Origin of the sequence: Pseudomonas juntendi (assembly GCF_021560075.1) — a bacterium.
Lineage (GTDB): Bacteria > Pseudomonadota > Gammaproteobacteria > Pseudomonadales > Pseudomonadaceae > Aquipseudomonas > Aquipseudomonas juntendi.
Genome location: NZ_CP091088.1, coordinates 3,857,061 through 3,912,613 on the forward strand (window position 1 = coordinate 3,857,061; position 55,553 = coordinate 3,912,613).

Annotated in this window: 54 protein-coding genes and 3 pseudogenes (2 of these 57 cut by a window edge); 27 read left to right on the forward strand and 30 right to left on the reverse strand. The window is 63.3% G+C overall.

The genetic code is table 11. From position 1 onward, the window contains the following. From L1P09_RS17900 to L1P09_RS17910, 3 genes and pseudogenes are all read left to right on the forward strand, one after another. Positions 1–102, forward strand: a pseudogene (locus L1P09_RS17900) (type II toxin-antitoxin system RelE/ParE family toxin) (it extends 212 nt beyond the left edge of the window). Next, entirely contained in the window at positions 83–376 is a 294-nt protein-coding gene (locus L1P09_RS17905; protein WP_009683681.1) for an addiction module antidote protein, read from the forward strand. The pseudogene L1P09_RS17900 and the gene L1P09_RS17905 overlap by 20 nt, the downstream one beginning before the upstream one ends. Positions 377–566: 190 nt before the next feature. Next, the gene (locus tag L1P09_RS17910) at positions 567–842 is read left to right on the forward strand and encodes a hypothetical protein (RefSeq protein ID WP_054905579.1); all 276 of its coding nucleotides are present in this window, start codon (positions 567–569) and stop codon (positions 840–842) included. A 375-nt stretch (positions 843–1,217) separates the two neighbouring features. Here L1P09_RS17910 and L1P09_RS17915 read toward each other — a convergent pair whose 3' ends face one another. After that, complete coding sequence (locus tag L1P09_RS17915) at positions 1,218–2,579, reverse strand: DEAD/DEAH box helicase (RefSeq protein ID WP_054905580.1); 1,362 nt, start codon at positions 2,577–2,579, stop codon at positions 1,218–1,220. 103 nt (positions 2,580–2,682) lie between these two features. Here L1P09_RS17915 and L1P09_RS17920 point away from each other — a divergent pair, with 103 nt between their 5' ends. After that, complete coding sequence (locus L1P09_RS17920) at positions 2,683–3,984, forward strand: mechanosensitive ion channel family protein (RefSeq protein WP_182336638.1); 1,302 nt, start codon at positions 2,683–2,685, stop codon at positions 3,982–3,984. A 100-nt stretch (positions 3,985–4,084) separates the two neighbouring features. Here the strand turns inward: L1P09_RS17920 and arfB are convergent, their stop codons facing one another. From arfB to L1P09_RS17940, 4 genes are all read right to left on the reverse strand, one after another. Continuing rightward, a complete protein-coding gene (arfB, locus tag L1P09_RS17925; RefSeq protein ID WP_009683095.1) occupies positions 4,085–4,498 on the reverse strand; it encodes an alternative ribosome rescue aminoacyl-tRNA hydrolase ArfB in 414 nt (137 codons plus the stop codon). A 1-nt stretch (position 4,499) separates the two neighbouring features. Beyond that, entirely contained in the window at positions 4,500–5,375 is an 876-nt protein-coding gene (locus L1P09_RS17930) for a carboxylate/amino acid/amine transporter (RefSeq protein WP_064314548.1), read from the reverse strand. 223 nt (positions 5,376–5,598) lie between these two features. Next, entirely contained in the window at positions 5,599–6,198 is a 600-nt protein-coding gene (locus tag L1P09_RS17935; protein ID WP_009683098.1) for an FMN-dependent NADH-azoreductase, read from the reverse strand. Between the two features lie 110 nt (positions 6,199–6,308). Further along, entirely contained in the window at positions 6,309–6,623 is a 315-nt protein-coding gene (locus L1P09_RS17940) for a 3-phosphoglycerate kinase (RefSeq protein WP_235767952.1), read from the reverse strand. Positions 6,624–6,671: 48 nt separating this feature from the next. On the opposite strand from L1P09_RS17940, the gene L1P09_RS17945 reads away from it, so the two are divergent. From L1P09_RS17945 to L1P09_RS17960, 4 genes are all read left to right on the forward strand, one after another. Then, complete coding sequence (locus L1P09_RS17945; protein ID WP_235767953.1) at positions 6,672–7,595, forward strand: LysR family transcriptional regulator; 924 nt, start codon at positions 6,672–6,674, stop codon at positions 7,593–7,595. A 13-nt stretch (positions 7,596–7,608) separates the two neighbouring features. Continuing rightward, positions 7,609–8,421: an alpha/beta fold hydrolase gene (locus L1P09_RS17950; RefSeq protein WP_182336640.1), complete on the forward strand. Its 813-nt coding sequence runs from the start codon at positions 7,609–7,611 to the stop codon at positions 8,419–8,421. After that, positions 8,415–8,972 carry a peptidylprolyl isomerase A gene (locus tag L1P09_RS17955; protein WP_009683102.1) on the forward strand — a complete coding sequence of 186 codons (558 nt, stop codon included), beginning with the start codon at positions 8,415–8,417 and terminating at the stop codon, positions 8,970–8,972. The genes L1P09_RS17950 and L1P09_RS17955 overlap by 7 nt, the downstream gene beginning before the upstream one ends. A 63-nt stretch (positions 8,973–9,035) precedes the next feature. Continuing rightward, positions 9,036–10,868 (forward strand): ABC transporter ATP-binding protein, encoded by a 1,833-nt coding sequence (locus L1P09_RS17960; protein WP_009683103.1) that lies wholly within the window; start codon positions 9,036–9,038, stop codon positions 10,866–10,868. Positions 10,869–11,133: 265 nt separating this feature from the next. On the opposite strand, the gene L1P09_RS17965 is transcribed toward L1P09_RS17960, so the two are convergent. Beyond that, complete coding sequence (locus tag L1P09_RS17965; RefSeq protein WP_009686754.1) at positions 11,134–12,261, reverse strand: GNAT family N-acetyltransferase; 1,128 nt, start codon at positions 12,259–12,261, stop codon at positions 11,134–11,136. Between the two features lie 261 nt (positions 12,262–12,522). On the opposite strand from L1P09_RS17965, the gene L1P09_RS17970 reads away from it, so the two are divergent. Next, complete coding sequence (locus tag L1P09_RS17970) at positions 12,523–13,767, forward strand: putative porin (protein ID WP_033691274.1); 1,245 nt, start codon at positions 12,523–12,525, stop codon at positions 13,765–13,767. Between the two features lie 164 nt (positions 13,768–13,931). Here L1P09_RS17970 and L1P09_RS17975 read toward each other — a convergent pair whose 3' ends face one another. Then, the gene (locus tag L1P09_RS17975) at positions 13,932–15,053 is read right to left on the reverse strand and encodes a beta-ketoacyl-ACP synthase III (protein ID WP_009686756.1); all 1,122 of its coding nucleotides are present in this window, start codon (positions 15,051–15,053) and stop codon (positions 13,932–13,934) included. Between the two features lie 156 nt (positions 15,054–15,209). Further along, on the reverse strand, positions 15,210–19,115 hold the full coding sequence (gene hrpA, locus L1P09_RS17980) for an ATP-dependent RNA helicase HrpA (RefSeq protein ID WP_235767954.1): 3,906 nt from the start codon (positions 19,113–19,115) through the stop codon (positions 15,210–15,212). A gap of 320 nt (positions 19,116–19,435) precedes the next feature. Here hrpA and L1P09_RS17985 point away from each other — a divergent pair, with 320 nt between their 5' ends. The 3 genes from L1P09_RS17985 to L1P09_RS17995 all read left to right on the forward strand — a co-directional run bounded on the left by L1P09_RS17985 (position 19,436) and on the right by L1P09_RS17995 (position 22,383). Beyond that, positions 19,436–19,600, forward strand: coding sequence for a hypothetical protein (locus tag L1P09_RS17985; RefSeq protein WP_009686760.1), 165 nt, complete (start codon positions 19,436–19,438; stop codon positions 19,598–19,600). 85 nt (positions 19,601–19,685) lie between these two features. Beyond that, positions 19,686–21,050, forward strand: coding sequence for a glutamine synthetase family protein (locus tag L1P09_RS17990; protein ID WP_009686761.1), 1,365 nt, complete (start codon positions 19,686–19,688; stop codon positions 21,048–21,050). A 25-nt stretch (positions 21,051–21,075) separates the two neighbouring features. Further along, positions 21,076–22,383, forward strand: coding sequence for an NAD(P)/FAD-dependent oxidoreductase (locus L1P09_RS17995; RefSeq protein WP_064314546.1), 1,308 nt, complete (start codon positions 21,076–21,078; stop codon positions 22,381–22,383). Between the two features lie 148 nt (positions 22,384–22,531). Here L1P09_RS17995 and fadD1 read toward each other — a convergent pair whose 3' ends face one another. After that, complete coding sequence (gene fadD1, locus L1P09_RS18000; RefSeq protein ID WP_009686764.1) at positions 22,532–24,229, reverse strand: long-chain-fatty-acid--CoA ligase FadD1; 1,698 nt, start codon at positions 24,227–24,229, stop codon at positions 22,532–22,534. 361 nt (positions 24,230–24,590) lie between these two features. Next, entirely contained in the window at positions 24,591–26,279 is a 1,689-nt protein-coding gene (fadD2, locus tag L1P09_RS18005; RefSeq protein WP_009686765.1) for a long-chain-fatty-acid--CoA ligase FadD2, read from the reverse strand. A 219-nt stretch (positions 26,280–26,498) separates the two neighbouring features. Between fadD2 and L1P09_RS18010 the strand changes: the two genes are divergently transcribed. Together L1P09_RS18010 and L1P09_RS18015 are read left to right on the forward strand one after the other, a co-directional pair. Further along, a complete protein-coding gene (locus L1P09_RS18010) occupies positions 26,499–27,443 on the forward strand; it encodes an alpha/beta hydrolase (RefSeq protein ID WP_047149939.1) in 945 nt (314 codons plus the stop codon). A gap of 34 nt (positions 27,444–27,477) precedes the next feature. Continuing rightward, positions 27,478–27,948, forward strand: a complete 471-nt coding sequence (locus L1P09_RS18015) for a MaoC family dehydratase (protein ID WP_009686767.1) — start codon at positions 27,478–27,480, stop codon at positions 27,946–27,948. 57 nt (positions 27,949–28,005) lie between these two features. Here the strand turns inward: L1P09_RS18015 and L1P09_RS18020 are convergent, their stop codons facing one another. Both L1P09_RS18020 and L1P09_RS18025 read right to left on the reverse strand, forming a co-directional pair. Then, positions 28,006–28,491 (reverse strand): SRPBCC family protein, encoded by a 486-nt coding sequence (locus L1P09_RS18020; RefSeq protein ID WP_009686768.1) that lies wholly within the window; start codon positions 28,489–28,491, stop codon positions 28,006–28,008. A 187-nt stretch (positions 28,492–28,678) separates the two neighbouring features. Continuing rightward, positions 28,679–28,936 carry a DUF2790 domain-containing protein gene (locus L1P09_RS18025; protein ID WP_009686769.1) on the reverse strand — a complete coding sequence of 86 codons (258 nt, stop codon included), beginning with the start codon at positions 28,934–28,936 and terminating at the stop codon, positions 28,679–28,681. Positions 28,937–29,252: 316 nt separating this feature from the next. Here L1P09_RS18025 and L1P09_RS18030 point away from each other — a divergent pair, with 316 nt between their 5' ends. Continuing rightward, positions 29,253–29,657: a GNAT family N-acetyltransferase gene (locus tag L1P09_RS18030; protein WP_161891777.1), complete on the forward strand. Its 405-nt coding sequence runs from the start codon at positions 29,253–29,255 to the stop codon at positions 29,655–29,657. Here L1P09_RS18030 and def read toward each other — a convergent pair. The 3 genes from def to L1P09_RS18045 form a co-directional block, all read right to left on the reverse strand. Next, complete coding sequence (def, locus tag L1P09_RS18035) at positions 29,612–30,148, reverse strand: peptide deformylase (protein WP_009686771.1); 537 nt, start codon at positions 30,146–30,148, stop codon at positions 29,612–29,614. The two genes, L1P09_RS18030 and def, sit on opposite strands and share 46 nt — an antisense overlap. Further along, positions 30,145–31,104, reverse strand: a complete 960-nt coding sequence (locus L1P09_RS18040; protein WP_009686772.1) for a YihY/virulence factor BrkB family protein — start codon at positions 31,102–31,104, stop codon at positions 30,145–30,147. Before L1P09_RS18040 ends, def begins: the two co-directional genes overlap by 4 nt. Positions 31,105–31,256: 152 nt before the next feature. Next, complete coding sequence (locus tag L1P09_RS18045) at positions 31,257–31,436, reverse strand: CsbD family protein (RefSeq protein WP_029885390.1); 180 nt, start codon at positions 31,434–31,436, stop codon at positions 31,257–31,259. Positions 31,437–31,576: 140 nt separating this feature from the next. Here L1P09_RS18045 and L1P09_RS26235 point away from each other — a divergent pair. Together L1P09_RS26235 and L1P09_RS18060 are read left to right on the forward strand one after the other, a co-directional pair. Further along, positions 31,577–32,517 (forward strand): annotated as a pseudogene (locus tag L1P09_RS26235) (hypothetical protein). Positions 32,518–32,681: 164 nt separating this feature from the next. Continuing rightward, on the forward strand, positions 32,682–33,062 hold the full coding sequence (locus L1P09_RS18060; RefSeq protein WP_009686775.1) for a hypothetical protein: 381 nt from the start codon (positions 32,682–32,684) through the stop codon (positions 33,060–33,062). Here the strand turns inward: L1P09_RS18060 and L1P09_RS18065 are convergent, their stop codons facing one another. Further along, positions 33,063–33,899 carry a CvfB family protein gene (locus tag L1P09_RS18065; protein ID WP_235767955.1) on the reverse strand — a complete coding sequence of 279 codons (837 nt, stop codon included), beginning with the start codon at positions 33,897–33,899 and terminating at the stop codon, positions 33,063–33,065. 130 nt (positions 33,900–34,029) lie between these two features. Here L1P09_RS18065 and L1P09_RS18070 point away from each other — a divergent pair, with 130 nt between their 5' ends. Beyond that, complete coding sequence (locus L1P09_RS18070) at positions 34,030–34,890, forward strand: DUF6279 family lipoprotein (protein ID WP_235767956.1); 861 nt, start codon at positions 34,030–34,032, stop codon at positions 34,888–34,890. Positions 34,891–34,914: 24 nt separating this feature from the next. Here the strand turns inward: L1P09_RS18070 and aceK are convergent, their stop codons facing one another. Then, positions 34,915–36,630, reverse strand: coding sequence for a bifunctional isocitrate dehydrogenase kinase/phosphatase (aceK, locus tag L1P09_RS18075; RefSeq protein ID WP_182336930.1), 1,716 nt, complete (start codon positions 36,628–36,630; stop codon positions 34,915–34,917). Positions 36,631–36,774: 144 nt separating this feature from the next. Between aceK and L1P09_RS18080 the strand changes: the two genes are divergently transcribed. Together L1P09_RS18080 and L1P09_RS18085 are read left to right on the forward strand one after the other, a co-directional pair. Beyond that, on the forward strand, positions 36,775–37,650 hold the full coding sequence (locus L1P09_RS18080) for a DMT family transporter (protein ID WP_182336932.1): 876 nt from the start codon (positions 36,775–36,777) through the stop codon (positions 37,648–37,650). A gap of 13 nt (positions 37,651–37,663) precedes the next feature. Next, positions 37,664–38,122 (forward strand): DUF4265 domain-containing protein, encoded by a 459-nt coding sequence (locus L1P09_RS18085; RefSeq protein WP_054905137.1) that lies wholly within the window; start codon positions 37,664–37,666, stop codon positions 38,120–38,122. A 3-nt stretch (positions 38,123–38,125) separates the two neighbouring features. On the opposite strand, the gene L1P09_RS18090 is transcribed toward L1P09_RS18085, so the two are convergent. The 4 genes from L1P09_RS18090 to cysK form a co-directional block, all read right to left on the reverse strand. After that, positions 38,126–39,007, reverse strand: coding sequence for a DMT family transporter (locus tag L1P09_RS18090; RefSeq protein WP_235767957.1), 882 nt, complete (start codon positions 39,005–39,007; stop codon positions 38,126–38,128). A 115-nt stretch (positions 39,008–39,122) separates the two neighbouring features. Then, complete coding sequence (locus L1P09_RS18095; protein ID WP_009686782.1) at positions 39,123–39,284, reverse strand: hypothetical protein; 162 nt, start codon at positions 39,282–39,284, stop codon at positions 39,123–39,125. Between the two features lie 127 nt (positions 39,285–39,411). Beyond that, entirely contained in the window at positions 39,412–40,347 is a 936-nt protein-coding gene (locus L1P09_RS18100) for an aspartyl/asparaginyl beta-hydroxylase domain-containing protein (RefSeq protein WP_235767958.1), read from the reverse strand. Between the two features lie 172 nt (positions 40,348–40,519). Further along, entirely contained in the window at positions 40,520–41,494 is a 975-nt protein-coding gene (cysK, locus tag L1P09_RS18105) for a cysteine synthase A (protein ID WP_009686784.1), read from the reverse strand. Between the two features lie 133 nt (positions 41,495–41,627). Here cysK and L1P09_RS18110 point away from each other — a divergent pair, with 133 nt between their 5' ends. The 3 genes from L1P09_RS18110 to L1P09_RS18120 all read left to right on the forward strand — a co-directional run bounded on the left by L1P09_RS18110 (position 41,628) and on the right by L1P09_RS18120 (position 44,960). Beyond that, positions 41,628–42,701, forward strand: a complete 1,074-nt coding sequence (locus tag L1P09_RS18110) for a DUF748 domain-containing protein (protein ID WP_009686785.1) — start codon at positions 41,628–41,630, stop codon at positions 42,699–42,701. Between the two features lie 221 nt (positions 42,702–42,922). Continuing rightward, entirely contained in the window at positions 42,923–43,768 is an 846-nt protein-coding gene (locus L1P09_RS18115; protein ID WP_009686786.1) for an AAA family ATPase, read from the forward strand. A gap of 13 nt (positions 43,769–43,781) precedes the next feature. Further along, positions 43,782–44,960, forward strand: a complete 1,179-nt coding sequence (locus L1P09_RS18120) for a vWA domain-containing protein (protein ID WP_009686787.1) — start codon at positions 43,782–43,784, stop codon at positions 44,958–44,960. A 115-nt stretch (positions 44,961–45,075) separates the two neighbouring features. Here L1P09_RS18120 and L1P09_RS18125 read toward each other — a convergent pair whose 3' ends face one another. Genes L1P09_RS18125 through L1P09_RS18140 form a run of 4 tightly spaced genes read right to left on the reverse strand, consistent with a single transcriptional unit; the run spans position 45,076 to position 48,748 of the window. Beyond that, entirely contained in the window at positions 45,076–45,993 is a 918-nt protein-coding gene (locus L1P09_RS18125) for a 5-oxoprolinase subunit C family protein (RefSeq protein WP_235767959.1), read from the reverse strand. Then, on the reverse strand, positions 45,990–46,676 hold the full coding sequence (gene pxpB / locus L1P09_RS18130; protein WP_009686789.1) for a 5-oxoprolinase subunit PxpB: 687 nt from the start codon (positions 46,674–46,676) through the stop codon (positions 45,990–45,992). Before pxpB ends, L1P09_RS18125 begins: the two co-directional genes overlap by 4 nt. Further along, a complete protein-coding gene (locus L1P09_RS18135; RefSeq protein ID WP_009686790.1) occupies positions 46,676–47,452 on the reverse strand; it encodes a 5-oxoprolinase subunit PxpA in 777 nt (258 codons plus the stop codon). Before L1P09_RS18135 ends, pxpB begins: the two co-directional genes overlap by 1 nt. A gap of 9 nt (positions 47,453–47,461) precedes the next feature. Beyond that, positions 47,462–48,748, reverse strand: coding sequence for an MFS transporter (locus L1P09_RS18140; protein WP_192440487.1), 1,287 nt, complete (start codon positions 48,746–48,748; stop codon positions 47,462–47,464). 128 nt (positions 48,749–48,876) lie between these two features. On the opposite strand from L1P09_RS18140, the gene L1P09_RS18145 reads away from it, so the two are divergent. Then, the gene (locus tag L1P09_RS18145; protein WP_054905134.1) at positions 48,877–49,791 is read left to right on the forward strand and encodes a LysR family transcriptional regulator; all 915 of its coding nucleotides are present in this window, start codon (positions 48,877–48,879) and stop codon (positions 49,789–49,791) included. Positions 49,792–49,834: 43 nt separating this feature from the next. On the opposite strand, the gene L1P09_RS18150 is transcribed toward L1P09_RS18145, so the two are convergent. From L1P09_RS18150 to L1P09_RS18160, 3 genes are read right to left on the reverse strand one after another with little or no spacing between them, the layout of a single operon-like run. Then, positions 49,835–50,356 carry a DUF2937 family protein gene (locus L1P09_RS18150; protein ID WP_054914084.1) on the reverse strand — a complete coding sequence of 174 codons (522 nt, stop codon included), beginning with the start codon at positions 50,354–50,356 and terminating at the stop codon, positions 49,835–49,837. A gap of 9 nt (positions 50,357–50,365) precedes the next feature. Beyond that, on the reverse strand, positions 50,366–51,139 hold the full coding sequence (locus L1P09_RS18155) for a class II glutamine amidotransferase (RefSeq protein WP_009686794.1): 774 nt from the start codon (positions 51,137–51,139) through the stop codon (positions 50,366–50,368). A 14-nt stretch (positions 51,140–51,153) separates the two neighbouring features. Further along, positions 51,154–51,651 carry a hypothetical protein gene (locus L1P09_RS18160; RefSeq protein ID WP_009686795.1) on the reverse strand — a complete coding sequence of 166 codons (498 nt, stop codon included), beginning with the start codon at positions 51,649–51,651 and terminating at the stop codon, positions 51,154–51,156. Between the two features lie 122 nt (positions 51,652–51,773). Between L1P09_RS18160 and L1P09_RS18165 the strand changes: the two genes are divergently transcribed. Beyond that, on the forward strand, positions 51,774–53,816 hold the full coding sequence (locus L1P09_RS18165; RefSeq protein ID WP_009686796.1) for a S9 family peptidase: 2,043 nt from the start codon (positions 51,774–51,776) through the stop codon (positions 53,814–53,816). Positions 53,817–54,105: 289 nt separating this feature from the next. Here L1P09_RS18165 and L1P09_RS18170 read toward each other — a convergent pair whose 3' ends face one another. Beyond that, positions 54,106–54,384 carry a hypothetical protein gene (locus L1P09_RS18170; RefSeq protein WP_009686797.1) on the reverse strand — a complete coding sequence of 93 codons (279 nt, stop codon included), beginning with the start codon at positions 54,382–54,384 and terminating at the stop codon, positions 54,106–54,108. 132 nt (positions 54,385–54,516) lie between these two features. Here L1P09_RS18170 and L1P09_RS18175 point away from each other — a divergent pair, with 132 nt between their 5' ends. Beyond that, complete coding sequence (locus L1P09_RS18175) at positions 54,517–54,888, forward strand: YajD family HNH nuclease (protein WP_009686798.1); 372 nt, start codon at positions 54,517–54,519, stop codon at positions 54,886–54,888. Between the two features lie 72 nt (positions 54,889–54,960). Continuing rightward, positions 54,961–55,431 (forward strand): RNA methyltransferase, encoded by a 471-nt coding sequence (locus L1P09_RS18180; protein ID WP_054905132.1) that lies wholly within the window; start codon positions 54,961–54,963, stop codon positions 55,429–55,431. Between the two features lie 19 nt (positions 55,432–55,450). On the opposite strand, the pseudogene L1P09_RS18185 reads toward L1P09_RS18180, so the two are convergent. After that, positions 55,451–55,553 (reverse strand): annotated as a pseudogene (locus L1P09_RS18185) (aldehyde dehydrogenase family protein) (its annotated part continues 86 nt past the right edge of the window); the annotation flags it as partial.

The window sequence follows — 55,553 nt, forward strand, 5'->3', positions numbered from 1 at the left end:
CTTTTGTGCGGCGGCGATAAAAGCAGCCAACAACGGGACATCAAAGCAGCCCACCATATTCTGCGTTCGTGGAGGATGCAAAATGACACAAACCTTCTCTGAATTCGATCCCGCCGAATACCTCACCACTCCTGAAGCAATCGCCGTGTTCATGACTGACGCCCTGGAGACCGGGGATGCCAGCTATGTCGCCAAAGCTGTCGGCGTAGTAGCGCGTGCCAAAGGCATGAGCGAGCTGGCAAAAGACACAGGGCTATCTCGTGAACAGCTTTACCGGTCGTTCAGCGAGCATGGCAACCCAACCCTCAAATCGTTCCTGACCGTGATGAAAGCATTGGGTATACACATGACAGCGCGTCCTCACATCGCAGGCTGACCCACTGCCTCTCCAGTGATCTGGGTAGTACCCGACCTCGATACATTTGTCAGAAGAGGCGCAGCACCGTTGGTGGCGGCATTTCAGAAACAGAATGCTTCCATCATGAAAGACCCACTGATCGTGAGCACTGAACTTCCCAGCCCCCACAAGCTTCCACCGTGCATAACCATTGCTGGAGGGAGGAAGGATGAAACAGCTGCTATCCATTATGGGCTGCGCCACCGCTTTGCTGTGCGCCAGCCCCGCCTGGGCCTGCACACCGGAAGAAGCGACGCAGAAACGTGAAGAGCTGGCCGGGCTGGTCACCCAAGTGACCGAGCAGAACCCGCAAAAGGCGAAGGAAATCAATGAAGAGCTGCAGGGGATGGACCTGAGGACGGCGAGCCAAGACTTGCCCGACAAGTGTCAGCTGATTGACCAGCGGATCAAGGAGTTGAAGGTAGCGCAGCAGAAGGCTGAGTGATGGGGTGTTTCCAATGGCCCTATCGTTGGCAAGGGTAGCCGCTACATCTTCAGTGCCTGTGAGAACGAGCGCCGCCCGCGCGGCGCATCGCGAGCTGCGCTCGCTCCTACGTTTGTTTCTGGCCAGTAACCCCTGTGCCAGGTGCGCGCGACCGCCTGGTTCATACGGCGCGACATTGAGGCATGCGCCAAAAGGTTCGCGCGCAAATCCCACAGGCATAATTGGCCCGAAACAAACGTAGGAGCGAGCGCAGCTCGCGATGCGCCGCGCGGGCGGCGCTCGATCTCACAAGCACTGCATATATTGTGGCGACCACCTGTCAGCCCTGATGCAATCCCTGTGGGGCTTGCCGGCGATTGGGCCATTGAGCGCTAGTTATTCGGCAGCAGGCTTACGCTTCTTCAGCGGCGCCAGGCCATCGGCGCTGGCCAGTGGCGCGTTGGCCTTCGGCTTGGCGGTAGGCTTGCGCTTGGCGGCCGCCTTCTTGTCGCCGGTTTTTTTCTCGATCTTTTTCTTCTTGCTCCCGGCCGCCTTGCCCGAGGCCTTGACCTTCTTCGGCCCGGTGTAGGTGCCCTTCACTTCCTTGATGACGCGGCGCTCGAACTGCTGCTTGAGGTAGCGCTCGATGCTGGACATCAGGTTCCAGTCATTGTGGGTGATAAGCGAGATTGCCAACCCTTCACCACCGGCACGCCCGGTACGGCCCACGCGGTGCACGTACTCGTCGCCGCTGCGCGGCATGTCGAAGTTGATCACCAGATCGAGACCGTCGATGTCCAGGCCACGGGCCGCCACGTCGGTGGCCACCAGCACCTTGGAGCTGCCCTGCTTGAAACGTTCGATGGCCAGCTTGCGGTCCTTCTGATCCTTCTCGCCGTGCAGTACGAAGGCCTTCACATCCTTGGCCACCAGGTGGCCGTAGATACGGTCGGCCAGGGCGCGGGTATTGGTGAAGATGATTGCCTTGTCGAAGGTTTCATTGGCCAGCAGCCACTGCACGATCTGCTCTTTGTGCTGATCGTGGTCGGCCGTGATGATCTGCTGGCGAGTGCCTTCGGCCAACTGCGAGACACTGTTGAGCATCAGGTGCTCCGGGTCTTTCAGCACCTTGCCGATGATGTCGCGCAGGGCCGCACCGCCGGTGGTGGCCGAGAACAGCAGGGTCTGCTCACGGTTCTCGCACTCCTTGCACAGGCGCTCCATGTCTTCGGCGAAGCCCATGTCGAGCATGCGGTCGGCTTCGTCGAGGATCAGCACCTGCACGTGGGACAGGTCGAGGTTGCCGGCGTTGAGTTGCTCGAGCAAACGGCCCGGGGTGCCGATCAGCACGTCCGGCACCTTGCGCAGCATGGCGGCCTGTTCCTTGAAGTCTTCACCGCCGGTGACCAGGCCCGCCTTGATGTAGGTGAACTGCGAGAACAGCTGCACCTGCTTCAGGGTTTGCTGAGCCAGTTCGCGGGTAGGCAGCAGGATCAGCGAACGGATTTCGACGCGCCCGCCTTTCAGGTCGACCAGGCGGTTGAGCAGCGGCAGCACGAAAGCTGCCGTCTTGCCGCTGCCGGTCTGCGCGGTCACGCGCAGGTCACGCCCTTGCAGGGCCAAGGGGATGGCCGCGGCCTGCACCGGGGTTGGCTCGACAAATTTAAGCTCGGCCACGGCTTTAAGCAGGCGTTCATGCAGGGCGAATTGGGAGAACACGGAGGTAACCTCAGGCAAGTGCGGGAAATTCAGTTGCATAGGGTAACGTTTTCTGCCGCCTTAGCCGAATTTCTTTTGGCAACTTTGTCGCCATCCGCGCTCTAATGGCACCTCGTTTCGCAACAAGACTGTATGCAAGCCCATGGATATCCAACAAATCTGGCGTGATTCCCTCGACCTGTGGGGCACCCTCGACCAACACCCCATGCTGCACGCGGCCATCGGCCTGGCGGTACTACTGCTCATCTCCCTGGTCATCGGCCGCCTGGCACGCTTTCTGATGCTGCACGGCGCGCGCCTGCTGGCACGCCAGCCGGCACTCAAGTGGCTGGACGACCTGCGTCACAACAAGGTCTTCCACCGCCTGGCGCAGACCACCCCGTCACTGGTGGTGCAGTTTGGCCTGAAACTGGTACCGGAGCTGTCCGATACCGCCCAGCACTTCCTGGGCAACGTCGCCCTGGCGTTCACCCTGCTGTTCATGACCATGGCGCTGTCGTGCCTGCTGGATGCCCTGCTCGACATCTATGCGCGCACCGAACACGCCCGCACCCGCTCGATCAAGGGTTATGTGCAGCTGGCCAAGATGATGCTGTGGATCTTCGCCTCGATCGTCATCGTCGCCACCCTGATCGACCGCTCGCCCCTGCTGCTGCTGTCGGGCCTGGGCGCCATGTCGGCGGTGCTGCTGTTGGTCTACAAGGACACCCTGCTGTCGTTCGTCGCCAGCGTGCAGTTGACCAGCAACGACATGCTGCATGTCGGTGACTGGATCGAAATGCCCCAGGTTGGCGCCGATGGCGACGTGGTGGACATTACCCTGCATACGGTGAAGGTGCAGAACTTCGACAAGACCATTGTCTCCGTGCCCACCTGGCGCCTGATGAGCGAGTCGTTCCGCAACTACCGCGGCATGCAGCAATCCGGCGGCCGGCGGATCAAGCGCAGCCTGTTCATCGACGCCGCAGGTGTGCGCTTCCTCACCCGCGAGGAGGAACAGCGCCTGTCCCAGGTCAGCCTGCTGAGCGACTACCTGGCCGGCAAACGCCAGGAGCTGCAAAGCTGGAACGAAGCGCTGGGCCCTGTGGCCGAACTGTCGGCAAACCGGCGCAAGCTGACCAATATCGGCACCTTCCGCGCGTTTGCCCTGGCCTATCTGAAAAACCACCCCAATGTGCACCCGAACATGACCTGCATGGTGCGGCAGATGCAGACCACCGCCGAGGGCGTGCCGCTGGAAATCTACTGCTTTACCACCACCACGGTGTGGGCGGACTACGAGCGCATCCAGGGGGATATCTTCGATTACCTGCTGGCGGTGTTGCCGGAGTTTGGCTTGAGCCTGTATCAGCAGCCGAGTGGCAACGACATGCGCGTGGGGTTGAGCACACGGGTGGCGCAAGAGCCTGTGCCGCGTCGGCTAGAAGAGATGAGCGAGGCTTGAGATTGCGGGGGCTGCTGCGCAGCCCATCGCGACACAAGGCCGCTCCTACAAGGGCGCGCAGCCATGCAAGCCTGCGCAATAGCCCGTTCCGCCTACGGCCTTAGAAGTCCACCTTGCCCCGCCCCGCCTTGACCGTACTGCGCCTGGCCTTCCCTTCGAGCCGGCGGGTCTTCGAGCCGAGGGTGGGCTTGGTGGGGCGGCGTTTCTTCTCGGTCTTGCCGGCAGCGATGATCAACTCGGCAAGGCGTGCCAAGGCATCCGCGCGGTTCTGCTCCTGGGTACGGAACTGCTGGGCCTTGATGATCAATACGCCATCGCCGGTGATGCGGCTGTCCCGTAGCGCCAGCAGCCGTTCCTTGTAGAACGCGGGCAGCGATGAGGCGCGTATGTCGAAGCGCAGGTGCACCGCGCTGGACACTTTGTTGACGTTCTGCCCACCCGCGCCTTGGGCACGGATGTAGCTCAGCTCGATGTCCGTATCCGGCAGTTGCACACCGTTGGAGAGGGTCAGCATGTCAGGCCTTGCCAGCCAGCGGCGCTCGCCCACGGCCACCCAGGCGGCTCAGCCATACCGAGGCGATGATGATCGCACCGCCAATGAACAGCCGCCCCAGTGGCTCGTGCTGGTTCCAGATCAGCAGGTTGAGCAGCAGCCCCACAGGCACATGCAGGTTGTTCATCACCGCCAGGGTAGCGCCGGATACCAGGCACGCACCCTTGTTCCACCAGTACAGGCCCAGCGCCGTCGGGCACAACCCGAGGAACAGCAACACCAGCCATTGCACATCGGTACTCGGCAGGTGCTGGGCATTGCCGAACAGCAGGAAGGCCGGCAGCACCACCAGCAGGGCGCCGAGGTAGAAGTAGCCAAAACGGGTGTAGTGCGGCAGGTCGCTGGGGTTGCGTGCGACCAGGTGACGGTACAGCACCTGGCCGGCGGCGTAGGTGAAGTTGGCCAACTGCAGCAGCAGGAAACCGGTGAAGAACTCGCCGCTGATACTGTCAAAGCGGATCACCGCCGCGCCAGCCACGGCCACCAGAGCGGCCAGCAATGCCCACGGGTTGAAACGCCGGTTCATGGCGTCTTCGATCAGGGTGACATGCAATGGCGTGAGGATGGTGAACAGCAGTACTTCCGGCACCGTGAGCACGCGAAAGCTCAGGTACAGGCAGACGTAGGTGATGCCGTACTGCAACGCACCGATCAGCAGCATCGAGCGCATGAAGCGCGGCTCGACCTGGCGCCAGCGGGTCAGCGGCAGGAACACCAGGCCGGCCAGCAGCACCCGCGCGAGCACGGCGAAGTAGCTGTCGACGTGCCCGGCCAGGTACTCGCCGATCAGGCTGAAGGAAAACGCCTGGATCAGCGCGACGATTATCAGGTAGCCCATGGTTGTCTCTCGTGAATCAAGGCGGCGACCTTAGCGGGTTGCAGGCTTTGTGATCAACCATGAGGAATGTGGGGGCTGTGCCGGCCTGTTCGCGGGCAAGCCCGCGAACAGGCCGGCACAGCCATCCACAAAACACCAGGCATAAAAAAGCCCGGCCACCAAGGCCGGGCAGGTACACCCAAAGGAGCAAAAACAGGTGTCAGGGTTGGGAATTCGATAACGTTCAGGCCACCGCCGCCAGTTTGGCCTTGGCCTGGTTGAGGCCCTTTTCGTGGAACTCGCCGCTCATGTTCAGGCCCTCGGCATGGATGAAGTCGACATCGTGAATACCGATGAAGGCCATCACCTGCCGCAGATACGGTTCCTGGTGGTCGCTGCTGGCACCGGCATGGATGCCGCCACGGGCGGTCAGGACAATGGCGCGCTTGCCGGTCAGCAGGCCTTGCGGGCCAGTCGGGGTGTACTTGAAGGTGATGCCGGCACGCAGCACATGGTCCAGCCAGGCCTTCAGGGTACTGGGGATGGTGAAGTTGTACATGGGGGCAGCCATTACCAGCACATCGGCCGCCAGCAATTCGTCGGTCAGTTCGTTGGAGCGGGCCAGGGCCTCCAGCTCGGCAACGCTGCGCTGCGCTTCGGGCTTCATCCAGCCGCCCAGCAGGTTGGCATCCAGGTGCGGCACCGGGTTCAGCGCCAGGTCGCGCAGCGTGATCTGATCGGCCGGGTGGGCAGCTTGCCAGTGCGCAATGAAGTCCTGGGTCAGCTGGCGGGAAACGGAATCCTGCTGGCGGGCGCTGCTTTCGATGATCAGTACGTGGGCCATGGGCGGTGCCTCCATCGGCAAAAAGGTTGCGATTCGATGGAGGTAAGATTAAGGCTTGACCTATCGATAAAAAAGCGTAAAAAGTGGGTTCAACCTATCGATTAATCAGTTTATTCCGCACTGCATTGCACGGTGATGCGCAGCTTGATGATCTGCCGGTTGAATTTGGCCGTGACGTCGGCGCTTTTCCCGGCCGCTACGTTCACCCGGCGCACCCGTGGCGCCTCCGGGCCATTACGGAAGGTCACCTTGCAGCCCGCCGCGACCTGCCCATAGTTGTTCAGGGTAATGGCGCCGATGTCGTAGGCGGTGTCGTAGGCGGTGTAGTCGAGCTTGACCCCGTCCAGGTGCTTGTCCACATCGATGGGATAAGCCATGGCCCCGAGGGGCAGGCACATCAATATTGCCGCACAACATTTCTTCATGGCCGCTCTCCTTGCAAAGAGCGCAGCTTAGGACAACAGGAGCGAAAGATGAAAGCGCCGCGCGTAACCCTTGACCAGTGGCGGACCCTGCAAGCAGTGGTCGACCATGGCGGGTTTGCCCAGGCCGCGGAGGCCCTGCACCGCTCGCAATCTTCGGTCAGCTACACCGTGGCCCGCATGCAGGAACAACTGGGCGTGCCCTTGTTGCGCATCGACGGCCGCAAGGCGGTGCTGACCGAAGCCGGCAGTGTGCTGCTGCGCCGCTCGCGCCACCTGGTCAAGCAGGCCAGCCAGCTCGAGGACCTGGCCCACCACATGGAGCAGGGCTGGGAGGCCGAAGTACGCCTGGTGGTCGACGCCGCCTACCCCAGCGCCCGGCTGGTCCGCGCGCTGGCCGCCTTCATGCCGCAAAGCCGTGGCTGCCGCGTGCGCCTGCGTGAAGAAGTGCTGTCGGGCGTGGAAGAAGTGATGCACGAAGGCATCGCCGACCTGGCCATCAGCAGCTACAGCATCGGCGGCTACCTGGGCGCCGAGCTGAGTGCCGTGGAGTTCGTTGCCGTTGCCCACCCCGAACACAGCTTGCACCGCCTGGGCCGTGAACTGACCTTCCAGGACCTGGAAAGCCAGCTGCAAGTGGTGATCCGCGACTCTGGCCGGGCCCAGCCACGCGACGTTGGCTGGCTGGGTGCCGAACAGCGCTGGACCGTCGGTAGCCTGGGCACCGCCGCCACCTTCGTCAGCAGCGGCCTGGGCTTTGCCTGGCTGCCCCGGCACATGATCGAGCGCGAGCTGGGCGAAGGGGTACTCAAGCCTTTGCCGCTGGACCAGGGTGGCAGCCGCCACCCACTGTTCTACCTTTATTCGAGCAAGGAAAAGACCCTGGGCCCGGCCACGCAGATTCTCATCGATTTGCTGCGCAACTTCGACACAGCGCCGCTGGACGTGCCCTTCGCAGCCCCCCCACAAGCTTGAAAGGACCGCGCCCATGGCCTACTTCGAACACGAAGGATGCACGCTGCATTATCAGGAATACGGCCAAGGCCAACCCCTGGTGTTGTTGCATGGGCTGGGCTCCAGCAGCCAGGACTGGGAGCTTCAGGTGCCCGTGCTCAGCCAGCACTACCGGGTGATCCTCATGGACATCCGTGGCCACGGCCGCTCCGACAAGCCACAGGACGGCTACCACATTGCAACCTTCAGTGCCGACCTGCTGGCCCTGCTCGAACACCTGCACACCGGGCCGGTGCACTTCGTGGGCCTGTCGATGGGCGGCATGGTCGGCTTCCAGTTTGCCGTCGACCACCCTCAGTGGCTGCGCAGCCTGTGCATCGTCAACAGTGCCCCCGAGGTCAAGCGCCGCAGCCGCAGTGACTGGTTGTGGTGGTTCAAGCGCTGGGGCCTGGCACGCGTCCTGAGTGTCGAAACCGTGGGCAAAGGCCTGGCCGAACGGCTGTTTCCCAAACCCGAGCAGGCCGCGCTGCGGCAGAAAATGGCCCAGCGCTGGGCGCGCAACGACAAGCGCGCCTACCTCAAAAGCTTCGATGCCATCGTCGACTGGGGCGTGCAGGAACGCATCGGCCAGATCCAGTGTCCTACCCTGGTGATTGCCGCCGACCACGATTACACCCCGATACAACTGAAACAACGCTATGTCGCCCTGATCCCCAACGCCAGGCTGGTCGTCGTCGACGATTCCCGGCACGCTACACCCCTCGATCAACCCGAGGTCTTCAACCAGACCCTGCTGCAGTTCCTCGCAGCCGCTTCCACCCCTCAAGGATCTTTGAGCCCATGCTGAAAAAACTCCTGCTCACCGCCTGCTCACTCGCCTTCGCCACCAGCGTCATGGCCTCCGACAAGACCCCGCACGTGCTGCTGGACACCAGCTTCGGCCAGGTCGAAATCGAGCTGAACGCCGAGAAGGCACCGGTCAGCACGAAGAACTTCCTGCAGTACGTCGACAGCGGCTTCTACAACAACACCATTTTCCACCGGGTAATCCCCGGCTTCATGGTCCAGGGTGGCGGCTTTACCGAGCAGATGGTGCAGAAAGACACCAAGGACCCGATCAAGAACGAAGCCAGCAATGGCTTGCAGAACACCCGCGGCACCCTGTCGATGGCACGCACCTCCAACCCCAACTCGGCTACCAGCCAGTTCTTCATCAATGTCGCCGACAACGATTTCCTCAACCCGGGCCGCGATGCCGGTTACGCCGTGTTCGGCAAGGTAACCAAAGGCATGGAGGTGGTCGACCAGATCGTCAACTCGCCCACTACCGTGAAGAAAGGCATGCGCGATGTGCCGGCTGACCCGGTGTTCATCAAGTCGGCCAAACGTATCGACTGACCGCAGGCTGCACAGGGACGTGCAACCGCCTGAAGGCAGGCTGGAACAGGAGTGTCGCTACCCATGCTGTACCGTCGTTTCGAGCAACTGATCGACATCTTCCGCGAAGCACCCACCGAGTCGCCGCCGAGCACCGTGTGGGCGTTCTACCTGTATTACCTGCGCCAGGTCTGGCCCAGCTTCCTGGCGCTGTTGGTGGTCGGCCTGTTCGCCTCGCTGATCGAGGTAGCGATGTTCAGCTACCTCAGCCGCATCATCGACCTGGCCCAGGGCACACCCAACGTCAATTTCTTCAGTGAGCACAAGGGCGAGCTGGCCTGGATGCTGGTCGTGATCCTGCTGCTGCGGCCGCTGTTCTTCGGCCTGCACGACCTGCTGGTGCACCAGACCATCAACCCCGGCATGACCAGCCTGATCCGCTGGCAAAACCACAGCTACGTGCTCAAGCAGAGCCTGAACTTCTTCCAGAGCGACTTTGCCGGGCGCATTGCCCAACGCATCATGCAAACCGGCAACTCGCTGCGTGATTCCGCCGTGCAGGCGGTGGACGCGCTGTGGCATGTGCTGATCTACGCGGTTACCTCGCTGGTGCTGTTCGCCGAGGCCGACTGGCGCCTGATGCTGCCACTGCTGCTGTGGATCGTCGGCTACATCGGCGCGCTGTGCTACTTCGTACCCCGGGTGAAAGAGCGCTCGGTGATCTCATCCGACGCCCGCTCCAAACTGATGGGGCGTATCGTGGACGGCTATACCAACATCGCCACGTTGAAGCTGTTCGCCCACACCGATCACGAGCAGCAGTACGCGCGCGAAGCGATCCGCGAACAGACCGAGAAAACCCAACTGGCCTCGCGGGTGGTTACCAGCATGGACGTGGTCATCACCACCCTCAACGGCCTGCTGGTGGTCAGCACCACCGGCCTGGCGCTGTGGCTGTGGAGCCAATCGCTGATCACCGTCGGCGCCATTGCCCTGGCCACGGGCCTGGTGATCCGCATCGTCAACATGTCCGGCTGGATCATGTGGGTGGTCAACGGCATCTTCGAAAACATCGGCATGGTCCAGGATGGCCTGCAGACCATCGCCCAGCCTGTCACCGTCACCGACCGGCCCAACGCCCCGGCCCTGAAAGTCAGCCGTGGCACGGTGCGTTTCGACAATGTCGACTTTCATTACGGCAAGGCCGGCAACGTGATCGATGGCCTGAACCTGGACATCCGCCCCGGCGAGAAAATCGGCTTGATCGGCCCTTCCGGGGCTGGCAAGTCGACCCTGGTCAACCTGCTGCTACGGCTGTACGACGTGCAGGGCGGGCGCATCCTGATCGACGGCCAGGACATTGCCGAAGTCAGCCAGGCCAGCCTGCGCGCGCAGATCGGCATGATCACCCAGGACACCTCGTTGCTGCACCGTTCTATCCGTGACAACCTGCTGTACGGCCGCCCCGGCGCCAGCGAAGCCGAACTTCAGGAAGCCGTGCACCGGGCCCGCGCCGACGAGTTCATCCCACAGCTCTCGGATGCCCAGGGCCGCAGCGGTTTCGATGCCCATGTGGGCGAACGCGGAGTCAAGTTGTCGGGCGGCCAGCGCCAGCGTATCGCGATTGCCCGGGTACTGCTGAAGAATGCGCCGATCCTGATCATGGACGAAGCCACGTCGGCGCTGGACTCAGAGGTCGAGGCAGCAATCCAGGAAAGCCTGGAGACGCTGATGCAGGGCAAGACGGTGATCGCCATTGCCCACCGGCTTTCCACCATTGCCCGGATGGACCGGCTGGTGGTGCTGGACAAAGGCCGCATTGTCGAGCTTGGCAGCCACAGTGAACTGCTGCAACAGCAGGGGCTGTATGCCCGGTTGTGGCACCACCAGACCGGGGGCTTTGTCGGGGTTGACTGACGCCTGTAATGGCCCTATCGCTGGCAAGCCAGCTCCCACAGGTACCCACAGATTTCAAGGTGTGGGGTGATCCTGTGGGTGATTCTATGGTTCCTGGCAAGGGTAGCCGGAGCATCTTCAGCGCCTGTGAGATCGAGCGCCGCGCGGGCGGCGCTCGCTCTAACAGGCGCTGCCATACCTTGTGGCAAACACCTGTCAGCCCTGAGGCGATCTCTGTGGGAGCTGGCTTGCCAGCGATAGGGCCATTACAAGCAATACAAGTCTCTCAGTCCCGCCGGTAAGGCAACATCCCCCGCGCCTCCTCGGCATACCCCTTCACCCCTTCCCGCTCCTGCACCAGAAAATCCCCCACCGCCCGCCGCAACCCAGGGTGCAGCAGGTAATGCCACGACCGCGTCAGCACCGGCTCAAACCCGCGAATCAGCTTGTGTTCACCTTGCGCACCGGCATCGAAGCGCTGCAAACCTTCGGCAATGGCGAAGTCCATGCCCTGGTAGAAACAGGTTTCGAAATGCAGCCGGTCGAATTCGTCCAGGCAACCCCAATAGCGGCCAAACAAGCTGTCACCCCCCACCAGGCTCAAGGCCATGGCCACATCCCGCCCGCCCTGGCGAGCCATCACTACCCGTAGCGCCTCGGGCATGCGCTCGGCAAGCAGGCTGAAGAACGCACGGGTCAGGTAGGGCGCACGGCGCCGTACGGCATAGGTGTTGGCGTAGCAGCGGAACACGAAGTCCCATTGCGCCTCGTCCAGTTCATTGCCCTGGTACCACCGAAAATCGATGCCCTGCCCCGCCACCTGCTCGCGCTCCTTGCGCATCTGCTTACGCTTGCGCGAGCTGAGGCTGTCGAGAAAGTCCTGGAAGTCGCGGTAGCCGCGGTTTTGCCAGTGAAACTGGCACCCTAGGCGCTCCAGCCAGCCCGGCAGGCCGGCCAACTGCTGGTCCAGCGCCGCATCGGTGAAATTGATGTGGGCACCCGACAGCCCGCCCTTGCCCAGGTACTCAGGTAACGCCTGCAGCAACAGCAGCCCATCGGCCGGGTCGTCGGCCAGCAAACGCGGGCCGCTGACCGGGCTGAACGGGACCGCCCCCAGCAACTTGGGGTAATAGGCAATGCCGGCCCGCTCACAGGCATCGGCCCAACCGTGGTCGAACACGTACTCGCCAAACGAATGCCACTTGCGGTAGGCCGGCAACAGCGCCCGCACCTGCCCGTCACGCTCCAGCACCAGATGCTCGGCAGCCCAGCCCGTCTGGGGTGCAACGCTGGCGCTGTCCTCCATGGCGCTGAGAAAGCCGTGGCGCAGGAAGGGTTGGCCGGCAGGCACCAAGGCATCCCAGGTGGCCGCCGGAAGATCACGCAAATGGGCAAGGCTGTACAGGCTGGTCACGGTTTTGGCTCGCAGTCGGGAGGCGTTCAGTATCCCCAACCCAGGCGCGTCACTCAAATGATGAACGTCAGGCTGCCCCTTTTCTTCTCACTTACTTAACAACAGTGCCACTAATCAGACATTAATCTGTCACTGCCCCTCGCAATACTTGCGCCTGTTTTCCGGAACACCAGAACCTGTCTATTCAGGCCCTTTCCGAAGACATGCCAACACAGGGGCAGGCGCTTGAGCCTCCCCCATTTTTTCAGTAGGGAGAACCTTATGCGTCTTGTTTCTACACTTACCGGAATGAGCCTCACCGGCATGATGCTGGCCCTGAGCGCCCCGGCCAGTGCTGCTGTCGACGCCAAGCTGCTCGAAATGCTGCGCGCCAACGGCTCGATCAACCAGGCGCAGTACAATGAACTGCAAGGCGATCTGGCAAAAGAAACCAAGGAAAAGGCCGACCAGAAAGCTCAGTCCGAACGTATGAGCGCCTTTGAACAAAAAGTGGCATGGGCCGCCAAGACCCAGATCAAGGGCGATGTGCGCCTGCGTTACGAAGACGTCAACGTCGACAACCCGATCTCCCGCAGTGGCAACCAGGACCGTGAGCGCGTACGTGCCCGTGTCGGCTTCTACAGCGAGATCAACCCGCAAGTCGACGCCGGCGTGCGTGTGGCCACCGGCAGCAGCGCCGATGCCCGCTCGACCAACCAGAGCCTGGACAACTACTTCGAGAAGAAATCGCTGTGGGTCGACCTGGCCTACCTCGACTGGCACCCGACTGCCGTGCCCAACCTGCACCTGATCGGCGGCAAGATGAACCAGCCGTGGGTCAGCATGGGCGACATCATCTGGGACAGCGACATCAACCCGGAAGGTGTGGCAGCTACCTACAAGATGAACGTTGGCCCGGCTGAAGTCTTCGGCAGCCTTGGTCACTACAACCTGAAAGACAACGTCGATGGCGACGGCGTGCAGTTCAAGCATGACGCGCAGCTGTACGCAGGCCAGCTGGGCACCAGGTTCAACGCAGCCGACACCGTCAAGGTGACCGTGGGCGGCAGCATCTACGGCTACGACAACGACAAGGCTTCGGCCGCCCTGGCCTCGCTGGGCAACACCACCAACGAGTTCAACCTGGTGGAAGGCTTCGGTCAGGTCGACTTCACCGGCTTTGCCATCCCGCTGTCTGCCTACGGCCAGTTCGTCAAGAATACCGAAAGCACCGACGGCAAGGACAAAGCCTGGCTGGCCGGTCTGAAGAGCAAGATCGGCGCCTGGAGCCTGGACTACAACTACCGCGACGTGCAGCGTAACGGTGTGGTCAGCCTGTTCACCGACTCTGACTTCGGTGCCGGCTTCACAGGTTCGCGTGGCCACAAGTTCAAGGTCGGTTATGAAATCGACAAGAACTTCGGCGTAGGTGCAACCTACCTGATGGCCAAGACCGACTACTCCAACCTGCCCAACAGCAATGCGGACGTGGATACCCTGCAGTTGGACCTGGAAGCCAAGTTCTAAACACGCAATAGCGGGGAATGCCGACCCCATCCGGCGTTTCCCGCTTTTTTTTGCCTGTGAAATAGCTGGGGCTGCTTTGCAGCCCATCGCGACACAAGGCCGCTCCTACAGGGGAATGCGCCCTTTGCAGGTCGGCCCCGGCTATCTCGGATCAGACCAGGTAATCAGCGCTTGCGCAGGATCACACTGCCAATCGAATACCCCGCACCGAACGAGCTCAATACCCCCAAGGCGCCCTTGGCCAGGTCATCCTGGTACAGGTGGAAGGCAATGACCGAGCCTGCCGAGCTGGTATTGGCGTAACGGTCCAGAATCACCGGGGCGTCTTCCTCGGCCACTTCTCGCCCCAGCAGCTTCTTGACGATCAGGTGGTTCATGCTGAGGTTGGCCTGGTGCAGCCAGAAGCGCTTCACATCGCTAGGGTTCAGGCCGTTTTCCTGCAGGTGCTCACCGATCAGTTCGGCCACTTTCGGGCACACCTCGCGGAACACCTTGCGGCCTTCCTGGATGAACAGCTTGTCCGCAGCGCCCTGCCCCTCTTCCGCCGCACGGTTGAGGAAGCCGAAATTGTTGCGGATATTGTTGGAGAATTCGGTCCACAGCTTGCTGCTGACGATATCGAACTGGTGCGCCGAGCTGGCCTTGTCGGCGCGCTCGAGCACCACTGCGGTGGCCGCATCACCGAAGATGAAGTGGCTGTCGCGGTCACGGAAGTTCAAGTGCCCGGTGCACACCTCGGGGTTGACCATCAGTACTGCACGCGCCTGGCCCAGGGCCACGCTGTTGGCTGCGGTCTGGATGCCGAACGTGGCCGAGGAACAGGCTACGTTCATGTCGAAGGCAAAGCCCTGAATGCCCAGCGCCTGCTGCACTTCGATGGCAATGGCCGGGTACGGGCGCTGCAGGTTGGAGCAGGCGACGATCACGCCGTCGATATCGGCAGCCGTGCGGCCCGCACGCTGCAAGGCCTGGTGAGCAGCGGCCACGGCCATTTCGCAAAGCACCGAGGGTTCGTCGTTGGAACGCTCCGGCAGGCGCGGCTTCATGCGCTGCGGGTCGAGGATGCCGGCCTTGTCCATGACGAAGCGGCTCTTGATGCCCGAGGCCTTTTCGATGAACGCGGCATCCGACAAGGGCGCCGCTTCGACTTCGCCACGCTCGATGGCGGCGGCGTTGTCCTGGTTGAACTGCTGGGACCAGGCGTTGAAGGAGGCCACCAGTTCTTCGTTGGAAATACTCTGGGCCGGGGTGTACAGGCCGGTGCCGCTGATCACGACGTTATGCACGGTCGTTCCTCTGTTCGAAGGCCATCGCCACGGGGGCGCTGGCGGGAATAGGACAGCCTAGTGGCACTTTAGTGCCAAGTTAGGGGCGAGGGGCTCACCCGAGAAGGGCCGCCAGGCGGCCCCAAATTGCATCAATACTGCCACAACTGTGGAAGTTTAGCCTTCCACCTGGCCCCACTGCTTGCTCAATCTTTTGTCAGAAATCGGCACTTTGGTGCCCAGTTGCTGAGCGAACAGCGACACCCGGTATTCCTCCAGCCACCAACGGTACAGGGTCAGTTGCTCATCGCGCTTGCCCTCCTGGGCATGCTTGTCGGCGCGGGCCTTGTACTGCGCCCACAGGTTGGCCAGCTCGCCGCTCCATACCCGGTCCTTCTGCACCTGCGCACCGAGTTTCTCCAGGCGCAGTTCCACTGCCTTGAGGTAACGCGGCAGTTCCTTGAACCAGGTGGCCGGGGTTTCGCGCACGAACCCTGGGTACACCAGGTTGCCCAACTGCTGCTTGATGTCATTCAGCGCCACGGCCTGGCTGAGGTCGATCTTGCCCTTGAAGCGCTTCTGCAGGCCGTGCCACAGCTTCAACACTTCCAGCGTCTGCCGGGCCAGGCGCTCGGCGTGCTCGGCCCAACTGCCGCGCTTGCGTTCGGCCAGCCCGGCCAAGGCCGCACCCTCGCGTGGCAAGGGGTGTTCACCCTCGAGGATGCAGCTGTCCAGGCTGGCCAGCAAAATGTCCTCGACCAGCGCTTCGACACGCCCCAGCTCGCGGTACAGCAGGCCCAGTTCGGTCAGCCCCGGCAGCTTGCCCCGCAGGAACTTGGCCGGCTCGGCCAGTTGCTGCAGCAGCAGCCGCTGCAAGGCACGGCGGTGCTGGAACTCGGCTTCGGCCTGGGTCGAGAAGCGGCCTTCGCGCACCGTGCCGTTTTCGTCCACCAATGCCGGGTAGACCGTCATCGACAAGCCGGCGATCTTTTGCTGGGTGGTCTGCGCCACGGGGCTGAAGGCCTTGGCCTGCACCGGCTTTTCGGCGTCAGCCGTGCGCGGTACGGCCAACGCGGCCTGGCTGGCGGCGGCAAAACGGGCAGTCAGCTCGGCCAGGTCGCGGCCCTCGCCCAGGAACTTGCCCTGGCCGTCGACCACCTCGATATTCATGCGCAGGTGGCCCTCGACCAGGCTCACCGACTCGGCCCAGGCCTCGTCGGCTACACGCACACCGGTCATGCGCAGCAATTCCTGGCCCAGGGCCTGGGGCAAGGCCCCCTGGGCGAACGGCATGCGCGCCAGCGACGCCTTGACGAAGTCGGGCACCGGCACGAAGTTCTTGCGCAGGGCCTTGGGCAGGTTGCGTACCAGCGCCACGCACTTGGCTTCGAGCAGGCCCGGCACCAGCCACTCGAGGCGTTCACCCGGCAGGTTCGGCAACAACGGCGCAGGCACGCGCACAGTCACGCCATCGCGCGGGTGCCCCGGTTCAAAGTGATAGGCCAGCGGCAGGCGCAGTTCGCCCACTTGCAGGCTGTCGGGGTACTGGGCCGCCGTGACCTCGCTGGCCTCACGCGCCAGCACGTCCTCTTCGCGCATGATCAGCAGGTTGGCATCCTTCTGGCTGCCCATGCGGTACCAGGCATCGAAGGTGGCGGTCTGGTGAATTTCTTCGGGCAGGCGCGCTTCGTAGAACGCATACAGCGTTTCTTCATCGGCGAGAATATCGCGCCGACGCGCTTTGGCCTCCAGTTCATCAAGCTGCTCCAGCAGGCGCTTGTTGGCCGCCAGGCATTTGGCCCGCGACTGGATCTCGCCGCCTACCAGGCCCTCGCGGATGAACAGCTCCCGCGAGGTGGCCGGGTCGATCGGGCCAAAATGCACCGGGCGCCGCCCGACCAGAATCAGGCCGTACAAGGTGATCTGCTCATAGGCCACGACCTGCCCGCGCTTTTTCTCCCAGTGCGGCTCGAAGTGGTTCTTCTTGACCAGGTGGCCGGCCAGCGGCTCGATCCAGTCCGGTTCGATCCGGGCCACCACGCGTGCATACAATTTGGTGGTTTCGACCAACTCGGCAGCCATCACCCACTGCGGGCGCTTACGCCCCAGGCCCGACGACGGGTGTACCCAGAAGCGCCGCTGGCGAGCTCCCTGGTAGTCGCCCTCTTCGGTCTTGTGGCCGATCTGGCTGAGCAGGCCGCTGAGGAGGGCCTTGTGAAACTTCTGGTAGTCGGACGGTTCTTTGTTCACCGTCAGTTGCAGGTCACGGCAAATCAATGCCAGCTGGCGATGGGCATCGCGCCATTCGCGCAGGCGCAGGTAATTGAGAAAGTGCTTGCGGCACCAGTTGCGCAACGGGTTTGCGGTCAGCGCCTGGCGCTGTTCTTCAAAGCCGCGCCACAAATTCACCAACGCAGCGAAGTCGGAGTCCACATCCTTCCATTGCGCGTGCGCCTGGTCCGCCGCCTGCTGGCGCTCGGGCGGGCGTTCGCGCGGGTCCTGCACCGACAACGCACTGGTGACGATCAACACTTCCTGCAAGCTACCCTGGCGTGCGCCCTCCAGCAGCATGCGGCCCAGCCGCGGGTCGATGGGCAGGCGCGCCAACTGGCGGCCGATAGGCGTCAGCTGGTTCTCGCGGTTGACCGCCGACAGTTCCTGCAACAGGTTGAAGCCGTCGCTGATGGCCTTGCCATCTGGCGGCTCGATGAACGGGAACGCGTCAATGGCACCCAGGCGCAGGTGCAGCATTTGCAGAATCACCGCCGCCAGGTTGGTACGCAGGATTTCCGGGTCGGTGAACGCCGGCCGGCTGTTGAAATCCTCTTCGCTGTACAAGCGCACGCAAATGCCCGGCTCAACCCGGCCGCAACGGCCTTTACGCTGGTTGGCACTGGCCTGCGACACCGCCTCGATGGGCAGGCGCTGAACCTTGGCGCGGTAGCTGTAGCGGCTGATGCGCGCAGTACCGGTGTCGATTACATAGCGAATGCCCGGCACGGTCAGCGAGGTTTCGGCGACGTTGGTGGCCAGCACCACCCGGCGCCCGGTGTGCGGCTGGAAGATGCGCTGCTGCTCGGCCGGCGACAGGCGCGCGTAAAGCGGCAGAATCTCGGTATGGCGCAGTTGCGCCTTGCGCAGGATCTCGGCGGCATCGCGGATTTCCCGCTCGCCCGGCAGGAAGATCAACACGTCGCCAGGGCCTTTGCCTTGGCTGCGCTCATGCTGGGCCAGCTCGTCGAGGGTGGCGAGAATCGCCTGGTCGACCGTCAGGTCGTCCTCGATCTGGTTGCCCTCTTCGTCCTGCTCGCTGGTCAGCGGGCGGTACCAGGTTTCCACCGGGAAGGTGCGGCCAGACACCTCGATGATCGGCGCATTGTCGAAGTGTTTGGAGAAGCGCTCCAGGTCGATGGTCGCCGAGGTGATGATCAGCTTCAGTTCGGGCCGGCGGTGCAGCAAGGTCTTCAGGTAGCCGAGCAGGAAGTCGATGTTCAGGCTGCGCTCGTGGGCTTCGTCGACGATGATCGTGTCGTAGCGTTCGAGAAAGCGGTCATGCTGGGTTTCGGCCAGCAGGATGCCGTCGGTCATCAGCTTGACCAGGGTGTTGGCGTCGCTCTGGTCTTCGAAACGGACTTGGTAGCCGACCAACCCACCCAGCGGCGTACCCAGCTCTTCGGCCACCCGCGCCGCCACGCTGCGCGCGGCAATGCGCCGTGGCTGGGTGTGGGCAATCAGGCCATGGCTGCCACGGCCCAGTTCCAGGCAGATCTTCGGCAACTGCGTGGTCTTGCCCGAACCGGTTTCACCGGCGATCACCAGCACCTGGTGTTCGGCGAGGGCCTTCTTGATTTCGTCGCGTTTGGCGGCGATCGGCAGGTTGTCGTCGTAACGCACGACCGGCACGCTCTGCTGGCGCGCGGTAACCTGGGCACAAGAGGCCTGGACCTTGTCCACCCACTGCGCCAGCTTGGCCTCGTCTGGGCGCTTGCGCAGCTCATGCAATTGCCGCCGCAAGCGGTGGCGGTCGGCAATCATGGCGTGGTCGAGGTTGTGCAGCAATTTGTCGATGGCGTGGTCAGTCATGGGGCTTTTTAATGATGCAGGTGAGCCTGCTTTTTCATGATCGGCATTCTGAGGATGCGCGATTGTCGCAGATTTGCGCCTGTTTTGCTGTCCAGGCTGGCGCGCACCCTGTAGGAGCGGCCTTGCGTCGCGATGGGCTGCGCAGCAGCCCCGTGGATTTGTGCCGGGGCGCAGATTTTGGGGCTGCTACCGCAGCCCATCGCGACGCAAGGCCGCTCCCACAAGGGATCGCACAGTGGCTGAAAGTTTAGCAAGTCCTTATGTAAACGTTGCCATTCACGACTTTAATCACCCTTACGCCGCATGTGAGTATCAAAACCATGACGCCCGCCCAGCCCATCGCCCCACCGTTGCCGCGCCCTTCGCTACCGAAGGCCCGCAGCCGTGCCGGGGAAAACCCGCTGGTGCACATCATCCTCGCCTTCTGGGCCTTGTGGCACTGCCGCCACGCCCGCCCACCGGATACCGCCCTCACGCCGTTGTGACCAAACCCGGCCAGCCTCTGGCCGTTTGCCCCAGCCGGGCCGCCCGCCAGTGCGGTGGCCCTGCGCAGCCGTGAGCGAACCCAACATGCATTTTGCCCCCGTAGAGCACGCCGCCCGTTTTCTGGCCGACAACCCTGATATCGAGTTGTTCGAGCTGTTCATTCTCGACGCCAACGGCGTACCCCGCGGCAAGCTGCTGCACCGCGACGAATTGCTGGCCGTGTACCAGAGCGGCCGGCCGCTACCCAGTACCATTCTCGGCCTGACCCTGAACGGCGACGATGTGGAAAACTCCGGGTTGGTCTGGGATGTGGGTGATATCGACTGCCGCGCCTACCCGCTCGAGGGCAGCCTGACAAGGTTGCCCTGGCGCCGGGTGCCGACCGCCGCGGTGCAGGTGAGCATGCACCCGAGTGAGGGGTTGCCTGCCAGCATCGCCGACCCGCGCCACGTGCTGCTGCGCACCATCGAGGCGCTGCAGGCCGACGGCTACCACCCGGTGATGGCCTGCGAACTGGAGTTCTACCTGCTTGACCAGCAACGCGACGCCCAAGGCCGCCCGCAACCGGCACTGGACAACGATGGCGGGCGCCCGCGCAGCACTCAGGTGTATGGCCTGCGCGAACTGGAACAGATCGAGCCGTTTCTCGCCGATCTGTATGCCGCCTGCAAAGCCCAGGGCATCCCGGCCCGTACGGCCATTTCCGAATACGCCCCCGGCCAGGTGGAAATCACCCTGGAGCACGGTGACGCACTGCAGGCCATGGACCAGGCGGTACGCTACAAGCGCCTGGTCAAGGGCGTGGCCCATGCCCACGGCATGCAGGCCTGCTTCATGGCCAAGCCATTCGCGCACCTGGCGGGTACTGGCATGCACATGCACCTGAGCCTGGCTGACCACGCCGGCACCAATCTGTTCGCCAGCGACGACAAGGCTGGCACGCCGCTGCTGCGCCAGGCAGTCGCCGGCATGCTGCGCCACCTGCGCGAATCACTGCTGCTGTTCTGCCCCAACGCCAATTCGTTCCGCCGCTTCCAGGCCAACAGTTATGCACCACTGGCACCCACCTGGGGCGTGGACAACCGCACCGTGAGCCTGCGCGTACCCGGTGGCCCGGCCAACAGCCGGCATGTGGAGCACCGCATCTGCGGCGCCGATGCCAACCCCTACCTGGCGGCGGCGGCGATCCTGGCAGCCAGCCACCGTGGCATTCGCGAACAGCTGGACCCAGGGGCACCGGTGCAAGGCAACGGTTATGCCCAGGCTACCGAACACCTGCCCACCGACTGGCTGACGGCGCTCGACGCCCTGCAGCAGTCGGCTTGGGCCCGCGAAGCATTGGGCGAGGACTTCCTCGGCGTGTACCTGAAGGTCAAGCGCGCCGAGTACCGCCAGTTCATGGCCGAAGTCAGCGAACAGGACTGGCGCTGGTACCTGCACCAGGCCTGAGCCCCTCAACATTCAAGGAACACCCATGAACGCAGCATTGCACAAAGGCCCGGCGCAGCGCGCGCCGTCCTACTACAGCGCCACCCTCAACGACCCTACCGAGTACCCGCAACTCAAGGGCACGGTGCAGGTGGATGTGGCAATCATCGGCGGCGGCTTCACCGGCGTGGCCACGGCAGTCGAGCTGGCCGAGCGCGGCCTCAAGGTGGCCATCGTCGAAACCAACCGTATAGGCTGGGGTGCCAGCGGCCGTAACGGTGGCCAAGTCACTGGCAGCCTGTCGGGCGACGAAGCCATGCGCTCACAGATGCGCAACCACCTGGGCGCCGAGGTCGATGACTTCATCTGGCACCTGCGCTGGCGTGGCCACCAGGTAATCGAGCAGCGCGTAGCGCGCTACGGCATCGACTGTGACCTCAAGCGTGGCCATCTGCATGCCGCCATGAAACCCTCGCACATGAACGAGCTGCGCGCGTTCGAGGCCGAAGCGCAACGCCGGGGCATGGGCGAGCAGGTTCAAATGCTCGACCGCGCGGCAGTGGCTGAGCACCTGCAGAGCCCACTGTACATGGGCGCCTTGAAGAACCTGCGCAACCTGCACCTGCACCCGCTCAACCTGTGCCTGGGTGAGGCCCGCGCCGCACATGGCCTGGGCGCACTGGTGTTCGAGAATTCCGAGGTGCTGGACATCGTGCATGGCCCGCGCCCGGCGGTGGTTACCGCCCACGGCCGGGTCGAGGCACGCCAGGTGATGCTGGCCGGCGATGTGTACCACAAGCTGGAAAAGCGCCAACTCAAGGGCAAGATATTCCCGGCCATGGGCGGGATCGTCACCACCGCGCCACTGGGCGAACTGGCCGAGCAGATCAACCCCCACGACCTGGCGGTGTACGACTGCCGCTTCGTGCTCGACTATTACCGCCTGACAGCCGACAAGCGCCTGCTGTTCGGTGGCGGCGCCAACTACTCCGGCCGTGACTCGCGGGATATCGAAGGCGAGCTGCGGCCATGCATCGAACGCACGTTCCCGGCATTGAAGGGCGTGCCGATCGATTTCCAGTGGAGCTGCGCCATGGGCATCGTGGTCAACCGCATTCCACAGCTGGGCAAGCTGTCGGACAACGTGTGGTATTGCCAGGGGTATTCCGGGCACGGCATTGCCACCAGCCACATCATGGGCGAGATCATGGCCGAGGCGTTGACCGGTACGCTCGAGCAGTTCGACACCTTCGCCCAGTGCAAGCATGTGCGGGTGCCGATGGGTGACTTGCTGGGCAACCCGCTGCTGGCGGCCGGCATGTGGTATTACCAGATGCTGGAAAAACTGCGCTGAGCCCAAAACCCATGCCTTCGCTGTAGGAGCGGCCTTGTGTCGCGATGGGCCGCAAAGCGGCCCCTGGATCTTGGCATGGGTGCTGAAAGGACGGGGCCGCTTTGCGGCCCATCGCGACACAAGGCCGCTCCTACAGGGGTGCGCAGGGTCAGGCGATCTTCTTCAAGCCCTGCTTCTTCAGCTCTTCATCACGCAGTTCGCGGCGCAGGATCTTGCCTACGTTGGTGGTCGGCAGCGCATCGCGGAACTCGATATGGCGCGGCACCTTGTAGCCGGTCACGTTGGCACGCATGTGCTCCATCACCTGCTCCTTGGTCACGGTCATGCCCGGCTTGACCACGATGAACACCTTGATCACTTCGCCCGACTTCTCGTCCGGCACCCCGATGGCCGCGCACTGCAACACGCCAGGCAAGCCGGCAAGCACATCCTCCAGCTCGTTGGGGTACACATTGAAGCCGGAGACCAGGATCATGTCCTTCTTGCGGTCGACGATACGCATGTAGCCGTCTGGCTGGATCAAGGCGATGTCGCCGGTCTTGAGCCAACCCTGGTTGTCGAGGATCTCGGCAGTGGCCTCTTCACGCTGCCAATAGCCCTTCATGACCTGCGGGCCCTTGATGCACAGTTCGCCAACTTCGCCCAACGGCAACTCGTTACCAGCCTCGTCGATTACCTTGCACAGGGTCGACGGCACCGGAATACCAATGGTGCCGACCTGGTTCGCTTCGGCAGGGTTGACCGTGGCCACCGGGCTGGTTTCCGTCATGCCGTAGCCCTCGCAGATGGCGCAACCGGTCACCGCCTTCCAGCGCTCGGCCACGCTCAACTGCAGGGCCATGCCGCCCGACAAGGTGATTTTCAACGCCGAGAAGTCCAGGGCACGGAACCCATCGTTGTTGCACAGGGCAACGAACAGGGTGTTCAGGCCGACAAAGCCGGTGAACTTCCACTTGCCCAGTTCCTTGACCATCGCCGGCAGGTCACGCGGGTTGCTGATCAACACGTTGTGGTTGCCGATCAGCATCATCGCCATGCAATGGAAGGTGAACGCGTAGATGTGGTACAGCGGCAGCGGGGTGATGAGAATTTCACAGCCTTCGTGCAGGTTCGAGCCCATCAGCGCCCGGCACTGCAGCATGTTGGCCACCAGGTTGCGGTGGGTCAGCATGGCACCCTTGGCCACGCCGGTGGTGCCGCCGGTGTACTGCAGCACCGCCACATCGTTGGCCTGCGGGTTGGCCTCGGTTACCGGCTGGCCCTTGCCCAGTGCCAGCGCAGCGTTGAAACGCACGGCCTGCGGCAGGTGGTAGGCCGGCACCATCTTCTTCACGTACTTGATCACGCTGTTGATCAGCAAGCGCTTGACCGGCGGCAACAGGTCGGCCACCTCGGTGACGATGACGTGCCGGACCTGGGTCTTGGGCACCACTTTCTCAGCCAGGTGGGCCATGTTGGCCAGGCACACCAAGGCCTTGGCGCCAGAGTCGTTGAACTGGTGTTCCATTTCCCGCGCGGTGTACAGCGGGTTGGTGTTGACCACGATCAGCCCGGCGCGTATGGCACCGAACACCGCGACCGGGTATTGCAGGACATTGGGCAGTTGCACGGCAATGCGATCACCCGGCTTGAGGTCGGTATGCTGCTGCAACCAGGCGGCAAATGCCCCCGACAGCGCATACAACTCGCCATAAGTGATAGTCTTGCCCAGGTTGCTAAAGGCCGGTTTGTCGGCAAAGCGTTGGCAGGATTGCTTGAGTACTGCCTGGATATTGGGGAATTCGTCAGGATTGATTTCCGCCGTAATCCCGGCTGGGTACTTATCCTTCCAAAAATGTTCGATCATGGAAGCCCACTCCTTCAGCAACAGCGAAGTTCGATTCACGCGTCATGCGCTTATTATTGATATGAGATGACGGTTCGTTGCAAACCGGATCATCTGAAAGCGGGCCGAGAGTAACAGCTTTGCCTGGGGTCGCCTAGAGGCCAAAACGGGCCTTATGGTCACATAAATGACTCAATGAACGTTTTAGGTCATTTTTAGAGTATTTAGCTTAAAGTGGCAAGCTACAAGCTTCAAGCGGCTAGATAGAGCGCGCCAAAGGCTCTGATTCCACGCTTACAGCTTGTAGCTTGTAGCTTGTAGCTTGTAGCTTGTAGCTTGTAGCTTGCAGCTTGCAGCTTGCAGCTTGCAGCTTGCAGCTGACTCAAGCGATATCCCGCAGCTCCCGGCGCAGAATCTTGCCCACCGGCGTCATCGGCAGGGACTCGCGCAGCACGATGTGCTTGGGCACCTTGTAACCGGTGAAGTTGGCCTTGCAGTAGGCCTTGAGCTCATCCACGCTCAGCCCCCCCTCGCGCGGCACCACGAACAGCTTCACCGCCTCGCCGGAACGCTCGTCGGGCACACCGATGGCCGCACAGTTGGCGACCTGCGGGTGGCCCATCACCACGTCTTCGATCTCATTGGGGTACACGTTGAAACCCGACACGATGATCATGTCCTTCTTGCGGTCGACGATCCGCGTGAAGCCGTCCACGTCGATCACGGCGATATCACCGGTTTTGAACCAACCGTCCGCATCCAGGGCCTGGGCGGTGGCCTCAGGTTGCTGCCAGTAGCCCTTCATCACCTGCGGCCCCTTGATGCACAACTCGCCACGCTCGCCCAACGGCAGCTCGTTGCCGTCATCATCGATGACCTTGAAGGCGGTACCGGCCACCGGGATGCCCACCGTACCCAGCCGGGCCAACTGGCCGTAGGGGTTGGTGCTGGCCACCGGCGAGGTTTCGGTCAGGCCATAGCCTTCGACAATGCGGCAGCCGGTAAGCGCCTCCCAGCGTTCGGCAGTGGCCTTGACCAGCGCCGTGCCACCGGAGTTGGTGACTTTCAGTGCCGAGAAATCCAGCCGGCGAAAACCCGGGTGATCCATCAGCGCCACGAACAGGGTGTTGAGCCCGAGCAATGCAGAGAAACGCCACTTGCCCAGCTCCTTGATGAAGCCGGGAATATCCCGCGGGTTGGTGATCAGCACGTTGTGGTTGCCGGTGACCATCATGCACATGCAGTTCGCGGTGAACGCGTAGATGTGGTACAGCGGCAGCGGCGCGATCATGACCTCCTGGCCATCCTTGAGCAGCTTCTGCCCGTCCGGGCCGTGCTGCGAAAAGCACGCCAGCACCTGCAGCATGTTGGCCACCAGGTTGCCGTGAGTAAGCATGGCGCCTTTGGCCAGCCCGGTGGTGCCGCCGGTGTACTGCAGCACGGCGATGTCGTCCAGGCTCTGCGGCACCGGTTGCGGCGACAGGCCGCGCCCCTGGCGCAGCACCTGCTTGAACGGGAGTGCCTGGGGCAAGTGGTAGGCCGGCACCATCTTTTTCAGCTTGTCGACCACCGTGTTGATCAACCAGCCCTTGGCAGTGGGCAGCAGGTCGCCCATTTTCGCTTCGATCAGGTACTCGATGCCGGTGTCGGGCAACACGGCCTGCACCCGCTTGCCGAACATGTTCAGGTAGACCAACGCCCGCGCCCCGCTGTCATTGAACTGGTGGCGCATCTCGCGCTCGGTGTACAGCGGGTTGGTATTGACCACGATCAGCCCGGCACGCATGGCCCCGAACACGGCGATCGGGTACTGCAGCACGTTGGGCATCTGCACCGCGATACGGTCGCCCGGCTGCAGGTCGGTGTGCTGCTGCAACCAGGCGGCAAACGCGGCTGAATGTCGCTCCAGTTGCGCATAGGTCAGGGTCACGCCCAGGTTGCTGAATGCCGGGCGGTCGGCAAAGCGCTTGCAAGAGCGCTCGAACACCTCGACCACCGAGGCATAGGCATTGATGTCGATGGTGGAAGGCACGCCCGCCGGGCGCTTGTCATTCCAGAAGTCGGCTTGCATTTATTATTGTTCCTCTGCCTGGACCTGCACTGCGTCCTTGGATCCTTGACCTGGTCGCCAACCGGCAAACAGGCGTTGCTTCGACGTTAGCAGGTAAGCCCGGGGTGGCCTATACGCCAAGTGCCGCCATTAACATTGTGAATCTTATTTGTGCCCTTCCTGCAATCGGGCCGGTTGTGCATACACTGTTCCGGTACCCCATGCGCACAAGGAGCCGCCATGCCCCACGACGCCTTCTGGCTGCCCGTCAGCGAGCACTGCCGCCTGTACGTGCACCAATGGCTGCCAGCCTCGCCAGTGAAAGCCGTAGTCCTGCTGGCCCATGGCATGGCCGAGCATGCCGGGCGCTACCAGCGCCTGGGCCTGGCACTGGCCGCGGCTGGCTTTGCCGTGTTCGCCGCTGACCTGCGTGGCCACGGACGTAGCGCCGAGCACGGCAGCCTGGGCCTGTTCAGCCGCCATCATGGCTGGAATGCCGTGGTCGACGACCTCGGCCGGCTGGCCCAGTACATTGGCCAACACTACCCGGGCACCCCGCTGTTCCTGTTCGGCCACAGCATGGGCAGCTACATCGCCCAGGCTTACCTGCTGCACCACAGTGCCAGCCTGCACGGGGCGATCCTGAGCGGTTCCAACTACCAGCCTGCCGCGCTGTACCGCATGGCCCGGCTGGTGGCGCGGCTGGAGGCCTGGCGCCAGGGGCCGCTGGGCAAGAGTGCGGTGATCGAATGGCTCTCCTTCGGCGCGTTCAACAAGGCCTTCAAGCCCAACCGCACGGCATTTGACTGGCTCAGCCGCGACCCGGCCGAGGTCGACCGCTACGTCAACGACCCGCTGTGCGGCTTTCGGTGCAGCAACCAGCTGTGGCTGGACCTGCTGCAAGGCTTGGCGCAGATCAGCCAGCCGGGTAACCTCGCACAGATCGATCCGAACCTGCCGATACTGATAATGGGTGGGGAATGTGATCCGGTCAGTGCCGGCAAGCGTCTCACCCATCTGGCCGACGCCCTGCGCGCCACCGGCAATCGACATGTACAGCTACGCGTCTATCCTGAAGCGCGGCATGAAGTACTCAACGAAACCAACCGTAACGAGGTCACTGCCGACATTGTCGGCTGGCTTGAACAGGCACTGGCCATTGATCGGCCTGTGCGCAGTGAATGACAGCCACCCTCGCCTACCGCTCAAGGAAACCCCGATGTCCCAGGTCACCAACACGCCTTACGAAGCCCTCGAAGTAGGCCAGAAGGCGCAATACCAGAAGTCCGTCGAAGAGCGCGACATCCAGCTGTTCGCGGCGATGTCCGGTGACCACAACCCGGTGCACCTGGACGCCGAGTTTGCGGCCAAGAGCATGTTCCGCGAACGCATTGCCCACGGCATGTTCAGCGGCGCGTTGATCAGTGCGGCAGTGGCCTGCACCCTGCCAGGCCCTGGCACCATCTACCTGGGCCAGCAGATGAGCTTCCAGAAGCCGGTGAAGATTGGCGACACGCTCACCGTACGCCTGGAAATTCTGGAAAAACTGCCCAAGTTCAAAGTGCGCATCGCGACCAATGTGTACAACCAGAACGATGAGCTGGTGGTGCAGGGCGAAGCGGAAATCCTGGCGCCACGCAAGCAGCAGACCGTGGAACTGGTATCGCCACCGAATTTCGTTGCCAGCTGAGCATAGCGCTGGCACTACCGGCCCTGCGGCGGGCGAATGCCCGCCCCCAGGCAACCATCAGTCTGGCATCCGCTGGGTGACCAACTCCACCAGGCGGTCCAGGCTTTCACCCCAGCCCTGGTAGAACCCCATGTCCTCGTGGGCCTTGCAATCGGCAGCATTCCAGTGCCAGGCCCGGGCGGTATAACGGGTTTTGCCCCGTTCCTCGTCCAGGCTGATCACGGCGGTCATGAACGCCTTGTTCGACGGTACCCAGCCGGGGCCAAACGCATCGGTGAACACCAGGCGCCGCGGCGCCGCGATCTCAAGGAACACGCCCTGGGTGGGGTACTCGCTGCCATCCGGCGCCCGCATCAAGGTGCGAAACAGGCCGCCGGGCCACAATTGCATCTCGCATTCCGGGGTGCTCATGCCATGCGGCCCCCACCATTGCCTTAGCCACTCGGGCTCGGTCCAGGCGCGGAACACTTTGGCCGGTGGGGCGTCGATCAGGCGACTGATCAACAACTCATGTTGCGCTTGCGCAGCAGGGGCAAGGCTCATCGGGTGTTGTCTCCGTGGCAGTCAGGGTGGCAGTTCACACAGCAAGGCTGTGCGAATTCCCCACGTCCACGATAGACCAGGCCCGCCCCACGAGGGTGGCCCGCCGAGCAGCGGCTCAGTGCGTTTGGCGATAACGGCCCACGGCGTTCGAGCGCCGCGCGGGGGCGCTCGAACCTCCTGTAGCCGGTCAACCCTGCTGGCAGCCCTCGCCCATGGCACGGTACTGGATGGTATGCACCTGGCCGTGATGGTCTTCATAGGTCATGGTGGCAGGCACCACTTCGCAAACATTGGGAATGGTCGACAGGTCGATTACCCGCTTGATATCCAGGTTCATCGAGTAGTCGTACTGCTGGGCCACTGGCTGGGTGGAGACGGGCTTGGCCTCATCGGCGAGGGCGAACGAGGACATACCGACCAATGCAAGAATCAGTAATGGTTTCATGGTGTTTTGCCTTTTGAGCATTCAAGCTGATCGATTGACTTCTAATGCCGTTTCCGGCGCGGAGAAGTTGCCATCTACGGTGGAGATGGCACGAAGTACCGATCCCGCTTCGTACTGCAGGGGGGATGCCTGAAATTCTACGCCTGGCCGTTAATAGTTGAACCCCGAACTCGGATATTCAGTCTTGCCGAATTTGCAACAATCTGCGACAAAATACCCGCAAAGCATTACGCCAGAGCCTCTGCTCTGTACTCAGGGGAAATTCGCCATTTCTGAACAATTAACCTGCTCGACACTTGCAGATACAGAACGCCGGCTGCTGGACCACTTTTACCGGCAACAAGGCTCGCGCATGCGCGCGGCAAGCGATGCGCAGTTGTGGGTAGCCAGGGGGCCGGGGATCATTGCCGGGCTGAGCCTGGCCAGGGTAACCGGGGGCTTCTGGCTGACCGGCCTGTTCGTCGACCCGCAACGGCGCCAGCAAGGGGTAGCCGGCAAACTGGTGAAGGCGGCGCTGGCCCAGGCTGACGGGCCAACCTGGCTGTTTTGCCACCCCGACCTGCTGCCGTTCTATCAACGCCTGGGTTTCGAACTGGCGCAGTGCCTGCCAGACACCCTGCATGGCCGCTTGCAACGCTACCAGCGCAGCAAACGCCTGGTGGCCCTGCAGCAGGGTCAGTCGTCGCCTGCTTCCAGCCCTGGGAACAGCACGTCGGTGTAGCCGAACTTGGTAAAGTCCTGGATCCGCGATGGATACAAACGCCCGATCAGGTGGTCGCACTCATGCTGCACCACCCGCGCGTGGAAGCCTTCGGCAAAGCGGCGGATCGCATTGCCCTGTGGGTCGATGCCCTCATAGCAAATGTGCTTGAAGCGTGGTACCACGCCGCGCAAGCCGGGCACCGAAAGGCAGCCTTCCCAACCGTCTTCCAGTTCAGTGGAGGTCGGGGTGATGACCGGGTTCAGCAGGATGGTCTGCGGCACCGCTTCGGCGTCCGGGTAACGCTCGCTGCGTTCGAAGCCGAAAATCACCAGTTGCAGTTCGATGCCCACCTGCGGCGCGGCCAGGCCCACGCCGCCGACATGGCGCATGGTTTCAAACATGTCGTCGATCAGTTGCTGCAGCTCGCCGCTGCCCAGCAGCTGCGCGGGCACTGGCGCGGCGACGCGCAGCAGGCGCTCGTCGCCCATCTTGAGAATGTCACGGATCATCGGGGGTTAGGCTCGGAAGTCTGCGCCTGGCCCGAAGTGGGGTGCTCATGGCCCAGAACACTGATGGTCTGCGCGGGCGCGTGCTCGTCGAAATCCTTTTCACCGGGGTTTTTGCCCTCGGCCGACATGTGCTCGATCACCGCATTCATTTCGGCGCCCAGCAACAGCACGGCAGCCGAGATGTAGAAATACAGCAACAGCACGATGATTGCACCAATGCTGCCGTACATGGCGTTGTAGTCAGCGAAGGTTTTCACGTAGTAGGCAAAGCCCAGCGACGCGATGATCCACACCACCACCGCCAGCACCGAGCCCGGCGTGATGAAGCGGAACTTCTGTTTCACATCAGGCATTACGTAGTAGATCAACGCGACCGCCACCATCAGCAGAAAGACGATCACCGGCCAGCGCAACACCGTCCACAAGGTGACGATGAACTCCTGCATGCCGATCTGGGCGGCGATCCACTCCATGACTTGCGGGCCCAGCACCATCAGCGCGGCGGCTGCCAGCAGCATGCCGGCCAAGCCCACGGTGTAGAAAATGGATAACGGGATGCGCTTCCAAACCGGCCGGCCCTCGGGCACATCATAGGCGGCGTTCATGGCGCTCATCATCAGGCGCACACCGGCCGATGCGGTCCACAAGGCGATCACGATACCAACCGACAACAGCCCGCCCTTGGATTGCTGTAACTGGTCGATTACCGGGTTCACCTGCTCCAGGGCCTGGGGTGGCAATACCAGCTCCGATTGCAGGCGCAACCAGGAGAAAAAGTCGGGCAGGTGCAAAAAGCCGATCAGGGCAATCAGGAACAGCAAGAATGGGAATAGCGAGAACAGCGCCTGGTAGGCCAGCGCCGACGCATAGGTGGACATCTCGTCATCGAGAAATTCCTTGACGGTGCGCGCCAGCACGCGGTGCAAAGGCAGGCCCTGCAGGGCGGAAAAAATCATAGCGTCTCCTTTCGCCGCTTGATCGAATCAACACACAAGTCTAATAGACCGTGCCGATGCTGTGCTGCTCCCAGTCGCGATTGAAGAAATTGGCGGCAAAAGTAACGGCCTCTTCGCACGCATGCGAAGAGGCCGACACAGGCTTGCTCAGATCACGGTTTTTTTACCGCGTCTTTCACATCGCCCTTCACTTGCTGCGCCTCGCCTTTGAGCTCTTGCGCCTTGCCCTCGGCACGCAGCTTGTCGTTGTCGGTCACCTTGCCGACACCTTGTTTCACGTTGCCCATCGCCTCATTGGCCAGGCCTTTGACTTTGTCTTTAGTACCGCTCATGGCAAAACTCCTGCAAATGGAGACACGTGTACAGTGTCGACAAAAGGTGGACCCAGCACCCAGCGCAAGAGTTTCAACGAATTTTCACCCCGCAAGCCAAGCGGTCAATCTACGGGCGAATACCGCACCATACCCGGCCCATGCGTCTGATGCCCGCACTGCTGGCCTTGCTGCCACTGCTGCCCCTGTCCACCCTGGCCACCGCTGCCGCCAGCCCTGAAACCCTGCGCTGGGCCATTGAAACCAGTAACCGGAACCCCGGCCATTACCGTATCGACATCGCCGCCGTGGGCAAGCCACCTTATGTGATCCGCCCCAGCCACGCGCTGCCGGAAATCAAAGGCCCGGTCAGCATCACCGGGCTGGCCTGGGCACGCGAGGGTCAGTACATTGCCATCGACGGCTCCGCCTACATCAAGGACCAGGGTGTTCGCACCTGCCCCGGCGCCCTGCCCGGATCGGGGTCAGCGTCACCGGTGAGGGCAACATCCTCGACGGCAACCTGATCCACGGCAACCGCATCGGCGTCGCCCTGCGCCCGGAGCCTGAGGTGACTACCACGCGCCTCAGCGGGAACCGTATCTGGGCCAACAGCCAGGATATCCGCCGCTGCCAGGCGGGCGGCTCATGCGTACCCGGGCAGCGCACCGGGGCCATCGTGTTTGGCGTGCCAGCCCAGGCACACGCCTTGTATGTGGGCTCACGCGGGATTGGCGCCGACCTGCCGAAGCAGGACCAGGCACTTATCTGCAATGCCAAGGGCGAGCCCAAGCCGTGCCAGCCGCTGCCCAACCACAATCAGCCGGCACCACGGCTGCTGGCGCTGGAAGGCAATGTGCTGCGCGGTGAAGTACAGGGGCCGGCATCGAGCCTGCTGCGCGTTGAGCTCTTCGGCAATGCCCAGGCCGACGCCACCGAGGCCGAGCACTACCTTGGCGAAGTGCAGGTGAACAGTCACGTACAAGGGCAGGCACGGTTTGCCCAGGCGCTGGACGACATCGCCGGGTTGCGCAGCTTCACCGCGACCGTGACCACCGCTGACGGGGCAACCTCCGAGCTGAGCCTGCCGCTTCGTCGCTGACGCACCGCCAGGGCCGGCTGATGGCGGGTGTGGGGCGCAACCCAAGGCAGCGCCCGCGCCCCCCACCTGGCGCGCCCGCAGCAGGCACAACCATCAAACCTTGCCCCGCCCCGTGGCACCCCTCACAATGCAGGCCTTCATAGCGTCAACCCGCAGGAACCTGCATGAAACTCGACAAACCCGCCGCCATCGCCCGGCGCAACCAAGCACTGGCCCGCCCGGTGCTGAACAGCAGCAACACGCTGTTCGCCATTCTGGACAACAAACGCAACCTGTGGTGGTTCGAAGTGCCGGTGGCGCTGCTGGGCAAGGGCCAGGCCGACTGGGTCAACCTGCTGCTGCATACCCCGCAAACCGACGAGCTGCAGCACCTGAAAGTGCCGACCAACTTCCTCAAGGCCCACCTGGAGCAGATGGAAGTGCGCAAGCCTGGCAAGCGCCGCTCGACCATCAGCCTGGCGCTGAGCGCCGACCGCGACTCGCTGCTGCGCGACACCCGCCCAGGTGGCGAGCAGCTGGACTTCCGCAACTTCGTTCAGGCCTGATCAGGCCTTTTCGATCCGGTCGTCATGGATGACGATCAAGCCCTGCTTGAACAAGCCGCCAATGGCTTTCTTGAAGTTGCCCTTGCTGACATTGAACAGCTTGCTGATCAACGCCGGGTCGCTCTTGTCACACACCCCCAGCACCCCGCCTTCGGCCTCCAGGCGCGCCATGATCTGCTCCTGCAGGCTGTCGGCCAGGGCGGCGCCCACCGGCTGCAGGCTGAGGGCGATCTTGCCGTCGTGGCGCAGTTCCTTGATGAAACCCTTCTCGTGCATGCCCGAGCGCAGGAACTTGAACACTTCGTTCTTGTGGATCAAGCCCCAGTGGCGGTTGTTGATGATGGCCTTGAAGCCCATCGGCGTTTCGCCAGCCACCAACAGCTCGACCGGCTGCCCGACCTTGTAATCGGCCGGGGCCACGTCGAGGTAGCGGTCCAGGCGGGACGTGGCGGTGATGCGGCGGGTGCGCTTGTCGAGGTACACGTGCACCACGCAGTAATCGCCGATCTTCAACGGCCGCGCCTCTTCCGAGTACGGCATCAACAGGTCCTTGGACAAGCCCCAGTCGAGGAAGATGCCGGCACCGTTGATGTCCTTGACCTTGAGGCTGGCAAACTCACCGACCTGCACCTTGGGCTTCTCGGCGGTCGCAATCAGCTGGTCTTCGCTGTCCAGGTAGATGAACACGTTCAACCAGTCATCGACTTCGGTTTCGGCGTTTTTCGGGATATAGCGCCCAGGCAGCAGGATCTCGCCATCGGCGCCGCCGTCCAGGTACAGACCGAAGTCCACGTGTTTCACGATTTGCAAACTGTTGTAACGCCCAAGCAGAGCCATTTCCGATGATCCTCATAACAAGGCGGCTATTCTACACCTGAAGCCAGCGCGCCGCCCGACCGCTGATGCAGTGGAACCGCCGTGCCCCCCTCGCGTCTACCGTCTGGCCAGCCACTGCAAGGAACAGCACATGCCTTCACGCCTGTCCAAAGCCCTGCTCATTGCCCTTGGATTCGCCCTGGCCCTTGGCGCCTGCAGCCGCATGGACCTGGCCTACCGCAACCTCGATCGCCTAGTGCCGTGGTCGCTGGGCGACTACCTGGACATGAACGGCACGCAAAAAGCCTTGCTCGACGACCGCCTCAAGCAACACCTGGCCTGGCACTGCAAGACCCAGTTACCGGGCTACCTCGACTGGCTGGAGCGGGTCCGCGCCATGGTCGCCAACAACCAGGTGACCGACCAGGCGCTGCAGCAACGCACCCGCGAAGCGCGCCAGGCGATTGGCCGTGTGGCCGAGGAAATCACCCCTTCGGCGACCGAGTTGTTGCGCGGCATGAGCGACCGCCAGGTGGCCGAAATGCGTGAAGCGTTCCGCGACGACATCGCCGAGCGGCAAAAAGAGTACGTCGATACCCCGCTGGCCGAGCAGGTCAGCGAGCGCAGCGCACGTATGGAAAAACGCCTGACCGCCTGGTTTGGCCCACTGTCCGCGGTGCAGAAGCAACGCGTACAAGCCTGGTCAGCAGCGCTGGGCGACCAGAACCGCGAATGGATCGCCAACCGCGCCCACTGGCAGCAACAGCTGCTGCTGGCGATGAACCAACGCAACGACGCCAGCTTCGAGCCGCACCTGGCGACCTTGTTGCAACACAAGGAAAGCCTGTGGACGCCGGAATACCGCGCGGCCTTCCAGAACACCGAGCAACAGGCGCGCAGCCTGTTTGTAGACCTGGTGCAGCAAAGTAGCGTGCAGCAGCGGCAGTTGCTGCAAGCGCGGTTGGCCAAGGTGCGCGGCCACTTCAGTGAGCTGAAGTGCCTGAAGGAGTGAGGGGCCTGGCCTGCAACACCGCCATCAGCGCCCCTTGCGCCGATACGGGAACACGTCGATCACCTTCCCCTCGCCAATGGCCGCCTGCAGGCCCTTCCAGTAATCCGCGTCATACAGCTCGCCGTGCAAGCGGCTGAACAAGCGCCGCTGGCCCACGTCGGCAAACAGAAACGGCGGGAACTCTTCGGGGAACACATCGTGCGGCCCGATCGAATACCACGGCTCGCCCGACAGCTCGTCCTCCGGATACCGCGGTGGCGGTATGTGGCGGAAATTCACCTCGGTCAGAAAGCAGATTTCGTCATAGTCATAGAACACCACCCGCCCATGCCGGGTGACACCAAAGTTCTTCAACAGCATGTCACCAGGAAAAATGTTCGCTGCCGCCAGTTGCTTGATGGCCAGGCCGTAGTCTTCCAGCGCCGCCAGCACCTGGCCTTCGCCCGCGCGCTCCAGGTACAGGTTCAGCGGGGTCATGCGCCGCTCGGTCCAGCAGTGGCGCACCAGCACCGTGTCGCCCTCCAGGGCCACGGTCGAGGGCGCCACTTCGAGCAACTCGGCCAGGCAATCGGGCTCGAACTTGCTGCGTGGGAAACGAAAATCGGCGAACTCCTGGGTATCGGCCATGCGCCCTACCCGGTCCACGCTTTTCACCAACCGGTACTTGTCGATCACCGTAGCGCGGTCAACGGTTTTCGACGGTGAAAAGCGGTCTTTGATGACCTTGAACACGGTGTTGAAACCCGGCAGGGTGAACACACTCATGACCATGCCGCGCACCCCCGGCGCCATGACGAAGCGGTCGTCGCTGTTGGCCAGGTGGTTGATCAACGCCCGGTAGAACTCCGACTTGCCTTGCTTGTAGAAACCGATCGACGTGTACAGCTCGGCAATGTGCTTGCCCGGCAGAATGCGCTTGAGAAAATGCACGAACTCGGCCGGCACCGGCACATCGGCCATGAAGTAGGAGCGGGTGAACGAGAAGATGATCGACACCTCGGCTTCGTCGGTGATCAACCCGTCCACCTCGATGCCATGGCCCTCGCGGTGCAGCAAGGGAATCACCAAAGGCCATTGCTCATCGCGGTTGTACAGGCGGCCGACCAGGTAGGCCCCTTTGTTGCGGTACAGCACGGGCACGAACAGCTCCACCGCAAGCTCCGGGTCCTTGCAAACCCAGTCGGGCAGGCATTCGCGCACCTGCGCTTCCAGCCGTGCCAGGTCACCCTCCAGGTCACCGTAGGCGACATCGAACGGGTAGTCGGCGAAGATCGCCTGCAGCATTCCCTTCAGGCTACCGCCCAGCGCATAGGTACGGGTTTGCGCGGCGCGCTCGCGCCCGCGCAGCGACGGCCGGGTGGTGTGGATGAACATGCAACCATCGCTGATCTGGTCGTGGCTGAACAGGCTGCAGAACAGCGAGTTGTACCAGGTCTCGGCCAACTCATCGTCCAGCCGGGGGTCGATCTGCTGAATGTAGGCGTGTTTGGCCAGCGGCCACTGCGCCACGTCCAGCAACACCGGCGCGGGGAAGGCCTGGCGCAGCCAGCCGTTGACCTCGGCGACTTTTTCTTCATACAGGCTGATGCGCGCAGCCGCGGCCTGCTGGATTTCCTGCCAGCGCGCCTGCTCGAAGCGCTGGCGGGCGCCGAGGGTAATGCGCTGGAAGTGGTCACGGTAATCGTCGAAGCCCGCCAGGATGGTGCGGGCGATTTCGACAGCGGGCCAGGGTTGGGGCATGCCGGGCACCTCATGGGTGAATGAGTTACACAGCTTAGTCGGCCTGACGCAAATGCGGGCCAGGTTCACTGCGCAAGAAAGCACAAGTATCGCCCCGCCCCCTCGCGTACACTCGCGCCCCTGCCCTGCCCTCCGGAGACCGTTGTGAGCCCGATTGCCCTAACCCGCCTGCTGACCCTTGCTGCCGTCTGGGGGGCGAGTTTCCTGTTCATGCGCATCATCGCCCCCGAGCTGGGCACTGTGCCGACCGCGTTCTTTCGCGTCTCGATCGCCTGCCTGGGCCTGGTCGCCATCGTCGCCGCCAGCCGCGTGCGCTGGGACTTCCAGGGCAAGCTCGGGGCCTGCCTGGTACTGGGCATGATCAACTCCGGCATCCCGGCAACCTTCTATTCCGTAGCTGCCCAGGTGCTGCCAGCCGGTTACTCGGCGATCTTCAACGCCACCACGCCACTGATGGGCGTGCTGATCGGCGTGCTGTGCTTCCGTGAACCCATGACGTTGGCCAAGCTCTGCGGCATCTTCCTTGGCCTGCTCGGTGTCGGCATCCTCAGCGGGGCCGGGCCGGTGGCCCTGGACATGGCCCTGCTGCAAGGCGCCCTGGCGTGCCTGGCAGCTACCACCTGCTACGGCTTTGCCGGGTTCCTCGCGCGGCGTTGGATCAGTGGCCTGGACAGCCGCCTGTCGGCGCTGGGCAGCATGCTCGGCGCTACGCTGATGCTGAGCCCGCTGTTCGCCTGGAGCGCCCTCAGCCAGCCGCCCGCCAGCTGGGGCGGCTGGCAGGTCTGGCTGTCGCTGCTCGGCCTGGGCCTGCTGTGCACGGCATTCGCCTATATCCTGTACTTCCGTCTGCTGGTAGAAATAGGCCCGGTCAAGGCCAGCACCGTGACCTTCCTGATCCCGGTGTTCGGCGTGCTGTGGGGCGCATGGCTGCTGGACGAGCCGCTGTCGATGGCGCACCTGTATGGCGGCCTGCTGATTGCTGTGGCCTTGTGGCTGGTACTGCGCCCGGCGCGCAATTGACCGGGAGAACGGCATGAACCCGACCTGCAAGAAGGTGCTGTTCCGCCTGGAACAGGACGCCAACGGCTACCCACCGGCCTCGGTCGAAGGCCTTTGGGCCAAGGCTGTGGAAGGCGGCCATGCCGTGGACAACATCCCCTTTCATGTGTACGGCATCGCGCCGGGTGACCTTATCGGCACCTATGAAGAAGACGGCCAGACCTGGTTCGCCGAACTGCGCCAAAGCAGCGGCACCTCGGTATTCCGGGTGCTGGTCAAGCCCCCGGAAACCCTCGATCAGGTTCGCGCTGCCTTGCAGGATTTCGGCTGCGCCTGTGAAACCGAGCATTCGGTAAGACTGCTGGCCGTGGCACTACCGCAACAGCGCTCGATCGACACCCTGCTCTACTACCTGCTCACCCAGCGCGAAGCCGGGCTGCTGGACTTCGAGGAAGGCGTACTCCGGCACGCCATCCCCGCCGAGTTCCGCTAGGGCTCAGGCCTCGGCCAGGCGCTTGGCAGGCTTGCGGAACACGAACAGCAGGCCGACCACGATCAACCCCATGCCCAGCAGGCTGAGCGGCGCCAGGCGGTTGCCGAAGATCAGCAAGTCCATCACCGCGGTCACCGCCGGCACCAGGTAGAACAGGCTGGTGACGTTGACCAGGTTACCCTTGGCGATCAGCCGATACAGCAGCAAGGTGGCCAGCAGCGAAACCACCAGGCCCATCCACAGCAAGGCAGCCACGAAACCCCCGGTCCACTGCACCTGTAAGGGTTGCAAGGGTGCGAACAGCGCGCACACGGCAAAGCCGGCCAGGTACTGCAGCGGCAGCGTGCCCATGGGGTTGTCGGTGATGCGTTTTTGCAGGATCGAACCGCAAGTCATGCTGGCCAGCGCCAGCAGGGCGAACAGCATGCCCGCCAGCGACACCCCACCCAGGTTGAGCCCCTGGTACACCACCATGATCAAGCCGCTCAAGCCCAGCCCCAGGCCGAACAGGCGGCTGATCGAACGCTGGCGCTCCATCAGCACGACGGTGAGGATCGGTTGCACGCCCATGACCGTGGCCATGATGCCTGGCGTGACGTGGGTGTCGAGGGCCAGCAGATAGAATATCTGGTAAGCCCCGAGCAACACGCAGCCAGTGCCCAGGGCACGCAGCATGGCGCCCTTACGGCGTGGCCAGCGCAGCCCCAGCAACGGCCCGATCAGCAACAGGCCCGCCAGGGCCAAGGCAGAGCGCAGCAGCAGGAACGCGAACGGGCTGGCATGCGCCAGGCCAAGTTTGGAAACGATCGCCCCGCTGCTCCACAGCAGGACGAACAGGCTGGTAGTGGCCGCCGAGGCCACGGATGCTTTGTTGAAAAAGGACATGTATTGCCACCTGATGATAGGCAGATAAGCCAAGCGGACGGCCTGCGCTAAAGCGCACTAAGTAGCCGGCCGGGTTCAGTGGGTTGCGTGTGCGAAGGGAATCGGCCGAAGCCGATCAGCCCAACACGACCACGCAGCATGGCGGAGCTACGCCGCCTACGGCGCCACTGACAGGTGGTGGGTAATGACTGACCATGGCCGGCTGCTGGCTGCCACGCACGACCATGCCCGCGACTGGCGCGATGGCAAAGCTGGTGGTGGAGGGCTTGGCGGGCATGATTCAGGCTTCAGGGAAGGAAGTGTTGTTGAGAATAGCGGTGAACCCACGATCGGGCAATAGCGGGCGCCAGTGTGAGGTGAGCTGGCCTGTGCGCGGGTGAACCCGCGCACAGGCCAGCCTGCGCTCAGAACAACCAGCGGTAAAGCAGATAAGCCACGACCACCGCCAGCACCGGGCGCAAGACCCGGTAGGCCTTGGGGTTGGCCCGTTTGAACTGCTTCACGTGGGTGCCGAGCTTGTTGGAGAAGCGCTTGCTCCAGGCATACGCCTGGTTGATGCCGCCCACCCGCTCGTCGTCGGTGTTCTGCGGCGCGGTGGCGCGGCCCAGGAAGGCACTGACCTTGCGGTTGATGCGGGTCATCAGCGGGCTGCTCAACGGCCGCTCGATGTCGCAGAACAGGATCACCCGGGTCACATCGGTCTCGTTTTTCACCCAGTGCACGTAGGTTTCATCGAACATCACGTCTTCGCCGTCCCGCCAGGCGTACTCCTGCCCATCGACGTAGATGCGGCAGGCGTCGGAGTTCGGCGTGGACAGGCCCAGGTGGTAACGCAACGAACCGGCGAATGGGTCGCGGTGCGGGTTCAGGTGGCTACCGCCAGGCAGCAGGGCGAACATCGCGCCCTTGACGTTGGGAATGCTGCTGACCAGTTCTACGGTTTTCGGGCACAGCGCCTCGGCCGATGGCAGCGGCTTGTCATACCACTTCAGGTAAAACCGCTTCCAGCCCTTCTTGAAGAACGAACCGAAGCCGGCGTCGTTGTCCTTTTCGGCGGCGCGGATATAGCCCTCGTCGAACAGGCGCATGGCCTCTTCGCGGATTTCCTGCCAGTTGTCTTTGAGCACATCCAGTTCCGGGAAGCGCTGGCGGTCCAGGTAGGGTTTGGACGGCACCCCGGAAAACAGGTACATCAAGGCGTTGTAGGGGGCGAACAGCGCCGAATGGTTGACGAACTGGCGCAACACCGGCAGGCGGGCTTTGCCGCGCAGGTGCACGAACAGCACACTGCCGAAGAACACCAGCAAGACACCCGCCTTGGCTGCAAAGGATAAGGTCATGCATCACTCCTAGGTGAAGAAACAGGGCTGCGCGGCCTGCTCTCCTGAAAATCATCCTGCCATCATAAACCGATCCCGCCGCGGTACAAACCACCCGGGCGGGATCGTGTCGATGAAGATTGTGCAGTCAACCAGGCTGCCGAACATTGAGCCCGGTCAGCGGCATGGCCGGTTACTGCTGGTTTTCCTGGTCGCTGAACATGTCGCTGAACAGCATGCTCGACAAATAACGCTCGCCGGAATCGGGCAGCACCACGACGATGGTCTTGCCTTGCATTTCCGGTTTTTCCGCCAGGCGCACGGCCGCCGCCATGGCTGCGCCGCAAGAAATGCCGCAGAGAATGCCCTCTTCCTGCATCAGGCGAATGGCCATGGCCTTGGCCTCTTCGTCGGCCACCGTCAGCACCTGGTCGACAATCGACAGGTCGAGGTTTTTCGGTACGAAGCCAGCCCCGATGCCCTGGATCTTGTGTGGGCTGGGCTTGAGCTCTTCGCCGGCCAGGGTCTGGGTGATCAGTGGCGAAGCCTCGGGCTCCACGGCCACCGACAGGATCGCCTTGCCCTGGGTATGCTTGATGTAGCGCGACACACCGGTGATGGTGCCGCCCGTGCCCACCCCCGCCACCAGCACGTCCACCGCACCGTCGGTGTCGTTCCAGATTTCCGGGCCTGTGGTTTTTTCGTGAATGGCGGGGTTGGCCGGGTTCTCGAACTGGCCTGGCAGGAAGTACTGCGCCGGGTCTGAGGCCACGATTTCGTTGGCCTTGTCGATGGCGCCCTTCATGCCTTTGGCCGGCTCGGTCAGCACCAGTTCGGCGCCCAGCGCCTTCAGTACCTTGCGCCGTTCGAGGCTCATCGAAGCGGGCATGGTCAGCATCAGCTTGTAGCCACGCGCGGCGGCAACGAAGGCCAGGCCGATACCGGTGTTGCCCGAGGTGGGCTCGACTATGGTCATGCCCGGCTTGAGCCGGCCGCTGCTTTCGGCATCCCAGACCATGTTCGCGCCAATGCGGCACTTGACCGAGTAGCCCGGGTTGCGCCCCTCGATCTTGGCCAGGATGGTCACGCCACGCGGGGCGATCCGGTTGATCTGCACCAGCGGCGTGTTGCCGATGGAATGGGCGTTGTCTGCAAAGATACGGCTCATGGCAGGGGTCCTTGGCATGAAAGCGAGCAGGAAAAGACCTCAAGGGTAAGCCCCGGCCGTAGGCCCGTAAAGCCTGTTCGAACTCAACCGGGCGCATTGCGGTCCACCGCACATCCTCCTGGGAGACACCCCGATGAAAGCCCGTTATCGCTGGCCGCTGATCGGCCTGGCCAGCCTGGTGGCGCTGCTGGTGGCGTTGCACCTGGCCCTGCCCTACCTGGTACGCGACTACCTCAACGACAAGCTGGCCGACATGGGCGACTACCGTGGCCACGTGGCCGACGTGGACCTGGCCTGGTGGCGCGGGGCCTACCGGATCAACGGCCTGCGGATCGTCAAGACCAGCGGCAAGGTGCCAGTGCCGCTGCTGGATGCACCGGTTATCGACCTGTCGGTCAGCTGGCACTCGCTGATCTACGACAAGGCCGTGGTGGCGAAAGTGATCTTCGAGCAGCCCGAACTGAACTTCGTCGACGGCGGCAACAAGCAGGCCTCGCAGACCGGCCAGGGCACCGATTGGCGGCAACAACTGGAAAAGCTGCTGCCGATTACCCTCGATGAAGTGCATATCGACAATGGCACCCTGACCTTTCGCAATTTCAACTCCAACCCCCCGGTCAACCTCAAGGCAACCCGGCTGGACGCCACCATCAGCAACCTGACCAACGTGCGCGACAAGCAAGGCCGGCGCGACGCCAGCTTCGAGGGCACGGCGCTGATCGCCGGCAATGCCAAGGTCGAAAGCCGCGCCACCTTCGACCCGTTCAGTGACTTCGATGACTTCGAGTTCCGCCTGCGTGCCACCGGCATAGAACTGCGCAACCTGAATGACTTCGCCAGTGCCTACGGCAAGTTCGACTTCAGCGCAGGGCATGGTGACGTGGTCATCGAGGCGCAGGCGGAAAACGGCCGCCTCAATGGCTACATCAAACCCCTGCTGCGTGACGTGGACGTGTTCGACTGGCAGCAAGATGTCGAAAACAAGGACAAAGGCTTCTTCCGCTCGGTGTGGGAGGCCCTGGTGGGCGCCTCCGAGACGGTGCTGAAGAACCAGCCGAAAAACCAGTTCGCCACCCGGGTGGAGCTCAGCGGCAGCGTGCACAAGCAGAACATCAGCGCCTTCGAGGCCTTCCTGCAGATCCTGCGCAACGGCTTCATCCAGGCGTTCAATGCACGCTATGAGCAACCGGCGCCGAAGTCCGACTGAAACAGTGTGACGGGGCATTCAGGGACTGAATACCCGGTCCGCGTTTTCAGCTGCCCGGGCCCGCGTTATAGTCGGTAACAAATCGAAAACAGGTGTTGGGCCATTCGCGGGCACGCCCGCTCCCACAGTTACTTCCGCAGATTCAGAAGTTTGTGCAATTCCTGTGGGAGCGGGCGTGCACGCGAAGAGGCCGGCACAGGCTTACAACAGAGGACAGCCCCATGAAGTTCGAAGGCACCCGCGACTACGTCGCCACAGACGACCTGAAACTGGCGGTAAACGCGGCCATCACCCTCGAACGCCCGCTGTTGGTCAAGGGCGAACCCGGCACCGGCAAGACCATGCTCGCCGAGCAATTGGCAGCTTCGTTCGGCGCGCGCCTGATCACCTGGCACATCAAGTCCACCACCAAGGCCCACCAGGGCCTCTACGAGTACGACGCGGTCAGCCGCCTGCGCGACTCGCAGCTGGGCGTGGACAAGGTCCATGACGTGCGCAACTACCTGAAGAAAGGCAAGCTGTGGGAGGCCTTCGAGGCCGAGGAGCGGGTCATCCTGCTGATCGACGAAATCGACAAGGCCGACATCGAGTTCCCCAACGACCTGTTGCAGGAACTGGACAAGATGGAGTTCTACGTTTACGAAATCGACGAGACCATCAAGGCCCGGCAGCGCCCGATCATCATCATTACCTCGAACAACGAAAAGGAGCTGCCCGACGCCTTCCTGCGCCGCTGCTTCTTCCACTACATCGCCTTCCCCGACCGCAGCACCCTGCAGCAGATCGTCGACGTGCACTACCCGAACATCAGCCAGGCGCTGGTCAGCGAGGCGCTGGACGTGTTCTTTGACGTACGCAAGGTGCCTGGCCTGAAGAAAAAGCCTTCCACCTCCGAGCTGGTCGACTGGCTCAAGCTGCTGATGGCCGACAACATCGGTGAAGCGGTGCTGCGTGAACGCGACCCGACCAAGGCGATCCCGCCGCTGGCCGGTGCGCTGGTGAAGAACGAGCAGGACGTGCAACTGCTCGAGCGCCTGGCCTTCATGAGCCGGCGCGGCAACCGCTGACAGGAGCCGGGCCATGCTGCTCAACCTGTTCAATGAAATGCGTGCGGCCAAGGTGCCGGTGTCGGTGCGTGAACTGCTCGACCTGCACCAGGCCTTGCAAAAGCACGTGGTGTTCGCCGACATGGACGAATTCTATTACCTCGCCCGCGCCATTCTGGTGAAAGACGAACGCCACTTCGACAAGTTCGACCGCGCCTTCGCCGCTTACTTCAAAGGCCTGGAAAACCTCGACCAGCACATCGAGGCGCTGATCCCGGAAGACTGGCTGCGCAAGGAGTTCGAGCGCTCGCTCAGCGACGAAGAACGCGCGCAAATCCAGTCGCTGGGTGGCCTGGACAAGCTCATCGAGGCCTTCAAGCAGCGCCTGGAAGAGCAGAAGGAGCGCCACGCCGGCGGCAACAAGTGGATCGGCACCGGCGGCACCAGCCCGTTCGGCTCGGGCGGCTACAACCCCGAGGGCATCCGCGTGGGCGAGGCCGGCAAACGCCAGGGCAAGGCGGTGAAGGTCTGGGACCAGCGCGAGTACAAGAACCTCGACGACCAGGTGGAACTGGGCACGCGCAACATCAAGCTGGCCCTGCGCCGGCTGCGCAAGTTCGCCCGTGAAGGCGCCGCCGAAGAGCTCGACATCGACGGCACCATCGACCACACCGCGCGCGATGCCGGGTTGCTGAACATCCAGATGCGCCCGGAGCGGCGCAACACCGTGAAGCTGCTGTTGCTGTTCGACATCGGTGGTTCCATGGACGCCCACGTCAAGGTGTGCGAAGAACTGTTCTCGGCCTGCAAGACCGAGTTCAAGCACCTGGAGTACTACTACTTCCACAACTGCGTGTACGAGTCGGTTTGGAAGAACAACCTGCGCCGCACCTCGGAGCGGTTTTCCACGTTCGATCTGCTGCACAAGTATGGCGACGACTACAAAGTGATCTTCGTTGGCGATGCGGCCATGGCGCCTTACGAAATTACCCAGCCCGGTGGCAGCGTGGAGCATTGGAACGAAGAAGCCGGGTATGTGTGGCTGCAGCGTTTCATGGAGAAATTCAGGAAGATCATCTGGATCAACCCCTATCCCCGGCAGGCTTGGGACTACACCGCCTCGACCCACCTGGTGCGGGAGTTGATCGAGGACAAGATGTATCCGCTGACCTTGCAGGGGTTGGAGGAAGGGATGCGGTATCTCTCAAAGTGAGATAGAACGGGCTGCCACTTGCCAGCGGTCTGGCCTCTTCGCGGGCGCGCCCGCTCCTACAGGTATGGCGCAGGCCTGTGTGGGAGCGGGCGTGCCCGCGAAAGGGCCCGCAGCCTTACAACCACCGGCCCAAGTATTGCTGCTGCTCCCGCCACGCCTCATCCTGCACCACCGCCCTGAACTTCACCTGCGCCCCCGGCATGCACTGCGCCAGTTGCGCCAGCGCCAGCGGCGTCAACGCCCCCAGGCGCGGGTAACCGCCAATGGTCTGCCGGTCATTGAGCAACACGATCGGTTGCCCGTCCGGCGGCACCTGCACCGCCCCCAGGGGAATGCCCTCGGAAATCATCGGCGCGCCCTGGTAGACCAGCTGCGGCCCCAGCAAGCGGATGCCCATGCGGTCGGCCCGGCTGTCCAGGGTCCAGTCCGTGTTGAATGCCTGGTACAGGCTGGTACCGCTGAAATCGCCGAGCTGCGCGCCCATCACCAGGTCGAGCACAGGCTTGTGGTGATAGCGCGGGCGCAACGCATCCGGCACTTCACGAAGGCTTGCCGGCGTACCCGCAAAAGCCAGCCGCTGGCCTTTACCAAGCGCAGCGCCCTGGCCGTCTGTACCGCCCAGCGCTTCGCGCACCACGGTGGCACAGCTGCCCAGCACCGCCTCGCCGCGAAACCCGCCAGGCGCCGCCAGGTACGCCCGAACGCCCTGCTTGGGCTGCTTCAGGGCCAAGCGCTGCCCCGTGCCCAAAGCAAAGCTGCGCCAGGGCGCTACCGGCTGATCATCAACTCGCGCATCCAGGTCGGCACCGGCCAGCGCCAGCACGCAATCCTGCTGCGCCACCACACAGAAGCCACCCAGCGCGACCTCCACCACAGGTGCGGCCAGCGAATTGCCCAACAGCCAGTTGGCCCAGTACATCGCCACCCAGTCCAGCGCCCCGCCCTGGGTCACGCCCAGGTGCCGTACGCCGAAGCGCCCGGCGTCCTGCAACTGGCACAAGGCGTTGCTGGCCTCGATCGTCAACTGCTTCATCCTTGCGCCTCCACATCGCCGCCCAGGGCCAGAAACTCATCACGCGTAACCGCCACGAAGCGCACCCGGTCACCGGGTTGCAACAGGCTATAGCCCTCACGTTCATGGTCGAACAAACGCACCGGTGTTCGCCCGATCAGGTTCCAGCCCCCCGGCGACACCGCCGGGTACGCTGCCGTCTGGCGCTCGGCAATACCCACGCTGCCCGCCGCCACGCGCTTGCGCGGGGTGCTCAGGCGGGGGCTGGCCAGGCGTTCATCGACCAGGCCCATGAAGCCGAACCCGGGGGCGAAGCCCAAGGCAAACACCGGGTACTCGCGCTCGCTGTGCAAGCGGGCCACTTCACCCTCGGTCAAGCCGCTGCGGGCAGCCAGTACAGGCAGCTCCGGACCAACGCTGGCGTGGTACCACACCGGGATCTCGTGACGCCGGCCACCACTGCCGGCGTCAGGCTGCAAACCGTCCAGGGCCTGGGCGATCAGCGCCCTCGCCTCGGCCGGCGGCAGGTCGAAGTGCACCATCAGCGTGGTGTACGACGGCACCAAGTCCAGCAGGTGCTGGCCGAACGCTGCGCGCAAGCACTGGCTGGCAGCAAGCATCCACGGCATGTTGGCCTCGTCGATACGCTCGAACAGGCGCACCATCAGGCTGTCGACCGCGACCACTTCGATACGCAGCTTCATCATCGCTCCATGGCATCGAGGGCTTGGCGAATCTGCCGCACCGCTGCTACCGAACTGTCGTTGTCGCCATGCACACACAGTGTGCTGGCCGCCAGCTTCAAGGCACTGCCATCGTTCGCTACCAGCGTATCGCCACGGGCCAGTCGCTCGGCCTGCTCCACCACACGCGCCGGGTCGTGATGCACGGCGCCGGGCAGGCGCCGCGAGACCAGGTGGCCGCTGGCGGTATAGGCCCGGTCGGCGAATGCCTCGAACCACAGCGGCACGCCGATTTCATCGCCCAGCGCCTGGGCCGTACGGTTGTCGGCGGTGGCCATCAGCATCAGCGGCAGATCGCTGCCGTAAGCCGCCACAGCTTCCAGCACGGTGCGCAGCTTGAGCGGGTCGGCCATCATGTCGTTGTACAGCGCGCCATGCGGCTTGATATAGGCCACACGGCCGCCGAGCACCTTGCAGATGCCCTCCAGTGCGCCGATCTGGTAGTGCAGCAAGTCGCGAATTTCCTCGGGGCTGCAGGCCATGGACCGGCGCCCGAAGCCGACCAGGTCCGGGTAGGCCGGGTGGGCACCGATCGCCACCCCGTGCTCCAGTGCCAGGGCCACGGTGCGGCGCATGATGCCAGGGTCACCGGCATGGTAACCGCAGGCGATGTTGGCGCAGTCGATGTAGGGCATGACCTCGGCATCCAGGCCCATGCGCCAGCTGCCGAAACTTTCACCCATGTCGCAATTGAGTAGCAGGCGTTCCACCACGCGGCCTCCGTTGTTGTCGTGCATGTGCCTACCTTACCGCGCTTGCAACTGTTTGCCGCGTGTTTCCGGCAGGCTCAGCGCTGCAACGATCACCACGCCATAGGACACGGCAGAAAACACACCGATACCCAGGCCCAGCGGCACCTGCTGGCCGAGCAAGCCAATCAGCAACGGGAACAGCGCCGCAACGACTTTGCCGATGTTGTAGCAGAAGCCCTGCCCCGAACCGCGGATACGTGTTGGGAACAGCTCTGTCAGGAACGCGCCCATGCCACTGAAGATCCCCGAGGCGAAGAAGCCCAGCGGGAAGCCCAGCCACAGCATCACGCCATCGCTGACGGGCATCTGCGTGTACAGCAGCACGATGACGAACGAGCCCACGGCGAACAGGATGAAGTTCTTCTTACGCCCCAGCAGGTCGGACAGGTACGCACTGACGACGTAGCCCACATACGAACCAACGATCACCATCGCCAGATAGCCACCGGTTCCCAGCACGCTCAGGCCGCGTTCATTCTTGAGGAAGGTCGGCAACCAGGACGTGATGGCGTAGTAACCGCCCAGCGCGCCTGTGGTCAACAACGAGGCGCGCACGGTGGTCCAGAGCATGCCTGGGGCGAAAATCTCGTAGAAGTGCGACGGTGCCTCGGCCGCTGGCGTCGCCTTGGCCTGGCGGTAGACCTCCGGGTCCTTGACCAGGCGGCGCACGAAGATCACGAAGATGGCCGGCACCAGGCCCAACAGGAACAGTGCCCGCCAGGCCTGCTCAGGCGGCAGCCAGGAGAACAGCAGTGCATAGAGGATGGCGGTGAGGCCCCAGCCAATGGCCCACCCGGACTGCACCATGCCGACCGCCTTGCCACGGTCCTGGGCGCGGATCACTTCGCCGATCAGCACTGCGCCGGCGGTCCACTCGCCGCCGAAGCCGAAGCCCATCAAGGTTCGGGCGATCAGCAACTGCTGGTAGTTCTGGGCGAACCCGCAGAGAAAAGTGAAAAACGCAAACCACAGTACCGTCAGTTGCAGGGTACGTACGCGGCCGATGCGGTCGGAGAGGATACCGGCTATCCAGCCGCCCACCGCCGAGGCGATCAGCGTGCTGGTGTGGATCAGCCCGGCTTCGGTGGTGGTGATCCCCCACAGCATGATCAGCGTGGGGATGACGAAGCTGAGCATCTGGGTGTCCATGCCATCCAGGCCGTAGCCAATCTTGCAGCTCCAGAAGGTGCGCCGTTGCTGTGAGTCGATGTCGCGGTACCAGGCGAACGGCCCGGACGAAGGGGAACAACTGACCTGCTGCTGCACGCCGGTGGGGTTCATGCTTGCCTCGGCTTGTTGGTATTGTTGTATGGGCGACCTGTACTGTCGCGGCCTGGGCCAATGTTCGGAGCCCGCGCGCGCTGCGTCCAACGAGAACAACCGCCGGTCTGGAACAAGAAAAACTGATCATGAACCTTCGCTTTCTCGAAACCTTTGTCTGGGTCGCCCGCCTCAAGAGCTTCCGCCTGACCGCAGACAAGCTGTTCACCACCCAGGCCTCGGTCTCCAGCCGTATTGCCGCGCTGGAGGCCGACCTTGGCGTGAAGCTGCTGCTGCGCGACTCGCGCGGCGTCAGCCTGACCCCGGAAGGCGGCAAGGTGCTGGAATACGCCGAACGCATGCTGGACACCGCCAAGGCCATGAAGCAATCGCTGGACAGCGACCGGGCCAAGGTCGGGCGAATTCGCATCGGGGTGATGGACACGGTCATCCACACCTGGATGAGTGCGCTGGTGGCGGAACTGACCGAGCGCTACCCACAGGTAGAAATCGAGCTGGTGGCGGACACTGCACTGAACCTGCGCGAGCAACTGCAAAAGGGGTTTCTCGACGTGATCCTGCAGACCGACCTGCTGCGCGAGCAGTCGATCCGCAGCCTGGATCTGGCGCGCTACCCGATGGGCTGGGTGGTTGCCGCCGGCTCGCCCCAGCACCGCGCTTTCGGCTCGCTGGCCGAGCTTGGTCGGGAGCGGATCATCACCTTCTCGAAGAATTCACGGCCGCACCAGGAGGTGCTGAGCCTGCTGCAGGGTGCCGGGGCTGACGCACCGCGGCTGAACTGCGTGAACTCGGTGGCGGCCATTACCCGGCTGCTACGCGACGGCTTCGGCATCGGCGCGTTGCCACCGGCATTGGTGGATGCCGAGCTGGACCGCGGCGAGCTGGTGTTGCTGGCGGGGCTGCAACCGCCGCCGAGCCTGGAGCTGGTGGTGGCCTGGCAGACCGGCGTGGCGCTGGTGGATGAGGTAGTCGGGCTGTGCCGACAGGTGCTGGAGGGGTATGCACGGGACATGGGTGGGCAGCGGATCGTGCTGGTTTCCTAGGGGGTTGGCGTTGAGAACGCAGTGCCTGTGCTGGCGATCACCCTCAGCGCCAGCTCTCTTTCACCACCCGGCGCCGCCCCCCGAGGATCACCCAGCCAAGCCCCAGCAACAGGCTTTCGACCACGAACGCCAGCACGAACCCTGCGCCAACACCCCAGCCGATGGCCTCGGGCACCAGCAGAATCTGGTAGCTATAGCCGTTGAGGGTTTCTTCACGCAGCTGCGGGTCGGCCTGCACCAGCACATGCCAGGTGCGTGCGGCCCAAGGCCCTTGCAGGGCCTGCCACTCGTTCTCCAGCAACTGGTTGCGGATCATCAGGCTTTCGATGCTGTTGGCGTCACTGTTGAACACCGGGTCATCACTGCTGCGGTAGTGCCGTAGCAAGGCCTGCAGGTCGCCATTGAAAAAGCGCTCGGCCGTCTGCTTGAAGCCGTCCAGCGCCTCGCGCGACTCGTACAGGTGCGCCTCCACCCGCTGGCTGTAGTCTTTCACCAGCCCCGGCACCTGAATACCGGCCAACAAGCCGAAGGTGAACAGCAGCAACCGCAGGTAACTTCTGAACATGCAGCGTCCTTAGCTCTGGCCGTGCGCCACACATTCACCGTGCCGCCACAGGGCCCATTGACCCGGCTCGTAGCGCTGCCAGGTCTCGTTCTCGGTCAGGGCCTCGGTGGCAATCACCGTGACCACGTCGTTGGGGGTGGTTTGCGTATGGAAGTCGACGATCAGGTCGACATCCTTCAAGCGTGCCGCACCAAACGGCGCACGCCGGGTAATGTGCACCAGCTTGGTCGAACAGAAGCAGAACAGCCAGTCACCGTCGCTGAGCATGCAGTTGAACACGCCCTGCCCGCGGTAACCGGCACAGGCTTCGACCAGCACCGGCAACAGCTGTTCCACCGGCACCGGCTCGGGGAAGGCGCTGCGAATGCGGTTGAGCAGGTCGCAAAAGGCCGCTTCGCTGTCGGTATCGCCTACCGGCCGATAGAAACTGCCCAAGCCCTTGAAGGCGCCCAACTGGCCGTTGTGCGCAAAGCACCAGTTACGGCCCCACATTTCGCGCATGAACGGGTGGGTGTTGGCCAGGCAGACCTTGCCGACGTTGGCCTGGCGGATATGACCAATGACCACTTCGCTCTTGATCGGGTAGCGCTGCACCAGGCTGGCTACCTCCGACTCGCTGCTGGCAGCCGGGTCCTGGAACAGGCGCAGGCCGCGCCCTTCATAGAAGCCGATGCCCCAGCCATCGCGGTGCGGGCCGGTGCGGCCACCGCGCTGCATCAGGCCGGTAAAACTGAAGACAATGTCGGTAGGGACGTTGGCACTCATGCCCAACAGTTCGCACATGGCTGTGTCTCCGCTTACAGACGGGGCTCGACCCGGCCATTTCCCCGGGGTGCCGCAGGTGGCGGGAGGTCACGGTAACGGTCGCTGCGCTCGGCGGCCAAAGGGGCCTGGGCGCCGAGCCGGTCATCTTCGGCCTGCTCGCGCTGGGCCGCGGCCTCAGCCTGGGCCCGCCGTTCGCGGGCGCGTTTTTCCAGCGGCCAGCGCAGCAATACGAAGAGGGCATACAAGGCAAAGGCGATCATGCCGTACATGGCAAAATCGGAAACTGCGCGCCAGGCATTGTTGCCAACCTTGAACGCCACATCCAGGGTGGTGATGGCGATGGCCGGGGCGAAGCTGTCCTTGACCGGGTCAACCACGGTCGGCGTCAGCAACAGCACCGCCAGCACCACCCGCAGGGGCTCGCGCAACCAGCGCCACATCCAGCCGGTCAGTTTGAAGCCCACCAGCAGGCAGCCCAAAGCGGCAACCGCGTACAGGCCCCAGGCCAAGGTGTAGTCGTTCTCGATCATGGTGTTCGTGCAAGCCAGGCAAAGAGGTGCCTATGATAAACACTTTTCCGGGCGCACACAGTGTTTGCCTGCGCCGGCCGCTTCGCAGCCGGGCCCAGGCCACCCCAACCAAGAGATCCTCGATGCCGACCAAGCCCCAACCGCCGATTGCCCATGCCGACCAGGCCGCCGACCCGTATGCCTGGCTGCAACAGCGCGACACCCCCGAGGTGCTCGCCTACCTGCAGGCCGAAAACGCCTACCAGCAAGCCTGCCTGGCCGACCAGGCGCCCCTGCGCGAGCAATTGTTCGAAGAGATCAAGGGCCGTATCCAGGAGACCGACCTGTCGCTGCCTTCACCCTGGGGGCCGTACCTGTACTACACCCGCACCACTGCTGGCGACGAATATCCGCGCCACTACCGCTGCCCACGCCCGGCCGACGACAGCAACACCGTCGATGAAAGCCAGGAACAGCTGTTGCTCGACCCCAACGCACTGGCCAACGGCGGCTTCCTGTCGCTGGGCGCGTTCAGTGTCAGCCCCGACCACCGCCTGCTGGCCTACAGCCTGGATACCAGTGGCGACGAGGTCTACAGCCTGTACGTGAAAGACCTCGCCAGCGGCGCGATCACCGCCCTGCCCTTTGAAGACTGCGACGGCAGCATGACCTGGGCCAACGACAGCCAGACACTGTTCTTCGCCGAGCTGGACGACACCCATCGGCCATGGCGCCTGTGCCGCCATACGCTGGGCAGCCCCGGTGCCGAGCGCGTGTTCGAGGAGCCCGACGGGCGCTTCTTCCTGCATTGCTACCGCACCAGTTCCGAGCGCCAGCTGGTGCTGCTGCTGAACAGCAAGACCACCAGCGAAGCCTGGGTGCTGAACGCCGAAACCCCACAGGCACCATTCGTTTGCCTGGCGCCACGTGTCGAGGGCCATGAATACTTCCCCGACCACGGCCAGCTCGACGGCGCGTGGTGCTGGTTTATCCGCACTAACCAGGACGGCATCAACTTCGCCCTGTATTACGCCCCGGCTACCGAGGTACCGGGCCGCGAGCAATGGCAGGCACTGGTGCCGCACCGCGAGGCAGTCATGCTTGAAGGGCTGAGCCTGAATGCCGGCGCCCTGACCCTGAGCCTGCGCGAAGGCGGCCTGCCGATCATCGAAGTGCGCCCGCAAGGTCTGGCGGCCTACCGTGTCGAGCTGCCGGATGCCGCCTACAGCCTGTACGTGCAAGACAGCCTGGAGTTCGCCAGCCCCCGCCTGCGCCTGCGCTACGAAGCACTCAACCGCCCGGCCCAGGTGCGCCAGCTGGAGCTGGCCAGCGGCGCCCAGGTGGTGCTCAAGCAAACACCGGTACTGGGCGCGTTCGATGCCGACGACTATGTCAGCGAACGCTTGTGGGCGACTGCCGCCGACGGCACCCAGGTGCCGATCAGCCTGGTGCGTCGCCGCCAGGACCTGGGCCAGACCGTGCCGCTGTACCTGTACGGCTACGGCGCCTATGGCGAAAGCCTCGACCCGTGGTTCTCGCATGCACGCCTGAGCCTGCTGCAGCGCGGCGTGGCCTTCGCCATCGCCCATGTACGCGGTGGTGGCGAGCTGGGCGAAGCCTGGTACCGTGCCGGCAAGCAGGCGCACAAGCACAACACCTTCAGCGACTTCATCGCCTGTGCCGAACACCTGGTCGCCCAGGGTGTGACGGCGCCCGACCGGCTGGCCATCAGTGGTGGCAGTGCCGGTGGCCTGTTGATCGGCGCGGTGCTCAACCTGCGCCCCGAACTGTTCCGCTGTGCGGTCGCCGAGGTGCCGTTCGTCGACGTGCTCAACACCATGCTCGACCCCGACCTGCCGTTGACCGTGACCGAGTACGACGAGTGGGGCAACCCTGAGGAGCCGGAGGTGTATGCGCGGATCAAGGCATATGCGCCCTACGAGAACGTGAAGGCCCAGGCCTACCCGGCGATGCTGGTGGTGGCGGGCTACAACGACAGCCGCGTGCAGTACTGGGAGGCGGCCAAGTGGGTGGCGCGGCTGCGCACGCGCAAGACCGATGACAACCTGCTGTTGCTCAAGACCGAGATGGGCGCCGGGCACGGCGGGATGAGCGGGCGGTATCAGGGGCTCAAGGATGTGGCGCTGGAGTATGCGTTCGTGTTTGGCGAATTGGGTATCGCTTGAGATTGCCTGGGGCGCTTTGCGCCCCTTTCGCGACTCAAGGCCGCTCTCATAGAACAGTACATAACTTATTGATTTAGCGGGGTCTTTGTGGGAGCGGGCGTGCCCGCGAACACCGACATAGCCGGTGCCAGCCACCGCGCTGGATTCTTCGCGGGCACGCCCGCCCCCACACAGGCCGCGTCGCGGTTACGAATTGAGTTCTCTGCGCGACAGCGCAGCCCGTAGGGCTGTGTTATCTCCCACAGGGCACTGGCCCCCTAGTAATCCCACCGCCAACGCACCGCTGCAGTCAGTCATCATCCTGCGCCGGCTTCGCCGGCTCCGGCCGCAACCCCGGCAAGGGCTGATCCTTCGGCGGCCCGGGCACCGGCATCGGTGGCAGCAAAGGCGCACCCGGCTGGCTGTCATAAGCCTTGGGCGGCGTGCTCGGGGTGATCTGGGGGTAAGGCGTGGGCGTTGGCGTACCCGGCGCACCGGGCACCGGGGTCGCCAGCCGGGGCGGCGTACTGGCGGCATCTGCCATGGGCAGGCCCGCCAGCCACAGCACGGCTAGGATCGCGCGCAACATCAGTAACCTCCTGTCGGGAACCTTCCTACAGGCTACGCCTAAATCAACGCTTTCGCCTGTCCGCCCGCCCTGCAAGCGCGCTAGACTCAATGGCATAACCGTCACCTGCCTGATCAGAACAAAGGAAACACCATGAGCGCCTCCTCTTCCGCTGCCGCCACCGCGCGCCTGGACCGCATTCTCGCCGACGCCAAGCGTGACAAGGAAATGGGCTACCGCGACAAGGCCCTGAGAATGTACCCGCACGTGTGCGGCCGCTGCGCCCGCGAGTTCGCCGGCAAGCGCCTGAGCGAGCTGACCGTGCACCACCGCGACCACAACCACGACAACAACCCCCAGGATGGCTCGAACTGGGAGCTGCTGTGCCTGTACTGCCACGACAACGAGCATTCGCGCTACACCGACCAGCAGTACTTCAGCGAAGGCTCCACCAGCACCCCGAGCATCGCCAAGGCCACGCACAACCCGTTTGCCGGCCTGGCTGGCTTGCTGAAGAAAGACTGACCATCGATTCGCCCCCCGCTGCTACCGGGCAGCCCGTATAATCGCGCTTTTTTTCGCGAAGGGTCCCGGTACGTGGCAAACAAACGATACAGCTGCATCGGCCTGTTCAACCCCAAGTCGCCGGAAAACGTCGGCTCGGTGATGCGCGCCGCGGGCTGCTACGGCGTCAACTCGGTGTTCTACACCGGCAAACGGTATGAGCGCGCCCGTGACTTCGTCACCGACACCAAGCGCGTGCACTACGACATCCCGCTGATCGGCATCGATGACCTGCAACGCATCATTCCGCTGGGCTGCACCCCGGTGGCGGTAGAGCTGGTGGACGGCGCCCGGCCCCTGCCGGAATACACCCACCCGGACCGCGCCATCTACATCTTCGGCCCAGAGGACGGGTCGCTGAGCGAAGAAGTGCGCGGTTGGTGTGAAGAGACCATCTACATCCCGACCGATGGCTGCATGAACCTGGCGGCGACGGTGAATGTGGTGCTGTACGACCGTATGGCCAAGGGGCTGAATACCCGGTCGGGGCCCAAATTCAAGTAAAAAGCCGCCCTTGCTCAGCTCACGAAGCGTTGATCCAGATGGTCTTCAGCTCCATGTATTGGTCATGGGCCCAGATGGACTTGTCGCGCCCACCAAAGCCAGACTCCTTGTAGCCACCGAAC

Bases quoted from the DNA above. Each gene is read 5' to 3' on its own strand.
- pxpB (WP_009686789.1), bottom strand. From the start codon at position 46,676: ATGAAGCTGCGTATCGAAGTGGTCGCGGTCGACAGCCTGATGGTGCGC.
- L1P09_RS17910 (WP_054905579.1), top strand. From the start codon at position 567: ATGAAACAGCTGCTATCCATTATGGGCTGCGCCACCGCTTTGCTGTGC.
- L1P09_RS18125 (WP_235767959.1), bottom strand. From the start codon at position 45,993: ATGAAGCAGTTGACGATCGAGGCCAGCAACGCCTTGTGCCAGTTGCAG.
- L1P09_RS17970 (WP_033691274.1), top strand. From the start codon at position 12,523: ATGCGTCTTGTTTCTACACTTACCGGAATGAGCCTCACCGGCATGATG.
- L1P09_RS18140 (WP_192440487.1), bottom strand. From the start codon at position 48,748: ATGAACCCCACCGGCGTGCAGCAGCAGGTCAGTTGTTCCCCTTCGTCC.
- L1P09_RS18090 (WP_235767957.1), bottom strand. From the start codon at position 39,007: ATGTCCTTTTTCAACAAAGCATCCGTGGCCTCGGCGGCCACTACCAGC.
- L1P09_RS17930 (WP_064314548.1), bottom strand. From the start codon at position 5,375: ATGGGCTACCTGATAATCGTCGCGCTGATCCAGGCGTTTTCCTTCAGC.
- L1P09_RS17950 (WP_182336640.1), top strand. From the start codon at position 7,609: ATGGCCTACTTCGAACACGAAGGATGCACGCTGCATTATCAGGAATAC.
- L1P09_RS18095 (WP_009686782.1), bottom strand. From the start codon at position 39,284: ATGCCCGCCAAGCCCTCCACCACCAGCTTTGCCATCGCGCCAGTCGCG.
- def (WP_009686771.1), bottom strand. From the start codon at position 30,148: ATGATCCGTGACATTCTCAAGATGGGCGACGAGCGCCTGCTGCGCGTC.
- fadD2 (WP_009686765.1), bottom strand. From the start codon at position 26,279: ATGCAAGCCGACTTCTGGAATGACAAGCGCCCGGCGGGCGTGCCTTCC.
- L1P09_RS17935 (WP_009683098.1), bottom strand. From the start codon at position 6,198: ATGGCCCACGTACTGATCATCGAAAGCAGCGCCCGCCAGCAGGATTCC.
- L1P09_RS18115 (WP_009686786.1), top strand. From the start codon at position 42,923: ATGAAGTTCGAAGGCACCCGCGACTACGTCGCCACAGACGACCTGAAA.
- L1P09_RS17990 (WP_009686761.1), top strand. From the start codon at position 19,686: ATGCATTTTGCCCCCGTAGAGCACGCCGCCCGTTTTCTGGCCGACAAC.
- L1P09_RS18145 (WP_054905134.1), top strand. From the start codon at position 48,877: ATGAACCTTCGCTTTCTCGAAACCTTTGTCTGGGTCGCCCGCCTCAAG.
- L1P09_RS17960 (WP_009683103.1), top strand. From the start codon at position 9,036: ATGCTGTACCGTCGTTTCGAGCAACTGATCGACATCTTCCGCGAAGCA.
- L1P09_RS17915 (WP_054905580.1), bottom strand. From the start codon at position 2,579: ATGCAACTGAATTTCCCGCACTTGCCTGAGGTTACCTCCGTGTTCTCC.
- L1P09_RS18165 (WP_009686796.1), top strand. From the start codon at position 51,774: ATGCCGACCAAGCCCCAACCGCCGATTGCCCATGCCGACCAGGCCGCC.
- L1P09_RS17985 (WP_009686760.1), top strand. From the start codon at position 19,436: ATGACGCCCGCCCAGCCCATCGCCCCACCGTTGCCGCGCCCTTCGCTA.
- L1P09_RS17920 (WP_182336638.1), top strand. From the start codon at position 2,683: ATGGATATCCAACAAATCTGGCGTGATTCCCTCGACCTGTGGGGCACC.
- L1P09_RS18010 (WP_047149939.1), top strand. From the start codon at position 26,499: ATGCCCCACGACGCCTTCTGGCTGCCCGTCAGCGAGCACTGCCGCCTG.
- L1P09_RS18060 (WP_009686775.1), top strand. From the start codon at position 32,682: ATGAAACTCGACAAACCCGCCGCCATCGCCCGGCGCAACCAAGCACTG.
- L1P09_RS17955 (WP_009683102.1), top strand. From the start codon at position 8,415: ATGCTGAAAAAACTCCTGCTCACCGCCTGCTCACTCGCCTTCGCCACC.
- L1P09_RS18045 (WP_029885390.1), bottom strand. From the start codon at position 31,436: ATGAGCGGTACTAAAGACAAAGTCAAAGGCCTGGCCAATGAGGCGATG.
- L1P09_RS18120 (WP_009686787.1), top strand. From the start codon at position 43,782: ATGCTGCTCAACCTGTTCAATGAAATGCGTGCGGCCAAGGTGCCGGTG.
- aceK (WP_182336930.1), bottom strand. From the start codon at position 36,630: ATGCCCCAACCCTGGCCCGCTGTCGAAATCGCCCGCACCATCCTGGCG.
- L1P09_RS18175 (WP_009686798.1), top strand. From the start codon at position 54,517: ATGAGCGCCTCCTCTTCCGCTGCCGCCACCGCGCGCCTGGACCGCATT.
- L1P09_RS17995 (WP_064314546.1), top strand. From the start codon at position 21,076: ATGAACGCAGCATTGCACAAAGGCCCGGCGCAGCGCGCGCCGTCCTAC.
- L1P09_RS18025 (WP_009686769.1), bottom strand. From the start codon at position 28,936: ATGAAACCATTACTGATTCTTGCATTGGTCGGTATGTCCTCGTTCGCC.
- cysK (WP_009686784.1), bottom strand. From the start codon at position 41,494: ATGAGCCGTATCTTTGCAGACAACGCCCATTCCATCGGCAACACGCCG.
- L1P09_RS18065 (WP_235767955.1), bottom strand. From the start codon at position 33,899: ATGGCTCTGCTTGGGCGTTACAACAGTTTGCAAATCGTGAAACACGTG.
- L1P09_RS17940 (WP_235767952.1), bottom strand. From the start codon at position 6,623: ATGAAGAAATGTTGTGCGGCAATATTGATGTGCCTGCCCCTCGGGGCC.
- L1P09_RS18170 (WP_009686797.1), bottom strand. From the start codon at position 54,384: ATGTTGCGCGCGATCCTAGCCGTGCTGTGGCTGGCGGGCCTGCCCATG.
- L1P09_RS18135 (WP_009686790.1), bottom strand. From the start codon at position 47,452: ATGCACGACAACAACGGAGGCCGCGTGGTGGAACGCCTGCTACTCAAT.
- fadD1 (WP_009686764.1), bottom strand. From the start codon at position 24,229: ATGATCGAACATTTTTGGAAGGATAAGTACCCAGCCGGGATTACGGCG.
- L1P09_RS18085 (WP_054905137.1), top strand. From the start codon at position 37,664: ATGAACCCGACCTGCAAGAAGGTGCTGTTCCGCCTGGAACAGGACGCC.
- L1P09_RS18150 (WP_054914084.1), bottom strand. From the start codon at position 50,356: ATGTTCAGAAGTTACCTGCGGTTGCTGCTGTTCACCTTCGGCTTGTTG.
- L1P09_RS18160 (WP_009686795.1), bottom strand. From the start codon at position 51,651: ATGATCGAGAACGACTACACCTTGGCCTGGGGCCTGTACGCGGTTGCC.
- L1P09_RS18070 (WP_235767956.1), top strand. From the start codon at position 34,030: ATGCCTTCACGCCTGTCCAAAGCCCTGCTCATTGCCCTTGGATTCGCC.
- arfB (WP_009683095.1), bottom strand. From the start codon at position 4,498: ATGCTGACCCTCTCCAACGGTGTGCAACTGCCGGATACGGACATCGAG.
- L1P09_RS18100 (WP_235767958.1), bottom strand. From the start codon at position 40,347: ATGACCTTATCCTTTGCAGCCAAGGCGGGTGTCTTGCTGGTGTTCTTC.
- L1P09_RS18020 (WP_009686768.1), bottom strand. From the start codon at position 28,491: ATGAGCCTTGCCCCTGCTGCGCAAGCGCAACATGAGTTGTTGATCAGT.
- L1P09_RS18040 (WP_009686772.1), bottom strand. From the start codon at position 31,104: ATGATTTTTTCCGCCCTGCAGGGCCTGCCTTTGCACCGCGTGCTGGCG.
- L1P09_RS17905 (WP_009683681.1), top strand. From the start codon at position 83: ATGACACAAACCTTCTCTGAATTCGATCCCGCCGAATACCTCACCACT.
- L1P09_RS18155 (WP_009686794.1), bottom strand. From the start codon at position 51,139: ATGTGCGAACTGTTGGGCATGAGTGCCAACGTCCCTACCGACATTGTC.
- L1P09_RS18015 (WP_009686767.1), top strand. From the start codon at position 27,478: ATGTCCCAGGTCACCAACACGCCTTACGAAGCCCTCGAAGTAGGCCAG.
- L1P09_RS17945 (WP_235767953.1), top strand. From the start codon at position 6,672: ATGAAAGCGCCGCGCGTAACCCTTGACCAGTGGCGGACCCTGCAAGCA.
- L1P09_RS18110 (WP_009686785.1), top strand. From the start codon at position 41,628: ATGAAAGCCCGTTATCGCTGGCCGCTGATCGGCCTGGCCAGCCTGGTG.
- hrpA (WP_235767954.1), bottom strand. From the start codon at position 19,115: ATGACTGACCACGCCATCGACAAATTGCTGCACAACCTCGACCACGCC.